Here is a 57671-nt window from a genome sequence, read left to right as displayed (position 1 = left end):
CGTTAGCGTGATCTCCATCACACGAATTCCGCCTTTATAGAGCGCTTCGGCAACCTTTTGGAATCCATCAGATTCAGGCAACCGGAGGATTGCAACAGCTTTATGTTGTTCAATGTATTTCAGAGTCTCTTCAATGTTCATCAGGCGCAGGTTTATTTGGTTTGATAGATTTTTTCAGGTATCAGAACACATCTAATAAAACAAATCGATTGCTATCGTACAATTCAAATTCTGCTCGGAATGGTAATAGCAAACAGAGATCATGTTAAGCAGTTATTGTATTACGTTACCGAGCTATACCAGCCGGACGTTGCTTTGTGGTTTCGGTATATCTGATAGTCAGAAACAGTTGACTGGAATTTTTGAATAGTAAAAATATTTTTTACAAGTGTAACCGGAAATTGGAAAAATTCGTACCATTTATTGGATTTAGTGCTCACCTTACTGCCAGATTTCTGTTTCATTACATAACAGTATAGAGAAGAGATAAGTCGCTTTCCTACTTATACTTATAATTCAAATTTCTACTCCAATGAAAACAAGCATTCTACTTTTCGTGTTTGTTTATGTGTTTGCGGTGACGACTTCAGATACACCAAAAAATGATCAAACGAACTCAAACCGTTATACACATCCGCTTTTGGAACTGTATGTGAAACTTCATGCAGGCAATTCAAATATCACAAAAGCCGGACAAAAACAAACGTCTCAACTATTTCTGAACTCAGTTGAACACCAGGGATGGAACGGGGACGAATTTAATTCCTATCATAAAATTGATCACGTCTATCAATCCGGAAGAAGAACAGAAACTCATCACTCATACAGGTCAGATATCGAAGCGGGCTGGGATGTTGTATCACGTGACCTGTATGAATATGAAAACGACAGACTACTCACTATTGTAAGTCAAATCAAAAACGGGCAGGGTTTTCAAAACGAATACAGAGTCTCTTTTACCTATCAATTCATTGATAACCAATATTATCTTTCCGAGACAATGGATCAGTTTTGGAATGCAAGTCTGTCTGACTGGATAAACGATGAACGCGTTGTTCTTGTGGAATCAGGTGGCAAGATAAATTACGGAGAATCAAGTTCCTGGGTCGGGGATGATTGGTACACGTATGAACTTTTTTTCTTTGAAGAGCAAGATGATGACCTGCATATAACGTACCAGGAACCTTACGGCCATATGTGGATGAATACGGAAAGGCAGGTATACAAAAACTATAATACAAAAGACCTGAATAACTTATTTCTCAATGAATTCAATGTAGTAGAAAGCGGTTCATTTCTGGAGTTTGCTGAAATGATGCCAGATTATACCGGTCAATACTGGACCGGCGATGACTGGTTGGATGCAGAACGACAGATCACAGTGGTTGATTATAACTGGCAAACCGGCGAAATGATCTCTAAACAGATTTCAGGGCAGTTTTTTGATGAAGGGTGGATCACGACCACAGAAGTAAGAATATCGTACGAAGATGGAATGAAATCGGAGATGGTGCTCTATCTCGTTGAAGATTATGAATCTGGTGACCCTTCACCGAACTATGCTGAACTTTTTGAATACAATGAATTGGGATTGGTTCATTTTATAGTTCAAAAACAGGCACCCGAGGAAGTTGAGAAAATAGCAAACCAAGAAGAACTTGAGATCTTTGGCCGGCTCATGCTAGTATGGGGTGAAACAACAACATCTATTGGAAAGGAATTTATTCCCGTAGTATTCAGCCTGGGAAATGCGTATCCGAACCCCTTTAACCCATCCACGGTTATTCCGTTTGATGCTCAAACTGCTGGTGAAATTTCGATCCGCGTATATGATATGCTGGGCCGCCACGTAGCTACATTGGCCAGCGGATTGTACCCTGCAGGAAGCCATTCCATTCGATTCGATGCAACCGGGTTATCGAGTGGTGTGTATCTGGTGCGGATGACTGCACCCGGAATACAGCAGGTACGAAGAGTAACATTGCTGAAATAGTGTTTAACACAAAGAGAGATAATGATCAAATAAGCAGCCCGGTTAATTTTCCGGGCTGCTTCTTAAAGAGGCATTCCATTGCAGTAAAGACCCCAATCCTATATGCGACAGCAAAAATTCAAAATTTTCTAATTTTTTTTAAGAATTAGAAATGATTAAATCATGAACCACACCCTGTACAATAAATTGAAGAGAATAAACTGGCGACAGAGATTTTGCTGACGCTATACTGAACCTGGGTAAAGTTGGCATGAAAAAAGTGATAAAAATAACGGGCTTCTTGCTTGGTGTACTCCTGATTCTGCTAATGCTTCTTGCAAGCTACATCTACCTGGCAACACAAGAGCAGTGGAATTCCCCGTACGAACTTAATTCTGAAACAGTTCTGGTAGCGGAAGAACGTCAGGTTCAGGATCAGTTTATGCTTTATTCACAGCCTGTGGAGACGAACAATGAAGAGTTAAGTCTGCATTTTGTCAAATTATAATTCCTATCTGAAATCCCGGTATATAGGTTTAGATGTAACAATTTGGTAAATTTGTGATTGAAGAAAATCCGAGAGAAACGTGTCATTTTTTAAAAAAACTCTGAGTTTAAAGAAGCGATTCCCCAGATATACCATTCACCTATTTTCCTGGTTTTACTGATATGATGATCGAAGTACCCATCAAACCGCAGCCGGATGAAACCACCTGTGGCCCGACTTGCCTGCACAGTATCTACAAATATTATGAAAATTCGATTGCATTGAAGTCGGTAATTCGTGAAGTACACCGGCTTGATGGAGGTGGAACCCTGGGTTCCCTGCTTGCTGTGGACGCACTGAACCGCGGTTATGATGCAACGATTTATACCTACGACCTTCAAGTATTTGATCCTACCTGGTTTGATCTGGAAACGGATGAAATGAAACGGCGAATGCTGAAACAAATCGGGTTTAAACACAATGAAAAACTGCGTACAGCAACCGAAGCCTATTATCAATTTCTGGAGCTTGGCGGAAAACTGAAGTTTGAGGATCTGCGATCAGGAATCCTGCGGCGCTACCTGAAAAAGAATCAGCCGATTATTGCGGGATTGAGCTCTACCTATCTCTACAGGAGTATGCGTGAGTATGGTGAACACCAGGATTATGATGATATCCGAGGAGAACCAACCGGCCATTTTGTGATTCTTCACGGCTATAACCGGGAGACCCGCATGGTTTCCGTGGCTGATCCGCTGATGGAAAACCCGATGAGCGAAGGTCAATTCTACGAGGTCAAAATCGATCGTGTGATTAATGCGATTCTGTTGGGGATTGTCACGTACGATGCGAACCTGATTATCATCACCCCGAAAAAACCAAAGCGGATTGGCAAATGAGACATATTGTAGTTGTAAATAATCCCAGGAACTGGCCGCTTCATATTCCCGGAGTGGAGGTGGTGCCTGCGCGCAATTATCTAACGGACGAATCTTATTCAGCCCTTCGAAACGTGAAGATTTACAATCTCTGCAAAAGTTACCGCTATCAAACCGTTGGGTACTACGTATCGCTGCTGGCTACGGCTCGCGGTCACAAACCGATTCCCGGCGTGCTGGCAATGCAGGATCTGAAATCGCAGGCAATGGTGCGTATTGTCTCGGATGAGCTTGAGAAGATGATGCAAACGGCGCTAAAACCGATTAAGGGAGATCAGTTTACGCTGAGCATCTATTTCGGGAAAAATATGGCGAAACGGTACGAAAGACTTTGCAACCGTCTGTTTCAGCACTTCCAGGCGCCTCTGCTCCGGGCCGAGTTTGAACGGAAAGAGGGTGACTGGCTCTTTAAATCAATCAGCCACATTGCCGGGAACGATATACCGGAAGATCACCGCCCGTTTGTTATTGATGCAGCCCAGGAATTTTTTAGGAAGCGAACGCCCAAATCTGCTTCCAGGGAAACCCGCTTTGATCTTGCGATCCTTGTCAATCCTGATGAACAGATGCCCCCCAGTGATGAAAAGTCAATTCAGCGGTTTATCCGGGCGGCTGAATCGCTCGATTTTTACACCGAACTGATCACAAAAGATGACAGCGGCCGGATTAACGAATTTGATGCACTCTTTATCCGCGAAACCACCAGCGTGAACCATCACACATACAGGATGGCTCGGCGTGCAGCGGCCGAAGGCCTGGTTGTAATTGACGACCCGGAATCGATCCTGAAATGCACCAATAAAGTCTACCTGGCAGAACTGCTGAATCGTAATAATATTCCGGCGCCAAAAACAGTGATCATTAGTCCGGATAACAAACAGTCTGTAACCAAAAGCCTGGGATTTCCCTGCATCCTTAAACAGCCGGACAGCTCATTTTCTGTGGGCGTGGTAAAGGTGGATAACGCTGAAGAGTTTGAACATCAGACCAATGAACTGTTTGAAACATCGGATCTGCTGATTGCCCAGGAATTTATTCCCACCTCGTTCGACTGGCGCGTTGGAATCCTGAACCAGAAACCGGTCTATGTCTGCCGCTATTTCATGGCACGAAAACACTGGCAGATTTATGAGCGGGCGGACGGAAAAACTCACTCAGGAAAAGCGGACACACTGCCCGTGGAGGAAGCTCCAAAACATGTGGTCGACACAGCGCTCAAAGCAGCGAACCTGATTGGCAACGGCCTTTACGGAGTGGATCTGAAAGAGATAAACGGAAAAGTATACGTGATTGAGATCAACGACAACCCAAGCATTGATTCGGGATATGAAGACCGTATCCTGAAAGATGAGCTCTATCACATGATAATGAATGAAATTCTGAAGCGCGTTGAACGCAAGAAGGAGAGGAGCTTGAAGTAGTGTGAGTTAAATCTCCCATTAAGAGGCGGTGAGAAAATGATCTATGATATTGTGATAACCTAAAAAATATACCGCCAAGGTCGCTAAATACGCAAAGAATATGAATAAATAACCTCCGCGGCTGTTTGCGTCCCTTGCGGTTAAAAATTTAAAGGCACCGATAATTTGACAAGGTATTTTTTACAGTCTCTCGAGAAGAGATTTTTCTTATAAATAATACCAATAAATTAATTTCCTGAAAAATATCTCAACTTTATGAAAATCCGGCAAAAACGACCGCTGCACCTTTTTGATGGGTACGGTGTGGAGATGGAATATATGATTGTGGATCGCGATATGCTGGATGTGCTGCCGGTATCGGATAAATTGCTGAAATCGGTTGCCGGGGAGATTGCCAACGAGGTTTCCCGTGGCCCGTTTGCCTGGAGCAACGAGCTGGTTCTGCATGTGATCGAAATCAAAAGTGATGGTCCGTCTATAAATCTTTTGGGATTAGGCCGGGATTTCCAGGCTGAAGTTCAGGAAGTGAATCAAAAGCTGGAAGCCCTGAATGCCAAGCTGATGCCCGGCGCCATGCATCCGTGGATGGATCCCTTCACCGAGATGAAAATCTGGCCTCATGAAGACAACCCGATTTATGATGCCTATAACCGAATTTTTGATTGCCGCGGCCACGGCTGGGCGAACCTCCAGAGCACTCACCTGAATCTGCCGTTCAATGGAGACTCGGAATTTGAACAACTTTGTGCGGCACTGCGTATTCTTACTCCTTTGCTGCCTGCCCTCTCCGCCGCTTCGCCCATTGCGGACCGCGAAATAAAACCGTTCCTGAACTACCGGATGGAGGTGTATCGTACCAACTCTTCCAAAATTCCATTTGTCACGGGCCGGATTATTCCCGAGCGTGTGTTTACACGTGATGCGTACTACAGCTCCATTTTTGAGCCGATGTACCGAGATATCTCCTCTTATGATCCGGACGGGATTTTGCAGGATGAATGGCTCAATTCCCGGGGCATCATGGCGCGGTTTGATCGCGGGGCAATTGAAATTCGCGTGATGGATATCCAGGAGTGCCCGAAAGCCGATATCGCTATTTTGCAGCTTTTTGTTGCCGCCACAAAGCGGATGATGGACGAGACCTGGAGCAGCCTGGACGATCAAAAAAATTGGAGTGAAGAAGATCTTTACGACATCCTGATGGCCGTGGTTAAAGATGGCGAGAGAGCAGTGATTTCCAACCGGGAGTATCTGCAGCTGTTTGGTATCGACAAAGCCGAAATGGAAGCCGGTGATCTGTGGCAGTTTCTGTATGAGCAGGTGAAAGATTCGGGAGATATTGATGAAGAATCACAACATGCACTCAAGGTGATATTCCGAAACGGTCCGCTGGCAAGGCGGATTTTGAACGCCTTGCCGAATGATTTTCAAAAACAAGATTTGCAACGGGTGTACGCCCAGCTTTGTGATGCACTGGAAGCCGGCGAAATGTTTTTGAGTGGCAGCTGAGAATGCAGAATCAGTTTATCATATCTTGCGAGCACGCCTCCAATGCGGTACCCGAAAAATGGTCTCATCTATTTGAAGGTTCTGAAGATGTACTGGATTCACATCGGGGATGGGACCCGGGAGCAGTGGTACTGGCAGAGAGAGTGGCGGAAAAGATGGGGGCGAATCTCCACACCCATCCCTGGACGCGGTTGTTAATTGAACCCAACCGGTCAAAAGGTCACAGATCCCTGTTTTCGCAGTTCACGAAATCTCTTCCGGCCAATCAGAAATCTACACTGATGGAGAATTACTGGTTGCCATACCGGGAGAACGTTCGGGATGAAATCGAAAAAGGAATGGGATCCGGATATCGCGTGATTCATATAAGCGTTCATACGTTTACGCCAGTATGGGAGGGAACTGAGCGAAACCTGGATATCGGACTTTTGTACGATCCGAAGAAAAAATCTGAACAAGCGTTTTGCCGAAACTGGAAAATAGTGTTGGACGATCATCTTCCTGAACTCCGGGTGAGGATGAACCGGCCGTACCTTGGGTCTGCTGACGGGCTTACTTCATCTCTCCGCAAGAAATTCGAGTCAGAGAATTATCTCGGGATAGAAATCGAGGTAAATCAAAAACATTGGTTTACGAGTAAATCTCAATGGGATTCTCTCTGCAAACATATTTCTGAAAGTCTGTCGGAATTATCGAATTCGGTGTAATGGGATCGTTCATGAGGTGTGTCGTCATCGGATGAGTTTTCCGAAAAAGCGAATAATTCCGGATCAATATATTATTCATGAATGCCTCATCCGATGACTACGCGACAAATTCTCATTAATAAATCAATATGTGAAAACTGATTTGAGATTTCCAAAAGCTCAATGCTCATAGATCATCTTCCGTGTCATCCCGCCATCGATCACAAGGTTCTCCCCGTTGATGAAGTTGTTCTCCGGCTGTGTGAGAAAAAGGCATGCCCGCGCAATATCTTCCGGTTTTCCAACTCTGCCGGAAAGATGCTGACTGTTGTCGATATCGCGCAGCTTTTCGTAATCACCGGTGTGAATCCAGCCGGGACTGATGCAGTTTATGGTGATATTCTCCCCTGAATAGGAAACCGCCATCGAATGGGTCAGCGCCAGGAGTCCGCCTTTTGATGCAGCATACGCCTCACTGTTTTTCTCTGACATCAGCGCTCGTGTGGATGCAATATTGACCACAGATCCGCCTCCGTTCTCCTTCATTAATTGAATTGCGGCGCGGGTGAGAAGAAAACTGCTTCGGAGATTGGTGTTCAACACCCGATCCCAATCCTCAACGGTCAGCTCATCGGGCGGGGCAAAATCGGAAATGCCCGCATTGTTGATCAGCACATCAATCCGGCCAAATTGATCCTTTGCTGTTTTTACAAGATGGTCAATGGATTCAGGATCGGACACATCACACCTCACAAAAAGAGCGTCCAGGTTTTTCTGCTTCAAACTGGCCTGAAGTTTTTCCCCGTTTTCCGAATCAATATCAGCAAGAACGGTTTGAAATCCCTTGCTTGCATACAGTGCAGCCACGGCTTTTCCAATTCCATTAGCGGCTCCGGTGATGATGGCTGTTTTTTTCATATTTTAATCTCTATCGGATTGAACTTTTGTGAGGTTTTTATCCACAATTCACATGCACTTTTTAAACCTTCACTATTTATTAAATTATAACAAATCAATCTATTTAGTTTGTTTTTATTTGTGATATGGAAATTAAACTACGTTTTCTGCGGCTATTTTCACCTTTGTTAATCATACTTTTCATCACTGCATGCGATGATGACTCTGAAAGTTCAGAAACATCACAGTCTCCGCCAATCACGGTTGCTGAAGCAGAAGCGAGAGATCTCTCTGATCGTTTTAGCATATCATCAGAAGTGGTAGCCTATACCCGTTCCTATGTGGCATCCCGCGTGTCGGGATTGATCGAAGAGGTCCATTTTGAAGAGGGAGATGAAGTACATCGCGGCGATGTTATGGCGCGGCTGGATGTTCGTCAGCAGCAAATTCAGCTTCGCAGGGCAAGAGCTGAACTTGAAGAGGCGAGGGATATTAATGAGCGTAACGAAGTCTTATTCGAAAGAGAGGCCATTGCCCGGGCTGAACTTCTTTCATCGCGCAGGGCTCTTGAACAGTCAGAAAGTGAGGTGGATCGACTGGAGCTTGAAATAGAATATGGCACAGTTACATCCCCGATTCAGGGAACAGTTACTGCACGTCTTGTGGAACCGGGCAACAGTGTATCGGAAAACGAACAACTGTTTACGGTAGCGGATTTAGATCTCCTGGTGATTCGTCCGGGACTTTCTGAAATGAATCTGGCAGGACTTGAAGTGGGGCAAAACGTTGAAGTTCAGCTCGATGTTTATCCCGACCGAACTTTCAATGGATCTATTCGAAGGATTTTTCCGGGTGTTGACGCTGCAACGCGTCTCTTTACAGTAGAGGTGGAGCTTGTTCAGGAAGATGACAAACCAACGGTGAGGCCGGGATATCTCGCCAGGGTTCGGTTTGTTGCTGATGAGCGGTCCGGTGTTCTTACGGTACCATCCGAAGCCGTTGCGGAACGGGATGGCGAATATTATCTCTTTAAACTCAGCGATGATGAAACCCGTTTGGAGATGGTTTCAGTGGAAGTTGGCATCAGGCGCGATGGTTTTGCAGAAATCCGAAGCGGTATAGAAGAGGGAGATAAAGTGGCCGCTGCAAACCTCGAAGCCCTCGAAGACGGTTCGGAAGTTCGCGTAGTGGGAACGTTCAGGCGACACGGATTTAGAAACTGAGGGAGTGACAGATATGGAAAAGGATAACGAAGAATCAACTTCCCGCTATAAAGGAATCTCATCCTGGTCCATTCGCAGGCCGATCAGTACGCTGGCGATCACATCAGCTGTTATCGTTTTGGGTATCCTTTTTTCCGGCCGGCTGGCGGTAGATCTGATGCCGCAGATCGACTATCCCCATATTCGGGTTGTGGTGAATTATACGGGTGTAACCCCGGAAGTGATTGAAGAGCAGGTTACACGGCCACTGGAGCGAAATCTATCTGCCACGGAAAACCTGACCGAGATTCATGGACGTGCGTCCGAAGGGCGGAGCTACATCGAGATGTATTTCGATTTTGATACAGATATTGATATCGCCCTGCAGGATGCAAGCCGGCAACTCGAACGTGCACGAACTGAATTGCCGGACGGCATCGATCCGCCGCGAATTATGAAAATGGATCCCTCGCAAAGCCCCGTCTTTGAACTGGCCATTTCGTCGCAGGTGCGTTCACCCATTGAGGTGCGGGACTGGGTAGATCAACGCCTGCTGCCCCAGCTATCCTCCATCCCGGGTGTGGGTACGATCGACCTGGGAGGTGGTAAAGAGCGGGAAATCCAGGTTGTTGCAGATCCCGAAAGGCTTCGTTCATACGGCATCACCATCGATCATCTCAGCGGCGTACTTGCCGGTCGGAATGTGGATGTATCTGTCGGAAATATTACCTCCTATGAGTACGATATCCTGGCCCGCACGGAAACCCGCTTCAACTCTTTCAGAGATGTGGCCGGTACACTCGTTCCCGTTGCTGATATGAACAGAACCGTGCGCCTGTCTGATATTGCGGATGTCTCAGACAGTAACCGGGAACAGCGCCTTTTTGCTTACCTGAACCGGGATGAGTCTGTCCAGGTTTCGATCATGAAACAGCCAATGGCAAATACTGTGGAGGTGATAGATAACATCCAATCCCGGATAGATGAACTCACAGATTCCGGTTTCATCACAGCTGATTACGATATTGAAGTGATTCGTGACGATTCATTTTTCATCACTTCTTCGATCGAGTCGGTAACTACAGCAGCCATTCTTGGCGGCCTTCTCGCCATGAATGTGATTCTCCTGTTTCTGGGAAGTATCCGCCGTTCTCTGATTGTTGCGCTCATGATTCCTGTGGCCATAATTGCAACGTTTGTTTTGATGAACGCAGGTGGCCTAACATTAAATATTATGAGCCTGGGCGGACTCGCTCTCGGCGTGGGACTTTTGATCGATAACGCCATTGTTATGATCGAAAACATTTTTCGCCATCAGAAAGATCTGGGTAAAGATCCCAAAACGGCTGCGCACGAAGGTTCGCGTGAGGTTCTCTCTGCAGTTGTAGCCGGAACCATGACCAACCTTGCTGCCGTTCTCCCATTTTTGCTGATCACCGGTTTGGCTGCGCTGCTTTTCCGTGAACTCATCTTTACCATCGCCTTTGCTATTGTGGCTTCTCTTCTTGCGGCTGTCACTCTTGTGCCCGCTCTGTCTGCCATGTTTAGGGAATCGGATTCCCGCAAGGGGTTGTCCGGAACGAGAGGAATTCGTGCGTTTAACCGGGGATTCGACCGCCTCCGTGATTCCTATCACTCATCCCTGATCAAAACAGTACAGAAAAAATGGCTTTTCATGATTGCTGTAGTCGTCCTGCTGCTGGGAAGTATCTGGCTTGTCCGCGACCTGGGAACGGAATTTCTGCCTTCGGTGGATGACGGACGAATAACATTTCGTTTTACACTTCCGGTCGGAACTTCGATTGAACCGACAAACGAAGTGGCGGAAATTCTTCGCGACACCATCGAAGAGATGCCGTATGTTGATACGCAATACATGACGGTAGGCGGATATTTCCGGGGTGGGCAAATTTCTGTTCGCGGAGGGATGATCGATGGTGTGGTTCAGCTTGTTCCGCACTCCGAACGCGACGGTTTCAGAGCTGAAGAGTGGGTATCAGAATTCCAGGCAAAAGTCAGTGAACTTGGACTACCATTTATTCAGCAGCGTGTGCGAGGCCCCAGAATAGAAGGGCTGCAGACCAGCCTGGTAGATGCGGATATCGCGGTCGGAATTACCGGGGAAGATCTCGACCAGCTCGAAGATTTTGCGAGGGATGCCTACAGCAGACTGGAAGGTATTGAAGGAATCGGCAGTATTCAGATTGGCCGTGATGAACGAATTCCGCAAATGCTGATTCGTGTGGATGAGGAGCGATCATCTCAATTCAACATTACCTCAGAGGGAGTTGCAGGATTTTTGAATGGTGCCATTGAGGGCGTTGTGCCAACCCACTATGTGGAGGGCGGATTTGAATACCCTGTGAGGGTACTGTACTCACGGGATGTGACCGGAACCGTTGAAGGTATCCGGCAGATTCCAATTATGAACGAGGCTGGAAATACCGTTCAGCTTGGAAGTCTGGTCTCATTTGAAGAAACCACGGGTCCGGCTCATATAGAACGGTTTAACCAGATTCGCGTGGTCTGGATCAATACCACAGTAAACCTTAATCAAGCGACAGTGGGTGAAGTAGGCAGCCGCGTACGGGATGCAATGCAAGGTTTTGATCTGCCAGACGGTTACAGTTTGATTTACGCGGGGGAGCAGGAGGCGATTGAAGAGTCATCCCGATCACTGCAGATTGCGATCCTGCTTGCCATCTTTTTTGTGTTTATTGTGATGTCCATTCAATATGAAAAACTGTTTAGTCCGCTTGTTATCATCGCTTCGCTTCCTTTTGCACTGATAGGAGTAGCCCTCGCTCTATGGATTACAGGATTATCGTTGAGCGCATCTGTTTTGCTTGGAATTGTGTTTCTGATCGGTATTGTCGTTAATAACGCTATTCTGCTTGTTGAATTTGCTGAACAGTACCGAAAAAAAGAAAACCGTAACGTTATCGAGGCCATTTCTGAAGCCGGTAAAGTTCGGTTCAGGCCGATATTGATGACTACGTTAACCACAATATTTGGAATGCTGCCACTTGCCATCGGGATCGGCGAAGGGTACGAAATTCTTCAGCCGCTTGCGGTAACCGTGATCGGCGGCTTGATTGCGGGTACGTTTCTGACACTTCTGATTCTGCCCGGAATGTATGTTCTAATTGATGATTTAAGAGCTCGAATATTTGATTGAGTCGTTTCAAACCGCATGCTGGATCTCGGAATGGAGTCTCTCTCTCCCGATATTCTCGGCGCGGCATGGACGGAGCCGGATCAGTACACGCATGAACCGGATGTCCGCCGTTTTGAAAACCGGGAGTTTCCCCACGCGCTGATTCTTGGTTTTTGAGCCGTCTTTCAAGCGGGATTGATCTCTACAGACTTACCGCAGGCAAAACGGTACAATTCCGGAAATTATCACTTATTAGATAGTGCCATTTTTCAAAATAATTTAAGCCTGCAAGAGCTCTTTCAGCAGACTTTTGTGGTGATATTTAATATCATAGCCGTGAAATGTTTTATGTAATTGTTTCCAATTTAGTATCATTGGGTCGCTGTAGCCTGCACCGTTTCTTCTCAAGTCACGGTTTAATATGAAACAAAAGTCCATTTATCATGGGAATCAATATTTCAAAAAAAGTTGATCATCAAATAAGAGCCTGGAATCGCAGAAACGCCCAGGCCATATCAACTGAAGCTAAAGAATCAGTATATCCGGTTATCACTATCTCCAGGGAATTTGGAGCATTAGGCGCTGCAATGGCTGCAGAACTGGGAAAATTGACGGGGTTTGAGGTTTGGGATAAAGAAATTCTCGGAGCTATTGCTGAGGATCTGGACAGTGATGTTAAATTTCTTGAAACTCTGGATGAACGAAGACAGGCAGATATAGAAGATGCCGTAAGCGGATTTATGAGTGAAATAAGTACAAATGTTAACTATATCCGGTCGTTAATCCGTACTGTAAAAACTATTGAAGAGCATGGCAAGAGCATAATTGTTGGCAGAGGTGCAAATTATATTTGTGAGAAAGAGAATTCATTTCACGTACGTGTGGTGTCGCCATTAAAGACAAGAACTTTACTGTATGCTGAAAGAAATGATATGAACAGAATTGAAGCCCGAAAATTGATCGAAAAGAAGGATCAAGAGCGGGCGGATTTTATTAAAAGGTACTTTTACAAAGATCTGAGAAATCCTACAGATTACGATATGATCATAAACTCAGGAAAGTTCACTCTTGAACAGATGGCGCGCCTGGTACTTGATGCGTATGAGATGAGATTAGGGGAAAAAGTGTCGACAGGTTTACTTTAATCATAAGTGGTTTTATTCCAAGGCTGTCCAAAAAGTGCGCGGTATTATTGAAATATTCTCCACTCAGTCATACCGGACCCCGATCCGCTCATCTTTTCCCCGCGAAGCGATATCTCCTGCCCATTTTTGGGATGGGAGATCCCGCGTCAAGTGCGGGATGGCGCTCTTTTTGGACAGCCTAAAAGGAAGACACTCCAGAATAAACTCCATATCGACCAAAAAGGTATGGGACCCAATTTGATACCTCGTAGGCTCTGCCTCGAGGTAGTTCATTGAAATTTGGCATGGCCTTTCATTGGGGGGCTTATAGGCTGTGTGGTCCTGGGATATTTTCCTAATGTGAAAATTAAACTCACATTTGAGAAGAAATTCAACATTCGATTTGTTTCAGTTATATAACCTTAATGAAAATCTGAAGGAAAACTATGAATAGTTCAAAAAATGGTAAACCGACGGTAATCCTTTCCAATGCAGGAGATTCATTTGATTTCGATGGTTTAGGTGTACAGTGGAAGATTGATGGTCCGCAGACCGGAGAACGGTTTTCTATAGTTCACCATCCCATTGCACCCAAAACGCTGGCTGCCCCGCTTCACTATCATCACAATGAGGATGAATACTCATATGTGATTGAGGGAAAACTGGGGGCTCTGCTTGGAGATGATGTTGTGGAGGCAGGGCCGGGAACGTGGGTGTTTAAGCCTCGAGGACAATGGCATACCTTCTGGAATGCAGGAGACAATCCCTGTCAGATTATTGAAGTCATATCCCCAGCAGGATTTGAGAACTACTTCCGTGGACTTGCCGAATTTTGGGGTAGCGATTTGGAAAAAGCCGTGAAAATTAACGAGAAATATTCACTCGAAATGGATTTTGAAAGCATTCCCGGGTTATGCGAACGCTTTGGGCTGAATTCGCCGGATGCACAGGTTTAAGGCATTCAGAGATATCAAAGCAATATGCCAGCATTCCGGACTTCAATACTAATACATCATCTTCCAAGGCATCCCGCCATCAATCACCAGGTTCTCCCCGTTGGTGAAATTGTTTTCCGGTTGTGTGAGAAAAAAGCACTCCCGGCGATATCATCCGGTTTGCATACTCTGCCGGAAAGGTGCTGGCTGTGATCGACATCCTGCAGCTTTTCGTAACCGCCTGTGTGATCCCAGCCGGGACTTATTCAGTTCACGGTGATATTCTCCACACCATAGTAAAGCGCCATTGCGTGGGTTAGTGCCAGGAGTCCGCCTTTAGAGACAGCATACGCCTCGCTTTTCTTCTCTGACATCAGCGCTCGGGTGAAGGCGATATTAACCACGGAGCCGCCACCGTAGTTTTTCACCGTTTTCAGAGTCGATATCTGTAAGAACGGTTTGAAATCCTTTGCTTGCATACAGTGTAGCCACCGCTTTTCCTATTCCATTTGCGGCTGCGGTGATGATAGCAGTTTTTTTCATTTTACAATCTCTATCGGATTGAACTTTTATGAGGTTTATATTCACAATTCACATGCACTTTTTAAACCTTTACTATTTATTGAATTCCTAAAATCCTCAAATGATAAATAAAAAGTGGTAAATAGTTTAAAATCAGGCTTTTTTGTCCCGTAAAACTTCACTTACTTAGATTGTCCACAATAAACTAAGGCAAAGAGTATATATACAAAAAATCAGCAAAAAAGATTACACCCTGTGGCAGGCAAAATTTTTGCCAGAATAATTATCACTCCACCGGGTTGGCGGCCTTCATTGATCGATATTTTGGAAACAACCTTAAGAAAAGCGCAGTTCATAATAATGAGATTCTTGAGCTTCCGGAGATCGTGAGCCGGATAATAAAGGGACTATATCTGTTGGTTTCCGATTAGGGAGGGCGAATATCAGATTACGAGGAGAATACATCAAGAATACAAATAACGGTTAGCCTTCACTTGTCTTTTAAAACCTCAGATCTTGACGGAGTGATTCCTCGGCTGAACTTAAAAAATGTCCTTCTGCACGACTCCTTCGGCACGCTCCACAGCTACACATCAGGCGCAGATGGAGTTCGACAAATCTATTTCAAGGATCCTGACGGCTATTGGATTGAGGTGAATGAGGCGACGACGGTTTAGGAATAGTGGAGGCTTTAAGAATTTTGATTTTTAAAATGTATTTATTTGAATAAATATAAGTCAAACTTTGAAATTCCATTTATTTAGTTACATTTAAGGGTCACTCCTACCTTTTATATGCGACATTATGCCTTTATTCATGGATTACCACTTGGTTGAAGAGATTGATATCGATGCGGTAAAACTGGGCCACATGGCAGATAAATCCGTGCAGGATAAATATGGCGTCAGGTATCTGCAATTTTGGGTGAATCAGGAAGCCGGAACAATCTTCTGCCTGATCGAGGCGCCGGATAAGGAGGCTTGTGAAGCTGTCCACCAGGAAGCTCATGGGAATATCGCCTGTCAGATAGTACAGGTTGAGAGCGGCTTTTATAAGTTATTTATGGGTGAATCCCATCAGCTCGATGATGGAATAGTAGTGGGGAAAGACGGCGATTTAGACAAAGCCTACCGATATGTACTTGCGATTGATATTTGGGGAATTACAAAAGCTACATTACCAAAGGATTTGAGTGAGTTAATTCTGCCCGCTAAACCCAAAATACTGATCCAGGAAATCATTCCATCCTACCAGGGACGAGAGGTTAAAGACTATGATTATGATGGCATGCTGTGCGTCTTTACACAGGCTGATGAAGCCATGGAATGCGCCATTGAGATACAAACCGAGCTGTTAAAACGAAAGGAGAACCCGGAGGATGAGTCCTGGAACATCACCTTCAAAATAGGGCTTGGGGGCGGTCAGCCGGTGACGATGAGTGATCATTTGTTTGATGAAACCATAAAGCTTGCCCGTCGGCTCAGTTTAATTGCCGGTGACGGGGAAATTGTTGCATCGAACATCGCCAGAAGATTAAGTGCAATGGAGGAGAAACCGAAGAGCTTTTCCTCGTTAAAAGCGATACAATCAGCCGAAGAAGAGTTTCTTGAACAACTGTTTAACATCACTGAGGAGAATCTCTCTGATCACGCATTTAATGTTGAAAAACTCTGTCATGAAATCGGTATCAGCCGACCGCAGCTCTACAGGAAAGTAACCGCTATCACCGGACGCTCGCCGGTCACTTTTATTCGTGATATACGCCTGAACAGAGCACTGTCACTTATCAAAGAGAACCGATACAATCTTTCTGAAATTGCCCTGGAGATTGGATACAACAGCCCCTCATACTTCTCCAAATGCTTTAAGGACAAATATGGCGTGAAAGCATCAAGTGTAGCTGTGTAGCTTCATTTTAAATATGTATGGGCTGATTACTGGTATGCTTTGAAATATTTCAGATTCCTTTGATTTATTTTAGCCTTTCAACCAATTGGACAAGAGACAATGAAATTGAAAACCGTCACGATACCGGGATCAAAAAACAGATTGCAGTTCGGCTCAGGAGAAAAGGCAATATGTGATTACAGGCTTTCATTCTCCTATGTTGCTTTTTCAATTCCTGAGCAGTTTATAACCGTTTTTCCACGAATTGGTTTCCTTACCTTTACAATGGTTACCGGGAATGATATTGAAACACGGTTCCTAAACTATGAAGGATCGGTAACCCGGCCCAACCACCTGTACATTTCCGGTTTGTTTACCGATAGTTCGTTAAAGATCAAGCAAACAGGAACCGGTGGCGGTTATGCAATGAAAGTGCATCCCGTGGTTGGCTATCACTTTTTAAAAATCCCTATGTATGAATTGTTAAACCGGCAGGTCAGAATCTGCAGAATTATCGATTCGAATGGACAACTCCTGGAGAAAGTGGAATCGGATTATAAAATTACATCGTTTGATGATCCTTACATACACCAGTTTTTTGAGGAAGCTCTCCCCCCTAAAACAATCTTTCTGAATGATCCCATTTATCACACTGTAAATAGTATCATTAAAAAAAGAGGCATAATATCAGTTAAAAAACTTGCAAAACAGTGTTTTATGAGCAGACGGACGCTAAACAGGCAGTTTCAACTAAAAGTGGGGCTTTCTCCCCAGGCATATGCCAAAATCTGGCAGGTTCATTATGCCATGGAACTCATTCAGCAAAATCCAAATGCAAGCCTGGCCGAAATCGCGTTTAAGGCCGGTTATTACGATGTTGCCCATTTAGCCCGCGACTTCAGGAATAAAGTCGCACTCCCCCCTTCAGAGTTACATCAGGTGATCAATCCTCTCTCCCAAGACTACCTTGATGCGCCAGGTGTATCGTAATTTTGTCTGATTTGTACAGTAGTTTTTAATCATGTTTCTGTATGATCTGAATAACGACACTATTTCCGAGGATATTTTTTTATCGAATGAATTCGTGTTATCCGATGAGTGGTCAGGGTTTGATTCTGCCAGTCCAGGGTTATGAATCAAAATTGCTACTTATTGAACGAAATGTGGTGGATCTCCGCCCTCCTCCCGAATAGATTAATCCATAAGACATCGTAATAACCTGCTAAAAAGTGCCCGGCAGAGATTTTTACAACAATATTAAACAGAAGATCATGAGAAATATAGTAGCCGTACTTATACCTATCGCTTTCCTTGTCGCCATGGCCGGATGCCAGCAAGGCTCCGCATCAGGTGAAGAGAACATTCAAAAGCCTGACCTTATCAATGATACATTTCCCGAGGCCCAGGCTGAAATCCAGGAAGTCATAGACGAAACGTTTCAAAGCCTCATTGACAGGGATGCCGACAAACTTATTTCATTTCATGCTTACGGACCCAAATTCACTCATTTCAAAGACGGGCTGCCGCGTGAAGGCTCAGAGGCGAATGAGAAGGGTGAGAGGGATTTAGTTGCAGCGATCTCCGATTGGGAGTACGATACGAATGATCTGAAAATCAATGTATTCGGAGAGGTTGCCGTGGTTACATATCATGCGGATTTCCGCCCCACTATTGCAGGCGAGATCAAACAACTGCATTACCAGACAACCATTGTTCTTGTAAACACAGAGCAAGGCTGGAAGATTACGCACGAACATTTTTCGCCGCTGATTGAAGGATAAATGACCTGACAGAGTGCGAACGACAGAGAGCTCCTGTCAGAGTCATTGTGATATTATACTCTATTGCGACCTATACAATACTTGCAAATTCAATCTAATCAACCCTAACCACCATGAAATCAGACAAAGCAATCAGCAGATTAGAAGAAAAATTGAACGGAGAGATTGTCCTTCCAGAAGATGATAATTGCAGGAATTTGCAGAATGTAGAAGCCAAATACGACCCAGATGACTTTTTCCATGTGAAATAGAATACCAAGACAACGAAAGCATGAAACGAATATCAATCTTTGTATTATTCTTGGCATCCGTAACTCTGATTGTTGTCTCTTGCGGTACGGAAAATACACCACCCGCAATGTTTACCTTAACCACATCGGTAACGCCGGTTGAGGGCGGGGCCATCTCCCCCGCACAAGGCAGTTTTGATGAGCGAGAAGCTATCAGCCTGCAGGCCACGGCCAATGAAGGATGGGTGTTTACCGGATGGCAGGGGGATGTGGTCTCCACGGCGAATCCCTTAAATCTTTCGATGACCCAAAATTTCACAATGATTGGCTCCTTTGAGAAGCGCATGCATGCTTTAACGGTTGATGTTGAAGGAGATGGTACCGTTACGGAGACTGTCGTACAGCAAAAAACCACAGACTACGCTGAAGGGACCGTGGTAGAGTTGGATGCGGTTCCTGCAGAGGGTTGGATGTTTAGTCACTGGGAGGGGGATTTGAGTGGTTCAGAAAATCCTCTTGAAATTACCGTAGATAAACCTAAAAGTATCGTGGCGGACTTTTTTACTCTTCCAACCGTGGGCACAGGTTCGGTACGATCAATCACAGAAGATTCAGCCCAAAGCGGTGGGGATGTCACAGATGATGGGAGGTCAATTGTAACTGTCAGAGGTATTTGCTGGAGTACTTCACAAAATCCTACATTAAACGACAGTTGCACATCCGACGGCAGTGGGATTGGAAGCTTTACCAGTACTCTAAACAATCTTTCTTCCTTTACTCAATATTTTGTGCGTTCCTACGCCACAAACAGTGCAGGAACTGCTTATGGAAACCAAAGAAAATTCATAACCGACTCTGCTTGGCCAAGGGATACGACTACTGAAGTCGTTGATGTAACCAACCCGGCAACTGGAAAAACCTGGATGGATCGCAACTTGGGTGCCAGCCGGGCAGCAACAACGAGCACAGACCCGCACTCCTATGGCGACCTCTACCAGTGGGGCCGGGCTGCAGACGGGCACGGAAAACGAACTTCCGTCACAACCTTTAAGTTAAGCAGCACCGATACGCCTGGGCACGGGGATTTTATCCTGTCGCCTTACAGTCCATACGACTGGCGCAGCCCGCAAAATGACAATCTGTGGCAGGGAGTAAATAGGCAAAATAACCCGTGCCCGTGGGGTTACCGATTGCCAACCCAGGCCGAGTGGGAGGCAGAAGTGAATAGTTGGAGCAGTAAGAATGTGGCCGGAGCTTTAGCATCCCCTCTGAAATTGCCTGTAGCGGGCGACCGCGACGTCGGCAATGGTTCGCTTTACAATGTTGGCTCCCACGGCCGCTATTGGTCTAGTACGGTTTCCGGTGCCGACTCACGATCACTGGTCTTCAATAGCAGTAATACCTTCATGAGCAGCACGCTCCGCGCGTTAGGTTACTCCGTCCGTTGCATTAAGGATTGAGATTGATACTTGTGATTGATTTAAAGCATTTACAATTGAGCGTGCCTTCCGGAAGGGCAGCTGAATTTTAATACATATTCAGGATTATTACACAGATAATTAAAAGGAGCAATGATACGGCTTGTTTAACTATCTGTTGCGAAAACGTACAGGTACGCTGTTATTGAACAATTAAATTATCTCCCGGCGGATTTTTTGTATTAATGAAGACCCGATAAATTTATATCAGCAAACGGATTCTGAAAAGGTCGGAAAAAATACCACTTTGATACAGATTCCAGTCAAAATCTAGAACATGATCATTTTTTTAACACCATTTTTAGTGTTTTACGGTGTTTTGTGGAAAAAATGGGTTAAGGAGATCAGATCAATTAGAAAATGTAATAGAAACCATAAAAAATGATTTTAAAATGTCAAGAATATCTAAAACCGTATTTGTTAAAGCCGGTAAGTGGCGAACACTGGAAACGCACTGGTCACGTGCAAAAATCAGATTCTATTTTCGAAACCCGCCAGGGGCGAAAATTAGAGCTCGATATGGATTCGGCTGGCTATCAAAAAATCGTCAAACTCAAACATTGGATGGTAGTAGTGAAAAGAAAATTTCCATTGGTACATGGGGGTTGACTCGAGCAAAAGTACAGATGAAGACATTAAATGATAGCAATGTAATTTATGATGTTGAGGTGATCGGGCCGTAGAAATAAATCAATTATAATGCAGTGATGGCAGATGAAAGGAAGGGGCTTATAAACACTTTAGAAACGCAAACATCTACTTCATTTTAGGCAATGGTTTTTAGAAGAGGGGGCTAGATGTTTAGATAAGACAATAATTCAAAAATAAAAACATAAAACAATGTCTACACTGGAAATTATTTTACAAATCGGTGAGATCCTGCTCACTGGCGGTGTTGCAGCAGGATTGGTGAAACTACTACTTTTCAACCGGGAAAAAGAATTAAAAAAAGAATTGGCTGATCACGAAGCGGCATTGGAAAATAAAAATGCGGAATACTTAAAGAGGCTAGAGTTTATTCTTCAGGAACAGAAGGAAGGGGATGAATTTAAAAAAAGAGTACTGGAGGAATTATTAGCTCCTCTTTATATGTCGTTTGTAAAAACAGGTAAAGCATTAGAACTATACAAACCGAAGAATAAATATACAGAAACTGAAATGCTAAAGCATGGCAATGAAACAATACTGAATATTTTACTTCATAAAGCATATCTAATTCCAACGCATCTGCTAGAAGATGCTGAAAATCTAATCAGTCATTACCTGGTTTGGTTACACGAATACCATGAACAAAGAGAGAATCCAGAAAATGCTAATCCATCACCATTTGTTTTTACTTTTAATTTCCCAGTAAATGCAAAAGTTAATTTCAAAAAGGCATTTCATGAATACAGAGAGAAACTGTATGGAGTAAAAAATGTAGGTGACTCTGCAGATCAATTAAAAGCTTGACTTTTGAAATAATCGCAACATGTCTAAAAATAACCAAATACCTAAATCGAATTATTTCCTTTATACCACTGTCCTGTTATTAATGCTATTAATAGCCTACAACAATAATAAGCCTTACAAACAAGATTTAAAGGAGATAGCGAAGTAAGTAAATATCTCTTCTATACCGGCTAATGCTGCAAGCAAAAAACTATTATAGTTAGTAACCAACAAGGGAATTGGACCGCAGATTACTCACCACAATCCGATAAGTGGCTGGTCAAATTGGAGTTCTCCATTGATGACAAGAAAAATTCGCTATCCTGGAATTTGCAGGATAAAACATGAAATATTTCTGAAATAGTATAATGACTACAACAAATAAACTACAGATATAGCGATAAGAGTCTTTATCAAAGATTTTTACCATTGTATTTAGAAAATATTTGAGTTGATGAAAAAAAACATCCACAGAATAAATAAATACTAAAATGAAGTGACTATATGTAACATTTAAAATGCGAAATCATGAAAACTCCACTGAAACCCATTACCCGGAACCAACAAACCCATAACGTAAGTTTACTTCAAAAGGCACTGGCTGCATTGGGGTTTTCTGTTTCCCAGGAGGTGGTTATCAAAAGCATCGCCGGAAAAGATACCATCAAGAAGGTGCGTGAATTGCAGGCGAAATTAAAGGTGCCTGTAGACAATAATTTTGTCGTTGACAAAGCCACAGCATTGGCGATCTCAAAAGAATTAATGGATCGTGGTTTAACTGATGCCAGCCATTCATTTAAGGTAAGTGGACAGGTGCGATTGGCCAATGGAGATGTTAAAATACGGTAGCAATTAATTGCCTTTAATCTCTTTTACTCCTGTCGCTCCGTTTTAGGATGCTCATGTTTTCAAAGTTCAGCCACTAAGCCTATATATGATTCAAAATTGTTACTTATTGAACGGAATGTGATGGATTCACACCTCCCTCTCGAATAGATTGACAATAGAGTTGAAGAGACATCTATCGACTTTATCACAAGACCTGACATTGTCCAAAAGTCCTGTCAGGGTCTGATTTTTTACCCAACTGTACTCAATTAACACAAAAAAACAAGAGACCTATGGAAACAGTAACAAGTGATTTAAAACACAATCTGAACCTGGAACTCATTCGCCCCGGTGATGCAACCTATGATGAGGAGCGCAGCATATACAACGGAATGATCGATAAGCGGCCGGCGCTTATTGCAAAGTGTAAATCAGCGGATGATGTCATAGAGGCTGTAAAATATGCCAAAGATAAAAAAATGGAGGTGTCCATTCGAAGCGGCGGGCACAGTGGCCCCGGCCTTGCACTGGTGGATGACGGACTGGTAATCGATCTGTCTCCAATGAAAGGCATCCTGATAGATGCTGAAAATAGAACAGCCTGTGTTGAGGCCGGCTGCACCTGGGGTGAGGTGGATACCGCAACTCATGATTACGGCCTGGCAACGGTCAGCGGAGTTATCTCCACAACGGGTGTGGGCGGACTGACACTCGGAGGCGGGCACGGATACCTGACCCGTAAATATGGCCTCACCATTGATAATCTCATTAGCGCGAACGTTGTACTTGCCGATGGAAAACTTGTACACGCAGATGAAAAAGAAAATGCAGACCTGTATTGGGCTTTGCGCGGCGGCGGCGGAAACTTCGGGGTTGTAACTTCATTTGAATACCGGCTGCATCCCGTTAAAAATGTGATCGCCGGTCCGCTATTCTGGCCAATTGATCAGCTTGAAATCACCATGAAGTGGTATCGCGACTGGCTTCCTGAAATGCCGGACGATGTGTACGCTTTCTACCTTGTAGCGGAAGTGGCTGCCGGTGATCCATTTCCGGAAGAGATTCATGGTAAAAAAGTGTGCGGACTGCTATGGTGCTACACGGGCCCGGGGGACCAGTTTGAAGGATTTGTGCAGCAAGCCCGTGATGTAGCTGAGCCGCTGTTTGAATTTACCGTTGAGATGCCATATCCGGCGCTGCAGTCGATGTTTGACGCCCTTTATCCCAAAGGTCACCAATGGTATTGGAAGGGTGATTTTGTCAAAGATTTGAGTGATGAAGCCATTCAGGAACACAAAAAGTTTGCCGAAGTCCCTACTTCTCAATCCACCATGCATCTCTATCCGGTGGATGGTGCCGCACACGAGGCTGGAAGCGATGAAACGGCGTGGAACAAGCGGGACGCCTGGTGGTCAATGGTGATCGTAGGCGTAGATCCCGATCCTGAGAATACTGAAAAAATCAAAACATGGGCCCGGGATTACTGGAAAGCCGTACACCCTCACACGCTGGGAGGATCCTACATCAATTTTATGATGGAGGAAGGGCAGGATCGTGTAGAAGCTTCGTACGGTGATAATTACAAGCGACTGCAGAAAGTAAAAGCCAAATATGACCCGGAAAACTTTTTCCATATCAACCAGAATATCAGACCGGAGTAAATCATGAAGCGCAAACTAATTTCTACACTATTCTTGATTTTTGGATGTTTCGGTTTTGCTAACGCCCAACAGGCAGATGAAAACCGAAACCTATTTGAGGGCCAGTTTGCTCCACTTCTCGAAGGAATGGGAGATACTCATTTTGAGATCTCCACGGACGACGATCTGGCTCAGCGGTTTTTCAATCAAGCAATGATACTTACGTTTGCCTTCAATCATGCGGAGGCAGAACGAAGTTTTCGACAGGCGGCTGAACTGGACCCTGATCACCCGATGCCTTGGTGGGGAATTGCCCTGGTACAAGGCCCGAATCTGAATGTACCGATGATGGAACCTGCCATTCCGGTGGCATGGGAGGCTCTTCAAAAAGCTCAGGAATTGAAGGCAAACGGAACACAAAAAGAGCAGGATTTTATCAACGCGTTGTCAACCCGCTACGAAGAAAATCCTCCGGAAGATCGGACTTCGCTCGATATTGCCTATTCCGAAGCAATGGAAAAACTTGCCAATACGTACCCGGATGACCAGCATATACAGGCACTCTATGCGGAAGCGCTGATGGATCTGCATCCGTGGGATTTCTGGGCAAAAAACGGTGACCCACAGCCGTGGACTCCCAAAATACTGTCGGTATTGGAGTCAGTGATAGAAGTAAATCCGCATCACATCGGAGTTAATCACCTCTATATCCATGCCACGGAAGCCTCAAGCACGCCTGAACTTGCGCTGGAAAGTGCTAACAATCTCAGGCTGGCCGTTCCGGGTGCGGGCCACCTGGTGCATATGCCGTCTCATACCTATATCCGTGTCGGGGAATATCACGAAGGAACGCTTGCCAACCAGCGGGCCATAGAATCCGATAATGATTATGTAGCACAGTGCAACGCGCAGGGTGTTTATCCCCTGGTGTATGTTCCCCACAATCAGCACTTTTTGTGGGCAACGGCCACTCTTGAAGGACGAAAAGATCTCAGTATCGAAGCGGCGCATCAAACAGCAGATCTTGTACATGAGGAAGCCATTCATGCAACAGGAATCCCGCTGCTGGAGCACTTTAAGGTGATTCCGCTTTTTGCATATGTCCGCTTTGGAATGTGGGATGAAATTATGAGCCATCCGGAACCTGGTGAGAATCTGTTCTATTCAGATGGAATTTGGCATTACGCGCGCGGAAAAGCCTATTCAGCACGCGGGGATTTCGATCTGGCTGATCAAGAGCTGGGACAGATCATTAGCATAGCAGAAGATGAAGCGCTGGAGATCGATCCGGATCACAGGAATCTCCTGAAGATTGCCCGTTATGTTTTGGAGGGAGAGATCGCGGCCGGACATGAAGATTACGATACAGCCATTTCAAAATTTGAGGATGCCCTGGTGATTGAAAGTGAGATCCCCTACGACGAACCGCCAAAGTGGTTCTACCCGGTGCGGCAAAAACTGGGTGCTGTTTTGCTTGATGCCGGAATGGCTGAACAAGCAGAAACAGTGTATAGAGAGGATCTGGATGAATTTCCCAAAAACGGCTGGTCACTGTTCGGCCTCTGGCAGAGCCTTGACGCCCAGGGAAAAGCGACTGAAGCCCGGCAGGTAAAAGTCCGGTTTGATGAGTCCTGGAAACATGCGGATATCGAGCTAACAGCGAGTGTGGTGAGGTAAAACTGCGATTTATTTTTTGTACCTAAGTTCAATTTTAAAGTTGAAACAAATTGTTAATGCTCTTCAAAAAACTTTCATCAAACCCTCCAATAGTTCGAAACTCTTGGAGGGTTATTTGTTTGCCTGTAAATTTAACTAAAGCGAAATTTACTATCATTTTTTTGCAGCCTTTCTAAAGTAGTAGTTACAAAAAAATTCGACTAATCCTCGTTCTTTACCCCTCAATTAGCACTGTAACTGCGGTAGTATAAACACCCCACGTTCACTGTGAATCAAAATTGTCACTATCTGAACGATATACGAGAGAATCTATTCATTCGGGTATTTACATTAATTACAGAGATACATCAGTACAGTTTACCTAGCGTCAATATAGATGATGAAAAAGTGAGAGATTAAAATCTCATTGGTGAAAATTAAACGCCGTATTAGATGGCACAATCAAAAAGTTAAACAAGAGGAATTATGAGAACATCAAATATCACACTAATAGTAGTTATTACTGCATTTCTTTTCCTGTTATTCAGTTCGTTGCATGCACAGTCGTCGGAAGATGCATCGATAGTAATTACAGATTATGAAATTGCGGATTGCACAAACATGGGTTCGTTTGAAACTGACAGGAAACCCATTAATACTATACTTGAAGAAGATTATCCTTTTTTGAGAACCATTCACTGTATGAAAAACGATGATTTCCTCAAAAGCAGGGGATGGAACTGGAAACTCAAAAATCTATCTCACAAACAAGCAACTCACTATGTTTTGAGTGGAAAAGGAGCAAAAATTAACGTGCGAGCAACCTATGATAAAGATGGGAATCTTGTCGAATCGTTGTTACGTATTAATGATACTCACATCCCACACGCCATCCTGGAATTTATTTTTTATGATAAATATGAAGGATGGCATATGATTGCCAATGAGAAGATTGTAAAAGACTTTGATACTTATCAGACAGAGTATAACATCATTCTATCGGATGGCAGCATGGAACAGGTGCTGAACTTCAAAGAGTATGGCAACAGGATTGCATTCAGTGGAATTATATCGAGAGACGAGAGGACGCTTTAGAGCATTCAGAGTAAACGTTAAAACAATAACAAATCCGGAATCGATAGTCCGGGTTTGTCTTTTTTGCAAAAGACCTTGCTTATGAGCCAGTAGGCAGAGTTTAGAATTTGGAGGAGAATGGGAGACGCCGGATCAGCGTCCGGGATGACTTCAATTGGTTCAAAACCATCCACTGTCATCGCGGGCCCAGACCCGCAATCTCCCATCTTTGGCATGGAGTAAGTGTGAGTCAGTGGCAGGGTTTAGAATTCGGTCGAGAACGGGAGATGCCGTGTCGGGGCACGGCATGACTTTAGTTGAATTGAATTTTATTCAAAATCAGTACACATCTCTTGGTTAAAAAAATGTACTTTTTAAACATGAATAACCGACCTGAAGAGCTGTCCGCTGAAAACCTTCTCCAAAAATGGCGGGATGATACTCCCGGATGTCAACATCGGAATCATCTCAATAACGCTGGGGCTGCACTCATGCCGCAGCCGGTGATTGATGCCGTTCACGAACATCTGAATCTTGAAGCCCGGATCGGCGGATATGAAGCCGCTGAACTGGAAAATGATCGGACTGAAAAGGCTTACCGGTCGGTTGCTGATTTGATTCAAACTCAACCATCCAACATTGCGATGGTTGAGAACGCCACCGTTGCGACCTCGCAGGCGCTCAGTTCATTTGATTTCCAGCGGGGGGATGCGATTCTTACAACCAACGTCGATTATTCCTCAAACCAAATCATGCTATTGAGCCTTGCGAAGAGATTTGGAGTTGAAATTAAACGGGCTGATGATCTATCCTCCGGCGGTGTGGATGCCGAATCGGTCCGGAAGCTGATCAGAAAGAAACGTCCAAAACTGGTTCTGATGAGCTGGATTCCCACAAATTCCGGACTGGTGCAGGACGCACAGGCTGTCGGTGAAATCTGCAGGGAAACGGAAGTGACGTTTGTTCTGGATGCCTGCCAGGCGGTGGGACAAATTCCGGTTGATGTAGAAACCCTGAACTGTGATTTCCTGGCTGCCACCGCCCGAAAATTTCTCAGAGGGCCGAGAGGAATCGGATTTCTTTATGTTTCAAACCGCATGCTGGAACGAGGTATGGAGCCACTTTTCCCCGATACCCACGGCGCGGCATGGACAGATCCGGATCAATACACGCTTGAACCGGACGCTCGCCGATTCGAAAACTGGGAGTTTTCCCATGCGCTGATCCTCGGCCTTGGAGCTGCAGCAGAATACGCTATGGAAGTGGGAATCGACGTTGCTGCAAATCGGTCATTCAAACTGGCGGAGTACATGCGGTCAAAATTGGAAGATCTACCCGGCGCACGAATCTTTGACCGCGGGGAGAATCAGTGTGCGATCGTTTCTGTGGGGTTTGATCATCATCAACCAGAAAAACTGGTGGAACGGCTGCGGGAGGAAAAGATCAACACAAGTGCGGCGTCCCGAACAGCCGGTGTGATCGATATGAAATCAAAAGGGGTTGATTCAATCTTGAGAATTTCGCCTCACTATTACAATACCATGGATGAGGCAGATGAACTTCTTGAGGCCTTACATCGCATTATCTGAATGCAAATATTGCCGCAGAGATAATTAGAATTACAACAATCACATAAACGGTTCGACGGATATATACGTGTAACATGCGGTTTTAATAGTGTAAATGTTTTTTGTTATGCGATATTAAATCGTTCGGAATGGAGCCTGTAAACGGGAACGCCCCAGTCGTTAAGAGTTCCTTCCACAACGTCCATCATCGGGGCAGGGCCACAGATAAAAAATTCTGATGATGAGATTTTATCATAGAGATGCCGTTTCATAATATCCTCATCAATAAAACCGGTCTCCCCATCCCAGGAATCATCCGGTTCCTCCAATACATGTACAACATTCAGGTTCAGTTCTGCAGATAACTCTCTGAATTCATCATAAAACGGGGTGAGTTCTTTCGACGGTGTACCGTAGATAACGGTGACTTCCCGCTGATCTCCCCGGTCACGCAGCGTTCGCAGCATACTCATGGCCGGCGTAACCCCAATTCCACCGATGATAAATGCGTTGTGTTGTGAGGTTGATGATTCGAGTGTAAAATTCCCGTACGGCCCTTCGAGGAAGGCTGTTGTGCCGATTTCCAGCTCGCCGACCTCAGCTGTGAAATCTCCAAGTTCTTTTATGGTAAGCTGAATGTTTTTTTGTTCAGCAGATGACGAAATGGTAAAGGGATGCTGCTGCAGGCTGAAAGGTGAATCACCCACAGTAATCCAAATAAACTGTCCGGCTATGAAGTTCATTCCGTCATGGCCAACAGGTTCCAGTTCAACCGACCAGGTTCCGTCCACTTCCTCAGTTACGGATACAATTTCCCAGGGGCGCTTTTTCATTTGATATGGCCGCCAGACACGATTGTGAACCAGCATGCCAATTGCGGCAACAGACATCGTAACCCACAGAACCTGCTGCCAGATCTCTGATACATAAAAACTGACCTGCATGATATGGACAGTTCCCACAAAAACCACAAACAGAGCTAACAGACCATGAGAGGCCCGCCACCATTCGTAGAAAATATTCAGTTTTTCTCGCCAGTAAGTGGTAATAATTAAAGCTGTTATTGCAATGATCGCACCTGATAGTGCAAGAGTTCGCGGCAGGTTTACGGTGGGATCCAGGAATTTTAAAAATTCACTGTCTGCCAGAAACAAAATGATAAAGTGCCCCATGATGAATCCCCATGCAAAATATCCCGCATTTGCGTGAAACTGAAGGAGTTCATCCAGGCCGAAAGGAGCGCCTATTCCACTGTATCTCGCCGTTAGAACAAACTGTAAACCCATCATGGCAAGCCCGATAAAACCCAGTGCTACCCCAAATTCAACCCAAAAACCCCGGTACTCTTCGGTATGACCAATAATAGCGAGACCAAGTGGTGCAATGACGAGAACAAGAAAGAGTGTCAGCCATTTGATTGCATACCTGAGGAATGTCGCCCGTGTTTTCATAAATGAAACGTATTCATTGTATTAGGGTTTTTGATAACTTGACTCAAGTTAATAGAAATGTATGTTGATCGGAAATACCTCACATAATTAGATTTCCGAGAATGATGATGGACAAGTATGATGTTAGACTATAGTGATACCCGTAGAATATGTTTCTAAAAATGAAAATTTATATACAGTAGCAGAATAATGAAAAAGAAACGAAAAGAGCTCACCGACGAGGAAAAAAAGAAACTTAATGCATGGATTGAACCCTGTTTACTCCCTGAAGTTCATCACTTGGGAGAACAGGTCCGCGGGGTGGCACGGTATGATAAGAGGGAACAGATGTACGGCGGAAACGGAACCGTCTACCTGATGCAGCTTTTTTGTGAGGGCGAGCTTGTAAACAACCGGATTGCGGCATATATGATTTTACCGGAGAAAGGAGTAAGCGCCGGTTTTCATACCCATGGAACCCGCAGTGAGCAGGAGCTTTATGTTGTAATGAGTGGTGAAGGTGAATATCATGAAAAAAGCAGTGTAAATGGGGAGATCAGGTCTGTTCCTGTTCAAAAAGGGAGTGTTACATCCGTGAGGGGCGATGCTTATCACGCCGTAACCAACCGCGGTGAAGAGCCGATGATTATATTTGTAATTACAACGAATGAGCCAGTCCGGGAATCTTAAAAATGATTTTTGTTGATGATTACAGATCGGGAAATATTGGTTAGCGTTTTAAACTTTAAAAGCAGTTTGAATCCAAAACCCGATAGAGATAGTTAATCAGTCGGTGAATCCTTATCATTTACGTCAATTGAATTTTAGTTTTTTATGAACGACACACTTTCATTTTCGCTGCCTTTTTCAGACCCGGTGATGATTTTTGCGCTCGTAATGCTCATCATTCTGCTCGCGCCGCTCATTTTCAACAAGCTGAAGATACCCGGTATCGTCGGGCTGATTCTTTCTGGTACTCTTGTGGGGCCAAGCATTCTTGGACTGCTTGAAAGAGATAGTACGATTGAGCTTCTGGGTACGGTTGGGCTGCTCTATTTAATGTTCATGGCAGGGCTGTCGATTGACCTGAACCGGTTTGAAAAGCTCAGGAACCGAAGCATCGGGTTTGGGATGATTTCCTACCTTTTCCCGGCTGCAGGTGCATATGTACTTGGTACACAGTATCTCGGGTATTCAGCCTCAACATCCCTTTTACTGGGCGCCATCGTTGGTTCTCATACCCTGTTGGCCTATCCCATTGTTGAACGGCTTGGTATTACAAAGAATACGGCCGTCACTATGTCGATGGGAGGCACGCTTGTCACAGATACGCTTTCACTCGGTATACTTGCGGTTGTGGCCGGTACTGTGGGCGGAGCAGGAGGTATTGGGTACTGGACAGGTTTTGTGGTATCCGTATCCGTTTTTTTGATTTCCGCAGTATTAATTCTGCCGCGCCTGGGCCGATGGTTTTTCAGAAATATCAAATATCAGAATAATACTGATTTTGTGTTTATGGTGGCTGTACTCTTTACGACAGCATTTCTTGCTGAACTGGCGGGTCTGGCTTCCATCATAGGCGCATTTATTGCAGGACTTCTTCTCAATCGTCTTGTGCCTGAAAGTGGTACGCTCATGAGCCGCATTCAGTTTGTGGGAAATGCACTTTTCATTCCATTCTTTTTAATTTCAGTGGGAATGCTGGTGGATGTGCAGGTTCTTACCAGCTACGATGTTTGGGAAAAGGCGATTGCATTCTTCCTGCTTGTTATTATTGGAAAGGGAGTGGCATCGGCCATTATTACGGGTACGTATAAATACACAAAAGAGGAGGGGTTTGTTATACATGGCCTTACAACGCCTCAATCAGCCGCAACTCTGGCGGTAACTTTACTGGGTTATGAACTCGGTTTTTTTGATCAGACTGCCGTTAATGCGGTTGTGATTCTGATACTATTCTCCTGTCTTTTTGGCCCGTGGCTGGTTGAGAAGTATGGCCGTATCGTTGCCTCGCAGGAGGAAGACAAACCGTACAGTCCGGCTGACGCTCCACAGAGAATTTTGGTACCTCTGGCGAATCCTGAAACCTCGGATGCATTGATGGATATCGCTTTTATGGTGAGGGATATAAAGTCGGGCCAGCCGATTTATCCTCTGACTGTTGCCAGGGATGGAGTGGATGTAGAAGGGAATGTGGCCAGGAGTGAAAAAATGCTGAGTCACGCTGTTATTCACGCGGCTTCTGCTGAAGTGACTGTAAATCCGATTACGCGCATTGATTTGAATATTGCGAAAGGAATTGCGCGGGCAGTGGAAGAGAAACGAATTACAAATATTGTGATCGGCTGGAATGGTGAAGTCTCAACCCGCCGTAAAATATTTGGCAGTGTTCTCGATCAGCTTCTCGAAGAAGTAGACGAAATGGTGATGGTATGCAAAATTGAAAAACCGGTAAACACATTTGAAAGATTGATTGTGGCCGTACCGCCCTTTGCATCACTTGAAATTGGGTTCCCGGGAACCATCCGTTCACTCAAGCTGATGGCCGAACAGATGGGTGTGGATTTAGTAGTCATATCAACTGAAGAGCGCAATCCTTATGTGGAAAAAGGGATTGCGAAAGTTAAACCTGATGTGGATGTCGAATTTTTTAAAGTGAGCCTGTGGTCGGATATGACCAAATGGCTGGATGAAAATCTGGGTGAAAATGATCTCCTTTCGCTGGTTAGTGCGCGTGAGGGTACAATTTCGTGGCGGCCGGGTCTCGACAGGCTGCCCAGGGTGATATCCAAACGGTATCCGGATTTGAGCTTCGTCACAATCTACTCGTCTGAAGTAGAGGAAGAAGCAGATCAGGGCATGGGTTACAACCAAAACTTAGAAATTGTTACCGGCAGCCGTATTAAACTCGATATTGAAAACCGCGACATTGAGTCGGCACTTGCAACCATTATAACCGGTGACGAGATTTTTGAAAACATTGCTATTGAAAGAATTACCCGGCGCTTACTTGAAAACAGCAGTGATTACTCACCAGAGGTAATGCCAGGGGTGGTATTTTATGAATCTCATACCTCAAAAGTGGATCAGCAGGTGCTATTTATTGGGATATCGAAGGATGGCATCAATGTGGAAAACACAGCTAACCAGGCCCATGTCGTTCTGGTTCTGCTCAGCCCTAAAAACATGAAGGTTCAGGATCACATCCGGATGCTAAACCGAATCTCAAAATTAATCCGGCCAGGAAAAGATGTGGAAAGCATGAAAAATGCTAAAGATCCCAGGGAAGTGGTTAAAGCCCTGATGGCAAGATAGCTGTAGATTTATGTTGAAATTAAAGCATAAAAATGCGAATATGTTTTTATGCGAACAACAATAGATATTCCGGATTCCCTCATGAAGAAAGCGAAAAAAAAAGCTATTGAGCAGGGTGTAACTCTAAAACAGCTTTTCACCCATGCGCTCGAGCAAGAGTTAGAGGTCCAAAAAACCACAGATGATGCTCCCTGGAAAAATCTTCATGGAACCGGCTCATCAAAAAAACTTTCCCCTGAAGATTCCGGGTTTGAAGGCTACACGGGTCCGGATTGGAATCACTCACTGCAGGTAAATGAACCGGAGCAGTAATGCTTCTGCTTGATACACACATCTGGCTCTGGTGGCTGTTAGGAGATGGCGCGTTGAACAATAAAGAACGGGAAGCTCTCGATCGTGCTGCAGAATCAGGTGAACTGTCAATTTCCTGGGTAACCGTTTGGGAGACCGAAATGCTCGAGAGAAAAGGCCGGATTGAGCTGAAACCGGGGTTTCAGAAATGGATCGAAGCAGCAGTACAGCCACGTATTGCAACACTGCTTCCGGTTGATACAGAAGTGGTTTCTGCTCAAAGAAAACTTCCCGATAGCTTTCATGGTGATCCGGCTGACCGTTTGATTGCAGCAACGTCGATATTATCACAGTATCCGCTCGTAACGCACGACAGGCGGATTCGGGAGTCAGGCGCGTGTAAAATTGCTGAGCTGTCCTGATTTAACTCCCGCCCGAAATTTCAGTTATACCTGTTGTCGTGTCAATGATGTATCGACGGGTATGTTTGGTGCACATCTTCACCGGATGAATTCGCTTCATCCGGTGAATTGTCCTGACTTTGCATTATCCAGTGCATAATTTTATAGAGTAATATCTTGCCCCCACCAACTCATCCGATGACGCGGAGTTAGCGGATGAGGGTATTTCATTAACCCGGCACATCAAAATTAACTTGACACTAATTTTTCAAGAATCTCTTTGAAGGTGTAGGATCCTTCATCACTCTCCTTCATATTCCGGAGTGTGAACTTGCCTTCCTGGAGCTCATTTCCGCCAACTATGATGGTATATAACGCATTTTCCCGGTTGGCGTCCTTCATTTGTGCTTTCATGGATCGCCCCATGTAATCCATGGTGGCTGACACGCCGGCTTTTCGGAGTTCGGGCAGTTTGGAGAGTCCCCATGAACGTGCTTCCTCACCTAAAGTTACAATATAAGCATCTACCGTTTTTTCATCGCCGAGTGGAATTCCAAGCTCTTCGCACGCAATCAGCAGCCGCTCCATTCCAGCTGCAAAACCGACGGCGGGTGTAGGCTGTCCGCCAATTTCTTCAACCAGCAGATCGTATCGTCCGCCGCCAGCAAGGGCATCCTGAGCACCAAGATCGGGACTGATCAGCTCAAAGGCGGTCTGCGTGTAATAATCCATGCCGCGTACGAGATAGGGATCTTCCTCATATGAAATGCCGAGATCCTTCAAATACTGTTTAACTTTGATGTAGTGAGCAACCGACTCATCGTTCAGATAATCGGTGATGACCGGAGCTGATTCAATAAATGGTTGATCCTCCTCTTCTTTGGAATCGAGAATGCGAAGGGGATTGTTTTCAAACCTCTTTTGAGAGATATCGCTTAGTTTATCAAAATTTGGTTTTAGATGATTCTTCAAAGCTTCTACGTAGGCCTTTCGGCTTTCAGGATCTCCGATAGAGTTCAGTTTTAAAGTGGTGTTGGTGATACCGATTTTATCATAAATATTCACCATAAATGCAATCACTTCGGCATCAGCCACTGCATCACTGCTGCCGATCACCTCAACACCAAACTGGTGGAATTGCCGCTGTCGCCCTTTTTGTGGCCGCTCAGCACGGAACATCGGCCCGATGTAGTATAGTTTCTGGGAGCCGCCACGCTGATCGAGGTGATTTTCAACATAAGCGCGTACTACAGGTGCGGTAAGCTCCGGGCGCAGCACATAATTGTCATCTCCCCGACTGAATGAGAAGATCTCTTTTGATACAATATCGGTAAGCTGACCCAATCCGCGAATGATGAGCTCCGTCTGCTCCATGATGGGAGTCCGGATCTCTTCAAAATTAAACTTTTCAGCCTCTCCATGGATCAGTCGTTCAAGGAATTGCCATTTTTTAACTTCATCGGGTAGAATATCCACCATTCCGTGGTGGGTGGTGAATTTAACTTTAGACATCGGTTATGCTATGCGTGAAATTTAATTTTATAATGTTGAGTTTCCCGACCCAATTTGTCGGAAAGGATAAAAGTCCCCCTTCAAAGGGGGACACTCTTAAAAAACATATATTTGAACAAATAACTATAGATACAAGTTGATACCTCGTGGGCTCTGTCCCGAGGTAGTTCATTTAGATGATAAGATACAGCGAGTTGACTTAAAAACCACTCGGTGCCTGAGGTGTAAATTTAACTACTGGACGAGTCAGAATCTGAATTTTGGCGTTTGAAGAACGTTTTGAGCAGATGAATTCCTGATCGAATGTTTCGTTCCCGTCCTCTCACAATCAGAACATTCCCTTTGGCATTTTCACCGATATACTCCGGAATTGTGCCGAAGAGCACGCGCTCGATAGATGATGAGCGGGAAGCACCAATTAAAATGGTGTCAAATTTATTACTCTCCTCAAGAAGTGTTTTCTTGGCATCGTCCGAAAGCACAGTCCTGGAATACACATGTTCAGGATCAATTGCCGCATCAATGATGATCTGCTGTATCAGGCGGTCGCCTTTTGCTTTTAACTCTTCATCGGTTAGGTCCTGATCGGTATCCTGGACGTTTATCAGCGTCAGTTCGGTTTCCGGAACATTGTCGATCAGTTCAGAGGCACGTTTCACTGCGGTGATAGAATATGGGCCTGTTCCCACAAAGACAGCGGTTTTACCAATTTTTTGATGAACTGATTTAACGAGTGTAACCCGGCACGGTGCTTCTTTAACAATCGGATCGATGATGGATCCGAGAATGTGAGTCCGTTGTTTTTTGCGTCCTTTCCAACCCAGGATCACTTCATCGGCGTGCTCCTTGTCGATCAGATTGAGCACAATCTGACTTACGTTACGGCCGACCACTGCCCTGGTTCTGAGTTTAAAATCCAGGTTTTTAGCCGCTGCCCGGATCTCTTCAAACAGTTCATCCTGACGTTTAACACGTTCTTCATCAAACTGCAGATCCTGGGCAAGAGACGTTTGGTCGGGGACAGTGATCACATTTACACAAATCACTTCGGAATTTTCCCGGGTGGATGCGATCGAGGCCGCAATATTCAGAAGCTCATGCTGATGTGCGGGATTCGCAATCGGGAGCACAATTCTGTACAGGTGATCTCCCGCAGACTCGGTCTCAATCGAAGTCGTGATCGCTTCACTCAATATGCTGTCCCGGGTGAGATCCACGCGCTGACGGCCGTAAACAAAGTACCAGAATACACCAAAAACCAGGATCCCAACTCCCCCAATCAGCGGAAGAGTATCCATTTGGGTGAGAAGATAAATGCCCGACAGAATACCGAATATCTGGATCCAAGGGTAGAGCGGTGCTTTAAACTTCGGATTATACCAGGCCGGTTTCCGAACTCTGAACGCTATCAGTGCAATATTCACAAGAATGTACACCACAATCTGAAAGGAGCCGGCTGTTTTGGCGATCTCTTCAACCGGAAGAAGCAGGATAATCGCAAGCATTGCACCGCCTGTAACCAAAATGGCGATCACGGGTGTATTGAATCTTTTGCTGATATGGGCAAATAGTTCAGGAATTAACTTGTCACGGCTCAGCGCAAATGGGTAGCGGGAAGCGGTGAGAATTCCTGCATTGGCCGTGCTGATGAGCGCGAGCATAGCGGCAAGAACAATCAGAACCACGCCGAAATAGCCGAAGAAGGGTTCAACGGCATCCACCATCGGAATATTGGAACCTGCAAGCGCCTCTCCCTCAATTATGCCCACAAGAACGAAAACAATCAGCGCATAAATCGCGGTTGTTACTGTAAGTGACAAAAGAAGTCCGAGCGGCAGATTCCTATCGGGGTTTTCAATTTCTTCGGCAACAGCTGCAACTTTTGTAACCCCTCCATAGGAAATCAGAACCATAACGGTTGCTGCAAGAAGGCCCGAAAATCCACCATCAAAAAATGGAAAAAACTGGTTTGATTCGAGATTGTGCAGGCTTACTGCGATAAATATTCCCAGAATGGCAACCATAATAATCACCATGATGACCTGCAATCCACCGGTCTGTTTCACCCCGAAAATATTGACCAGGATCAGAATGGTACCGATGATCAGGGCAACCGTTTCAACATTTGGCAGGGCAAAAACCGCGGAGAGATAGAACATACCCCCAATTAAAGCCAGCGCTCCTTTGAACATCAGCATCAGCCATGTCCCTAGGCCCGCGATGGTTCCGGCAGCCGGGCCAAGGCCGCGCTCGATGAAAATGTAATCACCACCGGCCTCCGGCATAGCTGTGCCAAGCTCTGCAATACTAATCGCGGCAGGAAAGACAAGGATACCCGCAATCACAAAAGCGAGGATTACCGCAGGTCCGGCTTCTGCCATGGCCAGGCCGGGCAGAATAAAAATACCGCTGCCAATCATCGCACCCATACTGATTGCTATAATGGATGTAAGGCCTAATTCACGTTCTAAGGTGTGTTTTTCTGCCATTCTTTAAAGAATCTTTCGGGTAAACCTGGTACTTGTATGTGTTTGTTGCCGAAGTAGTAATTGAAATACTGAGTTTTTAAAAAACACGGTACTGTAGATAAGCCCACAGAATAATTATATAATCTAACAGTATCAAACAGAATCGGGGATTAAAGGTATTCATTGAAGTTAGTGCAGAGTTCTCCAACTATCCTAATTTTTGCTATTTTGACCAAAAGATAAATTCTCAAGGTCATGGCAAAAATGAAATACTTCTATCTGTTTATCCTTCTATCTGTCAGTTACACCGTTCAGGCTCAGGATCTTATCTATGAATCGGGCGGTGAACTCACGCCTGAGCTATCATCCTATAATGTACATCACTATGCGCTGGACCTGATGATAGAACCAGCTGACAGTACAGTATTTGGCTCCGTTGAGGTTCATTTTGATATTGTGAATCCAACAAACACAATCGCACTGGCGCTGGATCCAAAACTCTCGATTGAGAAGATTACCGATAATATGAATGGTGAGTCCCTTCGATATACACGCGGTGGCCAGAACCGGACCTTTAACATTTGGTTTCCCGAAACGCGCCAGCCCGGCGAGTCGGGTGTGGTTGAGATTCATTATGGTGGAAAGCCTGTGGTGGCTGCAAACCCGCCATGGGATGGCGGAATGGTTTGGGACCGTACGCCATCGGGCGAAACCTGGGCAGGGGTAGCGTGCCAGACAATCGGTGCGTGGGTTTGGTGGCCGAATAAAGACCATCCGTCAGACCGCCCCGATTCAGTTGCCATCGACATCACCATGCCGGATGATCTGGTTGTTGCATCAAACGGACGATCCAGAGGTACCACTAACCTTGAAGACGGGTATAAAACCTGGCACTGGTTCGTATCCACACCCATCAACAACTACAATGTTACGTTTAATGCAGCTCCATACGAAGTGATCACCGATACGTATGAAAATGTAAATGGGGGTGAGATGGAGATGACGTTCTGGGTTCTTCCCGAATTTGTGGAGGAAGGGCGGCAGCTGTTTCCGCAGTTTGCAGATCAGATGAGGTACCTGGAAGAGATTCTCGGTCCGTATCCGTTCAGGGCAGATAAATACGGAGTCGCGCATGCGCCTTACCTCGGGATGGAACATCAGTCGTTAATCGCGTATGGAGCCGGCTTTGAAGATGGCGTGCTTTTTGGTGATCCTGCACCTTTTGATGATCTCCATCAGCACGAACTTGCGCACGAGTGGTGGGGAAACATGGTAACGGTGTGGGACTGGCGTGATTTTTGGATCCACGAGGGATTCGGTACCTATATGCAGGCCCTGTATACCGAGCATGTCAGCGGAGAGGAGAACTACCGCGCGATGATCCGCCACTTTGAGGGCAGAATCTCCTCTGTGAGTCCCACAGCCCCACTGCAAAGCATGACAACCCGCGAAGTCACCGGCGGCGGAAGAGGCGGTGATATCTACTTTAAAGGTGCAGTTTTCCTGCATACGCTCCGTTTTTATTTGGGTGATGAGATCTTCTTCGAATCATTAAGGCGGTTTGCATATCCTGATCCTGAAATGGAGAATATCACGGATGGAAGCCACATGCGGCATGCAACGACCGATGACTATTTAACGCTGGTGAACCGGTTATCAGGCGAGGATCTGTCCTGGATGTTCCGGGCGTACCTGCGTGAGGCGCAAGTTCCGAAGCTGAGGGTTGAAAAAGGTGAAGAGCAGGTGTCAATGAAATGGGAAACGGAATCCGGAGGCCGCTTTCACATGCCGGTTGAAGTTGAGGTGGATGGTGAAATTGTACTTGTAAATCCGGAAGATGGTGTATTTCGGCTGGAGTATGAACCCGGTGCTGCCGTCACTGTTGATCCGCATAACAGGGTATTTATGCAGATTGCAGAGGAGTAACCAGAGGGCGGGGAAATAGAAGTGTTGTGGCTTAATCTTGCAGATTCAATACTGATGTGCCATATGGGAATAAATATAAAAAGCCCCGGAAATGATCCGGGGCTTATGTTGATTAACGAACTGTGATCAGTTTTTCTTCAGTAAAGATTTGAAGAAGCCCTGATGTTTCTCTTTATCCTTCACGAGAAGAATGGGGATGCCAAACCTGTAATAGGCCATTTTATCGGTGAAATCTTCACGTAAAATGCTGGTTATTCCTTTACCTGATTTGGAAACAGCTACAATTAAATCAGCCTGATCGTGGACAATCTGATCATAAATCTGATCCATTTTCGGCCCGTCTACATTCAGTGAAAAAACAAACTCTACATCATCCGGTAAAGAATGTTTTTTAACAAAATCATGTTTTTTCTCCTCTAGATAGTTGTCCATTTTTTTCTCGTCTTCCTCATCGGGCAGATTGGGGAAAAATCGGGCGGGATAGTTGTACACGTGCTGTGCGGTAACAGAACCACCCTTTTCAGCGGTGAGTTCAAGCGCGGCTTTTACAGCCGTTGCCGACTGATCGGAAAAATCCACCGGAACAATGGCTTTCTTTAACTGATACCGGCTTGTTTCCGGTACAAAAAGAATGGATGTAGGTACATATTTCATAATCCGCCGGGGAATAACTCCGCTACCGGCATATCCCGATTTTTTACCCATTACGGTGAGATCCGGGTTGATTTGATCCAACACCTTGACGATCTCTTCCGTTGGGCGTCCGGTTCTAAGAAGTAAATCTATTTCGACCTTAGAGTCGCTGAAGTATCTGTCGATTTTTTCCTGGAGGTTATTTCTCAGGGCTTTTTCTACATCTTCGCGGTCTTTTACTTCAGGAAACATCTCGATCATATCATCAGCCGCTTCGTGAGATTTTATCACGTGGAGGAAGGTGATCGATTTCGGTTTCATTTCAGTGGTTAGAAAATGTGTGTAACCGGTAAGAATATCATCCATACTGGTTAAATCTAAGCACACAAACCAATCTTCATAACGTTCCATAAATTTGCTCCCGATCTATTTGTTCTTTTGTTGTTCGATTGTCTTGGATAAGAGTTCCCTGTAGGATTCGCGTTCTTTATCCTTCTCTTTGAGCATATTGTCTTTGTATTCGCGATTTAGTCCCTGCCTGAGGCTATAGCACATAATCAGCAGTAAAATAACGAATGGAAGGCCCGAACTAATTGCCGCTGCCTGGAGTGCTCCAAGGCCGCCGCCAATAAGCAGAACAGCTGCTACTGCACCCTCAGTTGATGCCCAGAATACTCTCTGGCCTACGGGTGAATCGAGTTTTCCGCCACTTGTCAGGTTGTCTATCACTAGGGAGCCAGAGTCAGATGATGTTACAAAGAAGCTGAGTACAAGAACGATTGCAAGAAAGCTGGTTATAATTCCAAACGGGAATTCATTAAGCAAAATAAAGAGAGACGTTGTTTGATCTGCTTCAACGGCGCTCGCAATTTCCGCAATACCGGTTGTTTCAAGGTATAGTGCGCTCCCGCCAAAGCCGCTCATCCACAAGAACGTAACGAGGGTGGGTACGATCAGCACGCCGAGGATAAATTCTTTAATGGTGCGCCCCTTTGAAATACGGGCAATAAACATTCCTACATAAGGTGACCATGAAATCCACCAGGCCCAGTAAAATACGGTCCAGGTGCTCATAAACTCACCTTCTTCGAAGGATTGAGTCCAGGTGGCGTAACTTGCAAAGTTTTGCAGGTAATACCCTGTGCTCTGTACAAAAGTCCCCAATATGTAAAGAGTTGGGCCGAATACAAGGATGAACAGCAAAAACAATCCGGCCAGGCGGATGTTGAACTCACTGAGTACTTTTACACCTTTATGTATACCGAGTACCACGGATCCAACAGCTACGAGTGTTACTGCTACAATAATGATAACCTGCAGGTTTACGGTGTTATCGAGGCCGAATACAAATTCCATTCCCGCACCGGCCTGCTGTGCACCAAGTCCGAGCGAGGTTGCCAATCCAAACAGGGTGGCAAGAACTGCAAGGATATCGATTACATCACCAATCCATCCGTTGATTCTGTCACCCAAAAGCGGGTAGAATACAGAGCGGAAAGAGAGCGGAAGTTTCCGGTTGAAAGCAAAAAATGCGAGCGCGAGTCCTACGATTGCATAAACCGCCCAGGCGTGCAGGCCCCAGTGCAAAAACGTAACTCCCATCGAATCCCTGATCGCTTCAACAGACCCTGTTTCGGCGTGCGGAGGATAAAGCAGGTGCCACATCGGCTCGGCTACAGCGAAAAACATCAGGCCGATTCCCATACCGGCACTAAATAACATGGCAAACCATGCCATTTTACTGAACTCCGGTTTTGCATCTACTCCGCCTAATCGTATTCCACCAAATTTGCTAAAAGCAAAGTATAGTGCAAAGGCGATGAAAATATTCACACCGGCTACAAACAGCCAGCTTGCCCAGTCGGTGATATTGACTTGAACAGCACTAAACATTTCCTCTGCCGCGTCTCCGACAATCAGAGTACCGACAATCAATACCGTTATTAAAAACACAGACGGCCAGAAGACTGGTCCATGAATTTTAAAAATCTTTTTTTTCCGGGATTTTTTAGACTCCGGTTTGTCCTCTTCTCCACGTAAAGCCATATCGTTCTATTTTAAGAGTGAGAAAAAATCATTCATCATAGGCGGGGATATCAGAAATAAAAGCCAAGATTAATATTGTACCGAATATTGTATTCCGATTCTCCCGACCCCAGATCTTCATGCCCGGGTCCTACACCCACACCAAAATCATCTGTCAGCCAGGGCTGATTTACTCCTTGTGCAATATCAAAATATGCAAACACGGGACCGGCAGATACTAGGAATCCGGTGATATTCTGGATAGTGTGCTGAAAGTTGTCATTCAGGTTCAGATTATCACCGCTTGCTAGTAACGAGTTTTCAGCTCCAACCTGGTTTTCCATGTAGCTGAAATCGTTGTAGAAGTTGATGTTTGTGATGGGGCCCCAGTCTACATCATATGAGTAGGAGAGTCCGAGAGTTGCGATCCATGCTTCTGTTGATACTTCATAAGGTATGCCGTATGCGCCCATAAAAACCGTGCTGATATCTTCGCCGGCATCATTCACGGCATCCATTCCGTAATAGAGGAATTGCGGCATTACCCCAAAATTGCCGAATGTAAAATCCGCATGTGCTGCGAAAGCGTACCGGCCATTCATCTCATCCAATACACTATTATAGAGTTGACCGTATTGTACGGATGCTCCAAATTCACCGTTTTCCAGCTGATATGCACCACGAATGTTGAATTGATTTCTTTCCGTGAGAGAAGCCTCACCTTCGGGAATAACATCGTAAGAGTAGCGTCCGCTTCCGCCTATGCCAAACGATCCGTCACCGCCAACAGGGCCTTCCGGCTCAGGCTGGAAAAAATAGGCAAAATCCCATTGCCAGCTATCTGTCGTGCGGGTAAATTTGATCCCCATGTCGTGATCATCTTCAAGGCCAACATAATAAGGAAGGCTGAACCACCAGTTATTGGAATTATACTGGATATTGCCAAATGGAACCTGGGTTACACCAAGCTGCACTTCAGTTCTTTCAGAAATGCTGTAGTCGAACCAACCCTGTTTGATGAAATTTGTGCCGAAGGTTGGATAGAAACGATACTCAAAGTTTAGCCCGATTCCGCCGGGGTTGTCATACAGTACATTTATGCGCCACGTGTCCCAGGTAAACTGACCGCTGGTGGCATCCATATCACTTTCAAAATCCTGAAGTATAAGATTGTATCGCACCGCCCCGCCAACGTGAAGTGAGCTTTCATCCTCGTCATCAGATTGGGCAAAGGCACACATATCGAAACCGCTGATGAGTAAAAGTATAAAAACGGTAAGAAATAGCTGTTTAATAGTCTTAATTGATTTCATGTATTTGTAATTTAAGTTAATCCTAAATATTAAAGATCTAACATGCTCGATATACAACACATGTAAAAAAGACTCAACTCGATAACATTCCTTCCATCTTAAAAAAAATAGCGGTCGCAATCAATTTATTTGAATATTTAAATTGCAGTAAAATAAGAACTTATAATCCCGTTATTGATCTTCTTAAAGATTTCTGGCAGATCTTCTTTATAGCTTTTTTTCAACTTAGTGTCTGCTGATTTTTTAAGCATATTTTTCAAGGCTGATTTTTTTACTCACTGAAATTCAGGAGTAATTGGCAGGAGTAATTGGAAAGAAATTCGGGTTTAAATTACAGTCTCAATTATTGGGGATTCTGACCACATTTAAATACCTGAAATTGCAGTTAAAATGAATTAAAACATTTGGGATTTCACTGTTGATGATTTTAAAATATCGAAAACAGAATCATTTCTATCGTACAGAAAAATAAACAATCCTTTTTGAGTCAACTTTTTGTAGAGGATTTAGGTTATTGCTTCGATCTGTTTTCAGAATAAAAGTCCCGTTTATGAAATCTATTGTATGGCTGCGCAACGACCTCAGGCTAACCGACCATCAACCGCTGAAAGCCGCAGCCGAAACAGGAGAGGTGCTTCCGGTTTACTGTTTTGATCCGCGTCATTTTTCAAAAACTCGCTACGGTTTTCCTAAAACGGACTCCCTTAGAGCACAATTTTTGATAGAATCCGTGGAAGATTTACGAAATCGGATCAGGGAGAATGGTGGTGAACTGATTGTGAGGTGTGGAAAGCCCGAAGAGATTTTGCAGGGAATAGTGTTAGAAACAGGCGCCGGTCAACTTTTGTATCATGGAGAAGTGACACAGGAGGAGAAAGATGTTGAGGCAAGGGTTGAAGAAAGCCTGGAAATTCCGTTTAAAAGGTATTGGGACAACACTATGTATCACAGGGATGATCTGCCTTTCAGTCTTTTTTCCATCCCAGACGTATTTACACAGTTTCGGAAAAAGACAGAGAATCAAAGTTTGGTCCGCGAGCCGGTAAATGTACCGGCAAAATTTAAAACTCCCGATGAAGTTGAGCCGGGCAAAATCCCCGCAATTCAGGATCTTGGCCTTGAACCGGCGGAACCGGATGGCAGGGCTGTTCTGCAATTTAAAGGCGGAGAGAGTGCTGCGTGGGAAAGATTGAATCATTACTTTTTTGAGGCGGATAAACTCAGAGATTATAAATTTACCCGGAACGGACTCCTTGGCGCCGATTATTCATCCAAGTTTTCACCCTGGCTGGCACACGGCTGTATTTCGGCTCGATCGATTCATGCAGAGGTTGAAAAGTATGAAACAGACGTGCATGAAAACGTATCAACCTACTGGATGAAGTTTGAACTGATCTGGAGAGATTATTTCCGATTTTCTGCAGTTAAATATGGCAGTCAGATTTTTAAACTTGGTGGGATCCAGGAAAAAGTTCTCGATAAAGAAAAAGATCACGATATTTTTGAACGATGGGCTTCAGGTACTACCGGAATTCCGTTCGTGGATGCGAATATGCGTGAATTGAACGCCACAGGGTATATGAGCAATCGCGGACGACAAAATGCGGCCAGTTTTCTTGCGCAAAATCTGAACTTCGACTGGCGCCGGGGAGCAGCCTGGTTTGAATCTAAACTGATAGATTACGACGTATGCAGCAATTGGGGAAACTGGGCCTACAACGCAACCGTGGGTCACGATCCCAGGAACCGATATTTCAATATCATAAACCAGGCACAGAAATATGATAAAAAAGGGGAGTACGTGCGGCTATGGATCCCTGAACTAAAAAACCTTCCATCAGAATTCGTCCACCAACCGTGGAAAATGACCCCGGATCAGCAGAAACTCTACGAAACGGAAATCGGCAGGGATTATCCAGAACCCATGATCGATCTGGAAAAAAGCTACGAGGAGATTAAGGCGAGAGACTGATCAGAAAAATTCCCTTGCAAAATTTTGTTCTGCTTTTAAGAGAGGAAAATATGTTGTAATATATGTGTAAAATATGTAACCATGAAGCATCAACCGATCCGCGGCAGGGGAGCTGCCGACAATCCGAAGCACAGATTTACAGATGAAAAGCTGGAGTATGATCCCGATGAGAAAACGGGCCGGCTGGAGAGGCCGAAAACCAAGATTCTGACCGATCACACCAAAGAGATCATTTCAACGAATCAAAGTCCCGATATTCCGTTTGAGGTTAGCCTGAATCCATACAGAGGGTGTGAGCACGGGTGCGCATATTGTTACGCCCGGCCAAGCCACGAATTTCTGGGGATGTCGGCCGGTCTCGATTTTGAATCAAAAATTGTAGCGAAATACAATGCCCCTGAACTGCTGAGGGAGAAACTGTCGGGTGAGAGCTGGAAACCCAAACCCATTGTGATGAGCGGCGTGACCGATCCCTATCAGCCGCTGGAAAAAGAGCTGAGAATCACTCGTGGGTGCGTGGAAGTTCTTGCCGAATCGCTCCATCCGCTCGTGATCATCACCAAAAATTACGGGGTTACTCGGGATATCGATTTGCTTAAAAAGCTCGCGGAAGTGAATGCGGTTCGTGTTGTGCTTTCGATCACCAGCCTGGACCGTGATCTGATCGGTAGTCTTGAGCCGAGGACATCACGCCCTGAAAAACGGCTACAGGCGGTTGAAGAGTTAACCAGGGCCGGAATTCCGGTTCACGCAAACATCGCCCCGCTGATTCCCGGGCTCACGGATGATGAAATTGTGCCGATTATGGAAGCCGCGAAAAATGCCGGTGCTTCATCGGTTTCGTATACGATCCTGCGATTGCCCTACTCTGTGAAGGATATCTTTTTGAAATGGCTGGATGACCATCAGCCCAACCGAAAACAGAAAGTCGTTAACAAAGTCAAAAGCCTGAAGGATGGCCAGCTAAACCGCTCGGAATTTGGGAAACGATTTCACGGAGAGGGAGCATATGGGGAACAGATCCGCCAGCTATTTTCCATTCACAAAAAACGGCTCGGGCTGGAGGGTGACCGAAAGCCGCTGAATACTTCAGCTTTCAGGCGTCCGTCAACCGCGCAACTCAGGCTTTTTTAATTTCGGTAAGTTTCGGTTTATATCCCCTTCAAATAGTTGGTATATTTTCATTTATCGAATGAGTTACGGTAACTTTTTGTTGAAAAACTGAATTAAATTTATAAATCAAATTAAGAAAATATGTCTGCAGTAAATTCAACAATGCTGGAGCTTGGAACCAAAGCTCCAGGTTTTTCACTACCCGATACAGATGGCAACACGGTATCGCTGGATGATTTTAAAGATGCCGATGGTTTGCTCGTTATGTTTATCTGCAATCACTGCCCGTATGTAAAGAATATCAAACAGGAACTGGTGCGTTACGCCAAAGATTTTGAAAGCCGCGGGCTGAAAGTAGTGGCAATCAGTTCGAATGATGTGGACAACTACCCGGATGACAGCCCTGAAAAAATGAAAGAAGATGTTGAAGCTTTCGGCTACCCGTTTCCGTACCTGTATGATGAGACCCAGGAGGTGGCAAAAAAGTATAAAGCAGCATGCACGCCCGATTTTTTTCTGTTTGATGAAAACCTTGAGCTGGCCTACAGGGGGCAGTTTGATTCATCCCGTCCGGGCAACGGCGTAAAACCAACCGGAGAAGATTTACGTGAGGCTACCAACAAAATGCTGAGCGGAAAGCCGGTTCCCGAAGATCAGATACCGAGTGTCGGGTGCAACATCAAATGGAAAAAAGGAAATGAACCGGAGTACTTTGGGTAAGGAGATTAAACGTGATATCGCCTCACTGCGAGAAAATTACACGAAAGGCGGAATTCGGGATGAGGATCTGCCCAGTCAACCGGTGCCGATGTTTGCCCGCTGGCTTGATGAGGCGATTGAGTCGGAAGTAAATGAGCCAAACGCGATGTCTCTGGCTACCGTCACCCCGAACGGGGCACCGAATGTTCGGATTGTTCTGCTGAAAGGCATTGAAGGGGAAACGCTTCAGTTTTTTACAAATTACACCAGCCGCAAAGGCGACGAACTAAAAATAACGCCCAGTGCCGCTGTTTCGTTCTGGTGGCCGGAACTGGAACGTCAGGTTAGAATACGCGGAAGAGTGGAAAAGCTGAGCCGCAAAGAAAATGACAGCTATTTTCAGTCCCGGCCGAGGGAGAGTCAGATCGGTGCGTGGGTGTCTCGCCAAAGTTCACCGGTGGAAAACCGGGACGCACTCAAAGAGAGAGCCGATAAAATCTCACAGAAGTTTGGTGATGATGAAGTTCCGACACCCGACTTCTGGGGCGGATATAGTATTGAAATCGAAGAGATTGAGTTTTGGCAGGGAAGACCCGGCCGCCTGCACGACAGAATCCTGTATCAAAAAACAGACGGTAAATGGAGCAGAAAACGGCTCCAGCCATAATGTGCGTAATGAACAATAAATTGATTTAAAATAATTTAGCAGTACCTGGGATGGGAAAGAATAAACTGCAGCGATATGCTGATAATGTTGGTTTTGAAAATGTTATTGAACACACCGAATTTGAAACAGGGGAACCACCTGCCGGAAAGTGGGCTCAAGAAATTTTTGGGAACGACAACCCGATTGTAGTAGAGCTTGCGTGCGGAAAAGGGGAGTACACCACAAATCTCGCCGAACTCAATCCGGACAAAAACTATATCGGGATTGATATCAAGGGAGACCGCATCTGGAAAGGGGCCCGGCGCGCAATGGAGCAGGAGCTGGAGAACGTCCGTTTTCTGAGGTGCTTCATCGATCACCTCGATCAATTTTTTAGCGAAGGAGAAATTTCTGAAATCTGGATCACTTTTCCCGACCCGTATTTAAGAAAGTCCAAATCAAAAAAAAGGCTCACTTCGCCACGGTTTCTGTCCATCTACCGAAAAGTTGCCCATGCGGATGCCGTCGTGCATTTGAAAACGGATTCGAAACCGCTGTTCAATTTTACGGAAGAGGTTGTCGAAGAGCAGGGTCTTTCCATAATGGAACACTACAGCGATCTTTACGCGCAAAACCCGAATGATGAAATCCTTTCCATAAAAACCTACTACGAAAAGAAGCATCTTCAGGACGGCCGGACAATTCAGTACATACAGTTCAGGCTAAATAACTGAATTATTAATCTCTATTGACTTTCTGCCATAAAATGATAAATTGATACTGTGTACTTAACAGTGTTAACCTCTCTTTTATGTCTCTCAGGGATGATATTTTAACAGTAAGCCGTACTCTTTTGATAAAAGAGGGTTTCGGGAAAATGTCGATGCGAAAAATTGCTGGCGAAGTGGATGTTTCCGCAACCAGTATCTATCTGCATTTCAAAAATAAAGATGAACTGATACTTGCCCTGATTGAAACAAGCATAGGCAGGCTGGCAAATGTGTTGCAGCAGCAGCTTGAAGATGGTGATGATCCGATCCGAAAACTGGAGAAGATGGCGGACGGATTTATCTATTTTGCGCTGAATCATCCCCAGGAGTATGAAATTATCTATATGGTTCGGCCCGAAGAGATGCCACGGTTTCCAAAGGAGAAGTTCGAGCAGATTCGGAAAATCTACGAACTGCTGGCCGATATCATTAAGGAGGGAAAAGAGCGGGGAATACTGCACGTCGATGATCCGCTCATGAGTGCCTACACGGTATGGGCGCAGCTTCACGGTGTGGCATCGGTTGTTATCAGCAAACGGCTGGATACGCGTATACCCACAGACACGTTTATTAAGCAGGCAGTGGATCACATCATACAAGGTTTTATTTCACAAAAAACAACGGTTTAAAGGAGATCGTCATGGAATCTTTCATTCAACAATTTTCATTTTTTGCAGAGCTCCCCGGCTGGGTTTCATGGGGAAGCGTAATTGCTGCATTTATAATTTTTGCATACACAGGAGCACCTTTATGGATCTGGGCGATTGCCGGCTTGGTAGCGCTTGCAGGATTTGGCGCTCCCGTATGGCTGGTCACAACCTATCTTGTACTTGTCTTGATTTTTAATGTAAAACCGCTGAGACGGGTGCTCTTTTCGGGACCGGTGATGAAACTGCTGGACGCCCTGAAAATATTACCCGCCATTTCGGAAACGGAGCAGACAGCGATTGATTCCGGCACGGTTTGGATAGAAGGAGAGCTTTTTTCGGGAAAACCCAATTTCAAAAAAATGATGGATGAGGCCTATCCTGAACTGACAGAGAAAGAGCAGGAGTTTATGGACGGCCCGGTAGAGGAGCTCTGCGGAATGGTGAGCGACTGGGACGTTTTTCAAAGGAAAGGGTTTGATGATCAGACGTGGAAATACCTGAAAGAGAAACGATTTTTCGGGTTGATTATCCCCGAGGAGTATGGCGGCTACGGTTTTTCGGCGAATGCACACAGCGCGATCGTGTCTAAGCTCGCTTCCCGCTGCGGCCCGCTTGCAACAACCGTGATGGTGCCCAACTCACTCGGTCCTGCCGAACTGCTTATGCATTACGGAACTGAAGATCAGAAAAATCACTATCTGCCTCGACTTGCAGACGGGCGGGAGATTCCCTGTTTTGCGCTGACCGAACCCAATGCCGGATCAGATGCAGGCGCGATGCAGAGTACGGGTGTAGTGAAAATGGATGATAACGGTAATCTTTACCTTCTTCTAAACTGGGATAAGCGGTACATCACACTTGCGGCGATTTCATCGGTAATAGGATTGGCTTTTAAATTGAGTGATCCCAAGGATTACCTGGGTAAGGGCGAAGATCTGGGAATTACATGCGCCCTGGTGCCGAGCGACACGGAGGGTGTTGAACTTGGCAAACGTCACGATCCGCTCGGCGTTCCGTTTTATAACTGCCCGACCCGTGGAAAGAATGTGAAGGTTCCGATTGATGCCATTATTGGCGGAAAGGAAGGAGCCGGAAACGGCTGGCGTATGCTGATGGAGTCACTTGCTGTGGGCCGCGGAATTTCACTTCCCGCACAATCGATTGGTGGAGCACGGATGGCGTTTCGCGCGGTGGGAGCTTACGCCGGAATCCGGAAACAGTTCGGCCTGAACATTGGGAAGTTTGAAGGAATTGAGGAGCCGATGGCCCGAATCGGCGGTTACACTTATCTTATGGATGCTGCCCGCGGATATATTTGCGGTGCTCTCGACAAAGGCGCCAAACCGGCTGTGGTTACCGCAATTGCCAAATATAACTTCACTGAACTTGGTCGTGAAATCATCAATGATTCGATGGACATCGTTGGCGGAGCGGGAATTTCACGCGGACCACGGAATCTCTTTGCACATAGTTACATTGCCACGCCGATCGCCATTACGGTTGAGGGCGCCAATATTCTCACCCGTACGCTCATGATCTTTGGTCAGGGTGCAATCCGCAGTCACCCTTACGCATTGAAGGAAATTAATGCCTTAATGGAGAATGATGTGAAAGCGTTTGATGAAGCGTTCACCGGACACCTTGGACATGTGGTGCAGAATAAAATACGGTCACTGATGCTGAGCCTGACCCGCGGGCGTCTTGCCAGATCGCCCGTCAGCGGCCCGGCTGCCAGATATTACCGAAAACTGGCGTGGGCATCCGCATCTTTTGCATTTATGGCGGATATCGCTCTCGGTTCCTACGGCGGTGCACTCAAAATGAAAGAGAAACTCGCCGGACGCTACGCCGATATTCTGAGCTGGATGGTTCTTGCATCAGCTACGCTTCGCCGGTTTGAAGCGGAAGGTCGGAAAGAAGAAGATCGTATCTTTTTCGAATGGGCGATGCAGTATGCATTTTATCGAATTCAGACCGCTTTTGATGAGATCTACAACGAAATTGAAGTTCCGGGGTTTAGCTGGGTATTCCGCGGACCGGTTGCTCTGTGGTCACGGATCAACCGGATTGGGAAAAAGCCATCTGATATACTGGGCCATAAAGTTGCCCAGGCGATGCAGCAGCGTGGTGAACAGCGCGACAGGCTGACAAAAGGAATTTACATGAGCAAATCAAACGATGAGGCGATCGGTAAATACGAACATGCTCTGAAGCTTATTGAAGATAACTTCCCGATCTACAAAAAACTCTACAAAGCCACTAAGGCGGGCGAGCTCAAAAAAGGGAGTGTGCTGAAGCAGCTTGATCCCGCACTGGAAAAAGGAATTATCACCCACGAAGAGGCAAACCGCGTGAAAGAAACCGAAAACGCCCGGTTTGATGCAATCCTGGTTGATGAATTTACACTTGAAGAGTATAACCGCAACGCTGTTGATCCGGCGGAAGGCCTCGGGATGGAGAAGGAGGAGAATCCGTTGATGGCGTAATGGTTGAGTTCACTGTCCGGCACTGCAAAAACCGGGCAGGGTTCAATTCAACCTCAGGATTCATCATCTGCTTTATGCAGTCCTTCCGCTTTTTTAGCGGAGAGTAAAATCCCTTTGATCATGGCTGAACTAAAGCCGCTGTGTTCCATTTCATTCAATCCTGAAATGGTGCATCCGCGCGGAGTGGTGACCCTGTCAATTTCATATTCGGGATGATTGGCTTTATCAGCCAAAAGTGAAGCGGCGCCTTTGGCCGTCTGTGCCGCCATCTCAAGCGCTTCATGCGCATGAAACCCGATCTCCGTTCCGCCCTGAGAAGCCGCCCGGATGGAGCGCAGAAAGAAAGCAATACCACATGCGCAAAGAGCGGTGGCTGCAGTCATCTGCTCCTCCATGATGGTAACCGTTTTCCCAACCGCGTTGAAAATTTGTGTAGCCATCTCTAAAACTTCGGCATTTCCGTTATCTGTGCAGATGCAGGTCATCGATTCTCCAATTGCAATGGCGGTATTCGGCATCGCGCGAACAACGGGCAGATCCGGCGATACAATCGATTTCATGTGACCGATATTCACTCCCGATACGACTGAAATCAAAGTGTGACGGCCGCTATCCAGAAACCCGGAAATCTGTTTCAGAAGCTCGTCGATCTGGCTCGGTTCAACGGCAACAATAATGATATCCGATTGGTCAATGGCCTCTTTATTACTGGTTGTTACATTGAACCCCTTTTCTGAAAATGGTTCAAGAAGCTTGATCCTTCGGCGCGTAAGCGTGATTGAAGGAGCAGTGTAGGTGCCGGATGAAACAAGCCCGGTAGCGATGGCAGTGCCGATATTCCCGGCACCAAGAATGGCGATGGATGTACTCATGAGTATTTATTTAGATTTGGCAGACATTGATATCAGTGGATCGTTGTTAACGTATCTGGTGTGGTGTTATCGGATGACTTTTAGGTTGTTCACCACAAATATGACACTATAAAAAAGTATAGTTATTGTAACTCCACACTCTATTTAACATATAAAAGTTGAAGAATACAGTTCAGAAGCTGAAAATCGGCGAAAATATCAGGAAGCGCTTCTAAAGCAAAGATTGAAAAATGAAAGAAATTCACGAAATTAACTTGAACAGGAACCTACAGTTGACTAACATAAATCGCTTCATACCACACTATTAATGAAATATTTTCTATGCAAGTGCTGAAGTTTGGCGGCTCTTCAATGGGTACAGCCGAGTCGATATCAAGCGTTATTTCAATCGTAAAAAAGAGGGCGGAAAGCGGCTCTGTTGCCGTTGTTGTTTCGGCGATGAAGGGTGTAACTGATCAGCTTGTAGAAACGTGCGACCGGATGGAGCGAGCTTCATTCAGCTATGAAGAGACGATAAAAAATCTTGAAGAACGGCATTACAGTGTGGCCCGGCAAATGCTTCCGGCACAGGCACAAAGTGAACTGATTACCGAGCTGAAACTCATCTTAAACGAGCTTGAGGATGTTCTTCAAGGCGTTTCACTGGTTCAGGAGATTACCCCGAAAACCAGGGATTTTATCATGGGATTCGGCGAAAGACTCTCGGCAAAACTACTTACCTACCTGGTAAAAAATGAGGGGATCGAATCTTCTTATACCGATGCCCGATCGTTTATTGTGACCGACTCACGCTTCGGTAATGCAAGAGTGGATGAAGAAACCACGTATAAAAAAATTAAGAACTATTTTAACGGTTCCGGTAAAACGAAAGTTTATGTGGTCACGGGTTTTATCGCCGCAAACCGCGCAAAACTTCCCACAACCCTCGGGCGCGGCGGATCCGATTACACCGCTTCCCTGCTGGGCGCTGCTCTCAAAAGTGAACTGATTGAGATCTGGACAGATGTAAACGGTTTAATGACCGCAGATCCCGTAAAGGTTAAACGTGCGTTCCCGATCTATGAGATTTCTTATGAAGAGGCGATGGAACTATCGCATTTCGGAGCAAAAGTGATCTATCCGCCAACGCTCATCCCGGCGCTAAAGGCACAGATTCCTATTGTTATCAAAAATACATTCGATCCTTCACAGCCCGGAACGTCCATTCGGAAAGAAATTCAGCCCACACATAATCTCATTAAAGGGCTCTCATCCATCGGGAACATTACCATGCTGACCGTAAAAGGAAGTGGCATGATTGGCGTTAGTGGCATTGCCGCCCGTATCTTCACCTCTCTTGCGGATGCTGATGTGAATATCATCATGATTACGCAGGCTTCATCGGAACATACGGTTTCGATCGCGGTGCCGCCAAATCAGTCAGAGACTGCAAAAAACGCGATCCAGTCAGAATTTGAGCAGGAGATGCTTGGACACGAAATTGATGAAGTGGATGTGGAGAAAGATCTGTCCGTCATTGCTGTTGTCGGGGATAACATGAAGAATATCCCCGGAATTGCAGGCCGTGTATTTCGTGCACTGGGACGAAATGGTATCAATATTCGCGCGATCGCACAGGGCTCATCGGAGCGGAATATCTCGTTTGTAGTGAATAATAAAGATGAGAAAAAAGCGATCAATACACTGCACGATGCCTTTTTCCTGGCTGGTGTGAAAACGGTAAATCTCTACGTGGCCGGCATCGGACTGATCGGCGGAACCCTGCTGGAAATGATCCGCGGACAGCTCCAGGTTTTTTATGATGATTACAATATTGATTTTTGTTTAAGAGGAGTTGCCAACTCCCGGCAGATGCTGATCCGCGAAGAGGGCGTTCCGTTATCTGACTGGAATGAACAGCTTGACAATCACGGAAAACCGACCTCTTTGCCGGAGTTTATCAGTCAGATTAAACAGCACAACCTGCCCAACTCTATATTTGTAGACTGTACAGCCAGTGATGAAGTATCGGAAATCTACCCGGAACTGCTCTCATCAAGTATTTCGGTGGTTACGCCAAATAAAAAGGCGAATTCGGGATCGCTCAAATACTACCAGGAACTGCACGATCTTGCCAGTAAACACAACGTTGCGTTTAAGTATGAGACCAACGCGGGTGCCGGTTTGCCGATCATATCCACCATTGATGAACTGGTATCCACCGGAGATCAGGTGGATAAAATTGAAGGCGTACTTTCCGGAACACTCAGTTACATTTTTAACTCCTTTACGGGAGATCAAAAGTTCAGCGAGATTGTACGGCAGGCTCGCGAGAAAGGGTACACCGAACCCGATCCGCGGGAAGATCTGAATGGCCGTGATGTCGCCCGAAAACTTCTGATTCTGGCGAGGGAAGCCGGTTTTAAAATTGAACCGGAAGATATTGACGTTCAAAACCTGGTGCCGGAACCGGCGCGAAATGGCATGGATGTGGATCAGTTTTTCGAAAAACTTTCTGAGTATGATCATGAATTCGAAAAAATGAGGCTGGAAGCAGAGGAGCATGGAAAAAAACTCTGTTATATCGCGCGATTTGAAAACGGCAGAGGCGTAGTGAAGCTGGAAAAAATATCAGCAGATCACCCATTTTATGGTCTCGACGGAAGCGATAATATTATGGCACTCTACACAAGATATTACAAAGAAAGCCCGATGGTTATCAAAGGTCCGGGTGCCGGCGCAAATGTGACATCAGGCGGTATCGTAGCTGACATTTTAAGGGTTGTAAGTACAAAAGCGGCAAGCAACGCGGGGTAATCATGAGCATTAAAAAATCAGACACAGTCAAAGCGTTTGCTCCCGCCTCAGTGGCAAATGTGTCGTGCGGTTTTGATGTACTTGCCCTCGCCATCAACGAACCGGGGGACATTGTTGAAGTCTCAAAAAGTGATAAACCCGGCGTTTCGATTGATGAGATTACGGGCGACGACGGCCTTCTGCCCCGTGAACCGATCAAAAACACGGCCGGACGAGCAGCACTGGCACTGATTGCAAATCTGGATGAGGAACCGGATTTTGGTATTTCGATACGAATTCACAAAATGATGCCCCTGGGCAGCGGAATGGGATCCAGCGCTGCGAGTTCCGTAGCAGCTGTGGTAGCGCTGAACCGCCTGCTGGGTGACCCCTTCAGCAAAATGGATCTGCTTAATTTTGCCCTCGAGGGTGAACTGGCGGCGAGCGGGAGCCCTCATGCCGATAATGTTTCAGCTTCGTTACTGGGTGGGTTTACACTGATCCGAAGTCAGAATCCGCTCGATGTGGTTCAGCTTCACGTCCCCGATGGCCTTGTTATCGCTGTTTTTCATCCGCATCTATCCATCAGCACGAAGAATACACGGCTGATACTTCGAAAATCGGTGCAGATGTCACAGGCTGTAAAACAGTGGGGCAATGTAGGCGGTTTGATTGCGGGCTTATACACCGAAGATTTCGATTTGATTTCGCGTTCAATGGAAGATCATATCGTGGAACCCGCCCGTTCTATTTTGATACCCGGCTTTGATGAGATGAAAGAATATGCACTGAAGGCAGGAGCGCTCGGATTCAGTATTTCAGGAGCCGGCCCATCGGTGTTTGCACTCTGCCGTTCCGAAGAAATCGCCCGCACGATCCAAAACGATATCGTAAAAATTCTCGATACCTACAATCTGCAAGTCGACACTTATGTATCGCCGGTAAACCGGAAAGGTAGTTATGTCATTGAAGAAGGTGAGGATCCGGTATGAGATTTTTCAGCACGGGGGGGCAGTCACCTGAAATCTCTTTTCTGAAAGCAGCCGAACAGGGACTGGCTCCGGATGGCGGGCTCTACATGCCTACAGAATTTCCATCTCTTCCATTACCGTTCGATTCACCGAATTCAGAATTTTCACTGCAGCAGCTTGCCAAAATCTGCAGCTACCCGTTTTTAGATGAAGACCTTTCGTCTGATGATACAGATCGGCTGATTGATGACGCGATCAATTTTGAAGCACCGCTGGTTCAGCTCAGCGAAACTCTATTTATTCTTGAACTTTTTCACGGACCTACGCTGGCCTTCAAAGATTTTGGAGCCCGCTTTATGGCGCGGCTCTTTTCAGCTCATCGAACCCGCAGCAATGGCGACCTCGTGATTCTGGTAGCTACATCCGGGGATACCGGCGGGGCGGTTGCCGGCGGATTTTATGATCTGCCGGGAGTTCAGGTCTGTCTGCTTTATCCTGAAGGAAAAGTGAGTGATCTCCAGCGGAAGCAGATGACAACATTGGGTAAAAATGTGACTGCACTCGAAATTAGCGGCACTTTTGATGACTGCCAGAAACTGGTGAAGCAGGCGTTTTCAGATCAAAAACTGAATAACGCACTGAATCTCAGTTCAGCTAATTCAATCAATATTGCCCGACTTTTGCCGCAGAGTTTTTACTATCTGCACGCTTTTTTTCAGCTGAAAAAGCTGACAAACCAAACTCCGGTTTTTTCCGTGCCAAGCGGTAATTTTGGAAATCTCACAGCCGGACTGTTTGCTGAAAAAATGGGCATGCCCGTCAAAAAGTTTATCGCTGCTACCAACAGGAATGATGTTGTACCGCAGTATTTGTCCGGAACCGATTTTAAACCCAGGCCGTCTATTCAAACTATTTCCAACGCGATGGATGTTGGGAATCCGAGTAATTTCAGCAGGATCCGGTCTCTTTTTGATGGAGAT

At 45.5% G+C, this 57671-nt stretch carries 49 protein-coding genes and 1 pseudogene (2 of these 50 running past the window's edge); 39 read left to right on the top strand and 11 right to left on the bottom strand.

Going from position 1 to position 57671, the window contains the following annotated elements:
* Nucleotides 1-141, bottom strand: partial view of a bifunctional 4-hydroxy-2-oxoglutarate aldolase/2-dehydro-3-deoxy-phosphogluconate aldolase gene (locus DYD21_RS11840; RefSeq protein WP_116036925.1) — the 5' portion only. The gene continues 495 nt to the left of window position 1, outside the view; 141 of the gene's 636 nt are visible here — the first part of the coding sequence; its start codon is at nt 139-141; the stop codon falls past the left edge of the window.
* A gap of 391 nt (nt 142-532) precedes the next feature.
* Between DYD21_RS11840 and DYD21_RS11835 the strand changes: the two genes are divergently transcribed.
* From DYD21_RS11835 to DYD21_RS11810, 6 genes are all read left to right on the top strand, one after another.
* On the top strand, nt 533-1993 hold the full coding sequence (locus tag DYD21_RS11835) for a T9SS type A sorting domain-containing protein (protein WP_116036923.1): 1461 nt from the start codon (nt 533-535) through the stop codon (nt 1991-1993).
* A 250-nt stretch (nt 1994-2243) separates the two neighbouring features.
* Nucleotides 2244-2480, top strand: coding sequence for a hypothetical protein (locus DYD21_RS11830; protein ID WP_116036921.1), 237 nt, complete (start codon nt 2244-2246; stop codon nt 2478-2480).
* 161 nt (nt 2481-2641) lie between these two features.
* A complete protein-coding gene (locus DYD21_RS11825; RefSeq protein ID WP_116036919.1) occupies nt 2642-3358 on the top strand; it encodes a C39 family peptidase in 717 nt (238 codons plus the stop codon).
* A complete protein-coding gene (locus DYD21_RS11820; RefSeq protein WP_116036918.1) occupies nt 3355-4818 on the top strand; it encodes a RimK family protein in 1464 nt (487 codons plus the stop codon). The genes DYD21_RS11825 and DYD21_RS11820 overlap by 4 nt, the downstream gene beginning before the upstream one ends.
* A 255-nt stretch (nt 4819-5073) precedes the next feature.
* Nucleotides 5074-6327: a glutamate-cysteine ligase family protein gene (locus tag DYD21_RS11815; protein WP_116036916.1), complete on the top strand. Its 1254-nt coding sequence runs from the start codon at nt 5074-5076 to the stop codon at nt 6325-6327.
* A 2-nt stretch (nt 6328-6329) separates the two neighbouring features.
* The gene (locus DYD21_RS11810) at nt 6330-7034 is read left to right on the top strand and encodes an N-formylglutamate amidohydrolase (RefSeq protein ID WP_116036914.1); all 705 of its coding nucleotides are present in this window, start codon (nt 6330-6332) and stop codon (nt 7032-7034) included.
* 159 nt (nt 7035-7193) lie between these two features.
* Here DYD21_RS11810 and DYD21_RS11805 read toward each other — a convergent pair whose 3' ends face one another.
* Nucleotides 7194-7931: an SDR family NAD(P)-dependent oxidoreductase gene (locus tag DYD21_RS11805; protein ID WP_116036911.1), complete on the bottom strand. Its 738-nt coding sequence runs from the start codon at nt 7929-7931 to the stop codon at nt 7194-7196.
* Between the two features lie 125 nt (nt 7932-8056).
* On the opposite strand from DYD21_RS11805, the gene DYD21_RS11800 reads away from it, so the two are divergent.
* The 5 genes from DYD21_RS11800 to DYD21_RS11780 all read left to right on the top strand — a co-directional run bounded on the left by DYD21_RS11800 (nt 8057) and on the right by DYD21_RS11780 (nt 14349).
* Nucleotides 8057-9133: an efflux RND transporter periplasmic adaptor subunit gene (locus DYD21_RS11800; protein WP_116036909.1), complete on the top strand. Its 1077-nt coding sequence runs from the start codon at nt 8057-8059 to the stop codon at nt 9131-9133.
* 13 nt (nt 9134-9146) lie between these two features.
* Nucleotides 9147-12290 (top strand): efflux RND transporter permease subunit, encoded by a 3144-nt coding sequence (locus tag DYD21_RS11795; protein ID WP_116036906.1) that lies wholly within the window; start codon nt 9147-9149, stop codon nt 12288-12290.
* 15 nt (nt 12291-12305) lie between these two features.
* Nucleotides 12306-12446, top strand: coding sequence for a hypothetical protein (locus DYD21_RS21075; RefSeq protein ID WP_158551605.1), 141 nt, complete (start codon nt 12306-12308; stop codon nt 12444-12446).
* 266 nt (nt 12447-12712) lie between these two features.
* Nucleotides 12713-13414, top strand: coding sequence for an AAA family ATPase (locus DYD21_RS11790; protein WP_116036904.1), 702 nt, complete (start codon nt 12713-12715; stop codon nt 13412-13414).
* Nucleotides 13415-13839: 425 nt separating this feature from the next.
* Complete coding sequence (locus tag DYD21_RS11780) at nt 13840-14349, top strand: cupin domain-containing protein (RefSeq protein ID WP_116036900.1); 510 nt, start codon at nt 13840-13842, stop codon at nt 14347-14349.
* Between the two features lie 48 nt (nt 14350-14397).
* Here the strand turns inward: DYD21_RS11780 and DYD21_RS21505 are convergent.
* Nucleotides 14398-14747, bottom strand: a pseudogene (locus DYD21_RS21505) (SDR family oxidoreductase); the annotation flags it as partial.
* A complete protein-coding gene (locus DYD21_RS11770) occupies nt 14725-14871 on the bottom strand; it encodes an SDR family NAD(P)-dependent oxidoreductase (RefSeq protein ID WP_116036897.1) in 147 nt (48 codons plus the stop codon). The pseudogene DYD21_RS21505 and the gene DYD21_RS11770, both read right to left, overlap by 23 nt.
* A gap of 473 nt (nt 14872-15344) precedes the next feature.
* On the opposite strand from DYD21_RS11770, the gene DYD21_RS11765 reads away from it, so the two are divergent.
* The 13 genes from DYD21_RS11765 to DYD21_RS11705 all read left to right on the top strand — a co-directional run bounded on the left by DYD21_RS11765 (nt 15345) and on the right by DYD21_RS11705 (nt 28444).
* A complete protein-coding gene (locus DYD21_RS11765) occupies nt 15345-15527 on the top strand; it encodes a VOC family protein (RefSeq protein WP_116036895.1) in 183 nt (60 codons plus the stop codon).
* Between the two features lie 127 nt (nt 15528-15654).
* The gene (locus DYD21_RS11760; RefSeq protein WP_116036892.1) at nt 15655-16758 is read left to right on the top strand and encodes a nickel-binding protein; all 1104 of its coding nucleotides are present in this window, start codon (nt 15655-15657) and stop codon (nt 16756-16758) included.
* A gap of 99 nt (nt 16759-16857) precedes the next feature.
* A complete protein-coding gene (locus tag DYD21_RS11755) occupies nt 16858-17727 on the top strand; it encodes a helix-turn-helix domain-containing protein (RefSeq protein ID WP_116036889.1) in 870 nt (289 codons plus the stop codon).
* A 281-nt stretch (nt 17728-18008) separates the two neighbouring features.
* On the top strand, nt 18009-18518 hold the full coding sequence (locus DYD21_RS11750; RefSeq protein ID WP_147303570.1) for a nuclear transport factor 2 family protein: 510 nt from the start codon (nt 18009-18011) through the stop codon (nt 18516-18518).
* Between the two features lie 113 nt (nt 18519-18631).
* Complete coding sequence (locus DYD21_RS21070) at nt 18632-18769, top strand: hypothetical protein (RefSeq protein ID WP_158551602.1); 138 nt, start codon at nt 18632-18634, stop codon at nt 18767-18769.
* Nucleotides 18770-18789: 20 nt separating this feature from the next.
* On the top strand, nt 18790-20208 hold the full coding sequence (locus tag DYD21_RS11745) for an FISUMP domain-containing protein (protein WP_116036884.1): 1419 nt from the start codon (nt 18790-18792) through the stop codon (nt 20206-20208).
* A 410-nt stretch (nt 20209-20618) separates the two neighbouring features.
* Nucleotides 20619-20909, top strand: a complete 291-nt coding sequence (locus tag DYD21_RS11740; RefSeq protein ID WP_147303569.1) for a hypothetical protein — start codon at nt 20619-20621, stop codon at nt 20907-20909.
* Between the two features lie 157 nt (nt 20910-21066).
* Nucleotides 21067-21678, top strand: coding sequence for a hypothetical protein (locus tag DYD21_RS11735; protein WP_116036879.1), 612 nt, complete (start codon nt 21067-21069; stop codon nt 21676-21678).
* A gap of 507 nt (nt 21679-22185) precedes the next feature.
* Nucleotides 22186-22506, top strand: coding sequence for a peptidoglycan-binding domain-containing protein (locus DYD21_RS11730; protein WP_116036876.1), 321 nt, complete (start codon nt 22186-22188; stop codon nt 22504-22506).
* Nucleotides 22507-22778: 272 nt separating this feature from the next.
* Nucleotides 22779-24146 (top strand): FAD-binding oxidoreductase, encoded by a 1368-nt coding sequence (locus tag DYD21_RS11725; RefSeq protein WP_199535522.1) that lies wholly within the window; start codon nt 22779-22781, stop codon nt 24144-24146.
* 3 nt (nt 24147-24149) lie between these two features.
* The gene (locus DYD21_RS11720; RefSeq protein ID WP_116036873.1) at nt 24150-25802 is read left to right on the top strand and encodes a hypothetical protein; all 1653 of its coding nucleotides are present in this window, start codon (nt 24150-24152) and stop codon (nt 25800-25802) included.
* 465 nt (nt 25803-26267) lie between these two features.
* Nucleotides 26268-26876, top strand: coding sequence for a hypothetical protein (locus DYD21_RS11715; protein WP_116036871.1), 609 nt, complete (start codon nt 26268-26270; stop codon nt 26874-26876).
* A 359-nt stretch (nt 26877-27235) separates the two neighbouring features.
* Nucleotides 27236-28444 (top strand): aminotransferase class V-fold PLP-dependent enzyme, encoded by a 1209-nt coding sequence (locus tag DYD21_RS11705; protein WP_116037139.1) that lies wholly within the window; start codon nt 27236-27238, stop codon nt 28442-28444.
* Between the two features lie 104 nt (nt 28445-28548).
* Here the strand turns inward: DYD21_RS11705 and DYD21_RS11700 are convergent, their stop codons facing one another.
* Nucleotides 28549-29874, bottom strand: coding sequence for a ferric reductase-like transmembrane domain-containing protein (locus DYD21_RS11700; RefSeq protein ID WP_116036865.1), 1326 nt, complete (start codon nt 29872-29874; stop codon nt 28549-28551).
* Nucleotides 29875-30063: 189 nt separating this feature from the next.
* On the opposite strand from DYD21_RS11700, the gene DYD21_RS11695 reads away from it, so the two are divergent.
* From DYD21_RS11695 to DYD21_RS11680, 4 genes are all read left to right on the top strand, one after another.
* Nucleotides 30064-30543, top strand: coding sequence for a cupin domain-containing protein (locus tag DYD21_RS11695; protein ID WP_116036862.1), 480 nt, complete (start codon nt 30064-30066; stop codon nt 30541-30543).
* 144 nt (nt 30544-30687) lie between these two features.
* Nucleotides 30688-33168 carry a cation:proton antiporter gene (locus DYD21_RS11690; protein ID WP_116036860.1) on the top strand — a complete coding sequence of 827 codons (2481 nt, stop codon included), beginning with the start codon at nt 30688-30690 and terminating at the stop codon, nt 33166-33168.
* Between the two features lie 48 nt (nt 33169-33216).
* Nucleotides 33217-33480, top strand: a complete 264-nt coding sequence (locus DYD21_RS11685) for a hypothetical protein (RefSeq protein ID WP_116036857.1) — start codon at nt 33217-33219, stop codon at nt 33478-33480.
* Nucleotides 33480-33881, top strand: coding sequence for a type II toxin-antitoxin system VapC family toxin (locus DYD21_RS11680; protein WP_116036855.1), 402 nt, complete (start codon nt 33480-33482; stop codon nt 33879-33881). The genes DYD21_RS11685 and DYD21_RS11680 overlap by 1 nt, the downstream gene beginning before the upstream one ends.
* Nucleotides 33882-34109: 228 nt before the next feature.
* Here the strand turns inward: DYD21_RS11680 and hisS are convergent, their stop codons facing one another.
* Nucleotides 34110-35372 carry a histidine--tRNA ligase gene (hisS, locus tag DYD21_RS11675; RefSeq protein ID WP_116036852.1) on the bottom strand — a complete coding sequence of 421 codons (1263 nt, stop codon included), beginning with the start codon at nt 35370-35372 and terminating at the stop codon, nt 34110-34112.
* 230 nt (nt 35373-35602) lie between these two features.
* A complete protein-coding gene (locus tag DYD21_RS11670) occupies nt 35603-37861 on the bottom strand; it encodes an amino acid permease (protein ID WP_116036850.1) in 2259 nt (752 codons plus the stop codon).
* 234 nt (nt 37862-38095) lie between these two features.
* Between DYD21_RS11670 and DYD21_RS11665 the strand changes: the two genes are divergently transcribed.
* Complete coding sequence (locus DYD21_RS11665) at nt 38096-39766, top strand: M1 family metallopeptidase (RefSeq protein WP_116036847.1); 1671 nt, start codon at nt 38096-38098, stop codon at nt 39764-39766.
* A gap of 126 nt (nt 39767-39892) precedes the next feature.
* Here the strand turns inward: DYD21_RS11665 and DYD21_RS11660 are convergent, their stop codons facing one another.
* From DYD21_RS11660 to DYD21_RS11650, 3 genes are read right to left on the bottom strand one after another with little or no spacing between them, the layout of a single operon-like run.
* Nucleotides 39893-40810 (bottom strand): universal stress protein, encoded by a 918-nt coding sequence (locus DYD21_RS11660; RefSeq protein ID WP_116036844.1) that lies wholly within the window; start codon nt 40808-40810, stop codon nt 39893-39895.
* Between the two features lie 15 nt (nt 40811-40825).
* A complete protein-coding gene (locus DYD21_RS11655) occupies nt 40826-42445 on the bottom strand; it encodes a BCCT family transporter (protein ID WP_116036842.1) in 1620 nt (539 codons plus the stop codon).
* Nucleotides 42446-42495: 50 nt separating this feature from the next.
* Complete coding sequence (locus DYD21_RS11650) at nt 42496-43737, bottom strand: hypothetical protein (protein ID WP_116036840.1); 1242 nt, start codon at nt 43735-43737, stop codon at nt 42496-42498.
* Between the two features lie 550 nt (nt 43738-44287).
* Between DYD21_RS11650 and DYD21_RS11645 the strand changes: the two genes are divergently transcribed.
* The 7 genes from DYD21_RS11645 (at nt 44288) to DYD21_RS11615 (ending at nt 52073) form a co-directional block, all read left to right on the top strand.
* Entirely contained in the window at nt 44288-45709 is a 1422-nt protein-coding gene (locus DYD21_RS11645) for a DASH family cryptochrome (RefSeq protein ID WP_116036837.1), read from the top strand.
* 81 nt (nt 45710-45790) lie between these two features.
* The gene (locus DYD21_RS11640; RefSeq protein WP_116036834.1) at nt 45791-46843 is read left to right on the top strand and encodes a PA0069 family radical SAM protein; all 1053 of its coding nucleotides are present in this window, start codon (nt 45791-45793) and stop codon (nt 46841-46843) included.
* A 120-nt stretch (nt 46844-46963) separates the two neighbouring features.
* Nucleotides 46964-47542, top strand: coding sequence for a thioredoxin family protein (locus DYD21_RS11635; protein WP_116036831.1), 579 nt, complete (start codon nt 46964-46966; stop codon nt 47540-47542).
* The gene (gene pdxH, locus DYD21_RS11630; protein WP_199535521.1) at nt 47520-48188 is read left to right on the top strand and encodes a pyridoxamine 5'-phosphate oxidase; all 669 of its coding nucleotides are present in this window, start codon (nt 47520-47522) and stop codon (nt 48186-48188) included. Before DYD21_RS11635 ends, pdxH begins: the two co-directional genes overlap by 23 nt.
* Before the next feature lie 50 nt (nt 48189-48238).
* Nucleotides 48239-48901 carry a tRNA (guanosine(46)-N7)-methyltransferase TrmB gene (trmB, locus tag DYD21_RS11625; RefSeq protein WP_116036829.1) on the top strand — a complete coding sequence of 221 codons (663 nt, stop codon included), beginning with the start codon at nt 48239-48241 and terminating at the stop codon, nt 48899-48901.
* Nucleotides 48902-48978: 77 nt separating this feature from the next.
* The gene (locus DYD21_RS11620; protein ID WP_116036826.1) at nt 48979-49566 is read left to right on the top strand and encodes a TetR/AcrR family transcriptional regulator; all 588 of its coding nucleotides are present in this window, start codon (nt 48979-48981) and stop codon (nt 49564-49566) included.
* Nucleotides 49567-49577: 11 nt separating this feature from the next.
* Nucleotides 49578-52073: an acyl-CoA dehydrogenase gene (locus tag DYD21_RS11615; RefSeq protein WP_116036823.1), complete on the top strand. Its 2496-nt coding sequence runs from the start codon at nt 49578-49580 to the stop codon at nt 52071-52073.
* 53 nt (nt 52074-52126) lie between these two features.
* Here the strand turns inward: DYD21_RS11615 and proC are convergent, their stop codons facing one another.
* The gene (proC, locus tag DYD21_RS11610) at nt 52127-52945 is read right to left on the bottom strand and encodes a pyrroline-5-carboxylate reductase (protein ID WP_116036820.1); all 819 of its coding nucleotides are present in this window, start codon (nt 52943-52945) and stop codon (nt 52127-52129) included.
* Nucleotides 52946-53266: 321 nt separating this feature from the next.
* On the opposite strand from proC, the gene thrA reads away from it, so the two are divergent.
* The 3 genes in view from thrA to thrC are tightly spaced (at most 2 nt apart) and all read left to right on the top strand, a layout consistent with a single transcriptional unit that may run on beyond the window.
* Complete coding sequence (gene thrA, locus DYD21_RS11605) at nt 53267-55741, top strand: bifunctional aspartate kinase/homoserine dehydrogenase I (protein WP_116036818.1); 2475 nt, start codon at nt 53267-53269, stop codon at nt 55739-55741.
* 2 nt (nt 55742-55743) lie between these two features.
* Nucleotides 55744-56712 (top strand): homoserine kinase, encoded by a 969-nt coding sequence (locus DYD21_RS11600; RefSeq protein ID WP_116036815.1) that lies wholly within the window; start codon nt 55744-55746, stop codon nt 56710-56712.
* Nucleotides 56709-57671 carry the 5' portion of a threonine synthase gene (gene thrC / locus DYD21_RS11595; protein WP_116036812.1) on the top strand. The gene runs 348 nt beyond the window's last position, so 963 of the gene's 1311 nt are visible here — the first part of the coding sequence; it begins with the start codon at nt 56709-56711; the stop codon falls past the right edge of the window. Before DYD21_RS11600 ends, thrC begins: the two co-directional genes overlap by 4 nt.

Source organism: Rhodohalobacter sp. SW132 (assembly GCF_003390325.1).
In the GTDB taxonomy this organism is placed as follows: Bacteria; Bacteroidota; Rhodothermia; order Balneolales; family Balneolaceae; genus SW132.
The sequence above is the reverse complement of the archived record's forward strand: the minus strand, read 5'-3'. Positions and strand labels throughout refer to the sequence as shown.

Excerpts from the sequence above, each read along its gene's own strand:
- DYD21_RS11730 (WP_116036876.1), top strand. The coding sequence starts at position 22,186 with ATGAAAACTCCACTGAAACCCATTACCCGGAACCAACAAACCCATAAC.
- DYD21_RS21075 (WP_158551605.1), top strand. The coding sequence starts at position 12,306 with ATGCTGGATCTCGGAATGGAGTCTCTCTCTCCCGATATTCTCGGCGCG.
- DYD21_RS11740 (WP_147303569.1), top strand. The coding sequence starts at position 20,619 with ATGTCAAGAATATCTAAAACCGTATTTGTTAAAGCCGGTAAGTGGCGA.
- DYD21_RS11650 (WP_116036840.1), bottom strand. The coding sequence starts at position 43,737 with ATGAAATCAATTAAGACTATTAAACAGCTATTTCTTACCGTTTTTATA.
- DYD21_RS11690 (WP_116036860.1), top strand. The coding sequence starts at position 30,688 with ATGAACGACACACTTTCATTTTCGCTGCCTTTTTCAGACCCGGTGATG.
- DYD21_RS11665 (WP_116036847.1), top strand. The coding sequence starts at position 38,096 with ATGGCAAAAATGAAATACTTCTATCTGTTTATCCTTCTATCTGTCAGT.
- DYD21_RS11790 (WP_116036904.1), top strand. The coding sequence starts at position 12,713 with ATGGGAATCAATATTTCAAAAAAAGTTGATCATCAAATAAGAGCCTGG.
- DYD21_RS11750 (WP_147303570.1), top strand. The coding sequence starts at position 18,009 with ATGAGAAATATAGTAGCCGTACTTATACCTATCGCTTTCCTTGTCGCC.
- DYD21_RS11620 (WP_116036826.1), top strand. The coding sequence starts at position 48,979 with ATGTCTCTCAGGGATGATATTTTAACAGTAAGCCGTACTCTTTTGATA.
- trmB (WP_116036829.1), top strand. The coding sequence starts at position 48,239 with ATGGGAAAGAATAAACTGCAGCGATATGCTGATAATGTTGGTTTTGAA.
- proC (WP_116036820.1), bottom strand. The coding sequence starts at position 52,945 with ATGAGTACATCCATCGCCATTCTTGGTGCCGGGAATATCGGCACTGCC.
- DYD21_RS11745 (WP_116036884.1), top strand. The coding sequence starts at position 18,790 with ATGAAACGAATATCAATCTTTGTATTATTCTTGGCATCCGTAACTCTG.
- DYD21_RS11830 (WP_116036921.1), top strand. The coding sequence starts at position 2,244 with ATGAAAAAAGTGATAAAAATAACGGGCTTCTTGCTTGGTGTACTCCTG.
- DYD21_RS11805 (WP_116036911.1), bottom strand. The coding sequence starts at position 7,931 with ATGAAAAAAACAGCCATCATCACCGGAGCCGCTAATGGAATTGGAAAA.
- DYD21_RS11645 (WP_116036837.1), top strand. The coding sequence starts at position 44,288 with ATGAAATCTATTGTATGGCTGCGCAACGACCTCAGGCTAACCGACCAT.
- DYD21_RS11780 (WP_116036900.1), top strand. The coding sequence starts at position 13,840 with ATGAATAGTTCAAAAAATGGTAAACCGACGGTAATCCTTTCCAATGCA.
- DYD21_RS11800 (WP_116036909.1), top strand. The coding sequence starts at position 8,057 with ATGGAAATTAAACTACGTTTTCTGCGGCTATTTTCACCTTTGTTAATC.
- DYD21_RS11735 (WP_116036879.1), top strand. The coding sequence starts at position 21,067 with ATGTCTACACTGGAAATTATTTTACAAATCGGTGAGATCCTGCTCACT.
- DYD21_RS11715 (WP_116036871.1), top strand. The coding sequence starts at position 26,268 with ATGAGAACATCAAATATCACACTAATAGTAGTTATTACTGCATTTCTT.
- DYD21_RS11685 (WP_116036857.1), top strand. The coding sequence starts at position 33,217 with ATGCGAACAACAATAGATATTCCGGATTCCCTCATGAAGAAAGCGAAA.
- DYD21_RS11835 (WP_116036923.1), top strand. The coding sequence starts at position 533 with ATGAAAACAAGCATTCTACTTTTCGTGTTTGTTTATGTGTTTGCGGTG.
- DYD21_RS11655 (WP_116036842.1), bottom strand. The coding sequence starts at position 42,445 with ATGGCTTTACGTGGAGAAGAGGACAAACCGGAGTCTAAAAAATCCCGG.
- DYD21_RS11795 (WP_116036906.1), top strand. The coding sequence starts at position 9,147 with ATGGAAAAGGATAACGAAGAATCAACTTCCCGCTATAAAGGAATCTCA.
- DYD21_RS11810 (WP_116036914.1), top strand. The coding sequence starts at position 6,330 with ATGCAGAATCAGTTTATCATATCTTGCGAGCACGCCTCCAATGCGGTA.
- DYD21_RS11640 (WP_116036834.1), top strand. The coding sequence starts at position 45,791 with ATGAAGCATCAACCGATCCGCGGCAGGGGAGCTGCCGACAATCCGAAG.
- DYD21_RS11760 (WP_116036892.1), top strand. The coding sequence starts at position 15,655 with ATGCCTTTATTCATGGATTACCACTTGGTTGAAGAGATTGATATCGAT.
- DYD21_RS11700 (WP_116036865.1), bottom strand. The coding sequence starts at position 29,874 with ATGAAAACACGGGCGACATTCCTCAGGTATGCAATCAAATGGCTGACA.
- DYD21_RS11820 (WP_116036918.1), top strand. The coding sequence starts at position 3,355 with ATGAGACATATTGTAGTTGTAAATAATCCCAGGAACTGGCCGCTTCAT.
- hisS (WP_116036852.1), bottom strand. The coding sequence starts at position 35,372 with ATGTCTAAAGTTAAATTCACCACCCACCACGGAATGGTGGATATTCTA.
- DYD21_RS21070 (WP_158551602.1), top strand. The coding sequence starts at position 18,632 with ATGAAATCAGACAAAGCAATCAGCAGATTAGAAGAAAAATTGAACGGA.
- DYD21_RS11600 (WP_116036815.1), top strand. The coding sequence starts at position 55,744 with ATGAGCATTAAAAAATCAGACACAGTCAAAGCGTTTGCTCCCGCCTCA.
- DYD21_RS11720 (WP_116036873.1), top strand. The coding sequence starts at position 24,150 with ATGAAGCGCAAACTAATTTCTACACTATTCTTGATTTTTGGATGTTTC.
- DYD21_RS11725 (WP_199535522.1), top strand. The coding sequence starts at position 22,779 with ATGGAAACAGTAACAAGTGATTTAAAACACAATCTGAACCTGGAACTC.
- DYD21_RS11680 (WP_116036855.1), top strand. The coding sequence starts at position 33,480 with ATGCTTCTGCTTGATACACACATCTGGCTCTGGTGGCTGTTAGGAGAT.
- pdxH (WP_199535521.1), top strand. The coding sequence starts at position 47,520 with ATGAACCGGAGTACTTTGGGTAAGGAGATTAAACGTGATATCGCCTCA.
- DYD21_RS11670 (WP_116036850.1), bottom strand. The coding sequence starts at position 37,861 with ATGGCAGAAAAACACACCTTAGAACGTGAATTAGGCCTTACATCCATT.
- DYD21_RS11705 (WP_116037139.1), top strand. The coding sequence starts at position 27,236 with ATGAATAACCGACCTGAAGAGCTGTCCGCTGAAAACCTTCTCCAAAAA.
- thrA (WP_116036818.1), top strand. The coding sequence starts at position 53,267 with ATGCAAGTGCTGAAGTTTGGCGGCTCTTCAATGGGTACAGCCGAGTCG.
- DYD21_RS11815 (WP_116036916.1), top strand. The coding sequence starts at position 5,074 with ATGAAAATCCGGCAAAAACGACCGCTGCACCTTTTTGATGGGTACGGT.
- DYD21_RS11825 (WP_116036919.1), top strand. The coding sequence starts at position 2,642 with ATGATGATCGAAGTACCCATCAAACCGCAGCCGGATGAAACCACCTGT.
- DYD21_RS11695 (WP_116036862.1), top strand. The coding sequence starts at position 30,064 with ATGAAAAAGAAACGAAAAGAGCTCACCGACGAGGAAAAAAAGAAACTT.
- DYD21_RS11755 (WP_116036889.1), top strand. The coding sequence starts at position 16,858 with ATGAAATTGAAAACCGTCACGATACCGGGATCAAAAAACAGATTGCAG.
- DYD21_RS11660 (WP_116036844.1), bottom strand. The coding sequence starts at position 40,810 with ATGGAACGTTATGAAGATTGGTTTGTGTGCTTAGATTTAACCAGTATG.
- DYD21_RS11635 (WP_116036831.1), top strand. The coding sequence starts at position 46,964 with ATGTCTGCAGTAAATTCAACAATGCTGGAGCTTGGAACCAAAGCTCCA.
- DYD21_RS11615 (WP_116036823.1), top strand. The coding sequence starts at position 49,578 with ATGGAATCTTTCATTCAACAATTTTCATTTTTTGCAGAGCTCCCCGGC.
- DYD21_RS11770 (WP_116036897.1), bottom strand. The coding sequence starts at position 14,871 with ATGAAAAAAACTGCTATCATCACCGCAGCCGCAAATGGAATAGGAAAA.